Genomic DNA, 56,103 nt, shown 5'->3' on the forward strand with positions numbered 1-56,103 from the left:
GGAAGAACACCGGGGTGTTGTTGCCGACGATGTCGAAGTTGCCCTGGCTGGTGTAGAACCTCAGCGAGAAGCCGCGCGGGTCGCGCCAGGTGTCGGGGCTGCCCCGCTCGCCGGCCACGGTGGAGAACCGGATCAACGTGTCGGTCTTGACGCCCGGCTGGAACACCGCGGCCTTGGTGTAGGCGGACACGTCGCCGGTCACCTCGAAGTGGCCGAACGCGCCGCTGCCCTTGGCGTGCGGCTGGCGCTCCGGGATGCGCTCGCGGTTGAAGTTGGCCATCTGCTCGATCAGGTAGTGGTCCTGCAGCAGGATCGGGCCGTCCGGGCCGACGGTCAGCGAATGGTCGTCACTTGTGACCGGGGCGCCGGCGTCCGTCGTGGTGGGATGGGGCTGCGTGTTCGTCATACTGTGTGTCTCCTTGTAGCGCATTGCGGAGTAGTGCATTGCGTGGAACCTGGAGTTCCGGTTCCGCGCGACGTGACCGGGCGGACGCTGATCACGTCACGGCCTCGGGAGGGCCTCGACGATTTCGACGCCGAGACCGAGGATGTGTGATCCGGGTTGTTTGCCGGGGGCGTCCGGTTGATATCGGGCGCCCCCGGCTGGATCACTTGTCGTCGGGGTTGAGTACGCGGAAGGCGAGTCCGGCAGCGGCGCCGCCGACGAGCTCGGCAACCGGGTAGATCCACCAGGTCGGCCAGGCCAACATGCCCATGAAGCCGGCGCCGAGCGCGACGGCCGGGTTGAACGCACCACCGGAGATCCCACCGACGGCGACGGCACCGACCATGACGGTGAAACCGATCGCGAGGCCGTAGAAGGAGTTCTGCGGGTGGTCCTTGCTGGTGGCTACGTTGCACACGACGTAGGCCAGGGCGAAGGTGAACAGGAGTTCCACCACGAAGGCGGCTCCCAGCGCCTTACCGGGGAGGGTCAGGGCGCCCCCCACCGGCGGGGTGATGACCGCGCGGACGACCTCCGCGGCGACCACGCCGGCGGCGAGCTGCGCGATCCAGTACCCGACGGCTTCACCGAACCCGATCCGCCCCCGCACCAGAACGCCCATGGTCACGGCGGGGTTGAAGTGGCCGCCGGAGACGTGCCCGCCCGCGTAGACCATGACCATGAGAGCGGAGCCGATGGCGATCGGCGCGAGTGGGCTGCCGCTGTACGTGGCCGCGCCGACGGTGAAAACGAGGAAGAACGTCCCGATGAACTCGGCACCTAGATGTCGGGTGACCGCTTGGACGGAGGCATGACTCGTTACCTGTGGGGGGGCGATGACATCCATGACCACGACATTCGCTGTCCGGGGGGCAGTCGTCGATGCAGCCAACGGTCAACTAGCGTCCCCGTCAACCGGAACGCTGGTGTACCTGCTAGCCGTAATTGCGCCGGTCCGGGGCCCGAAGTCGATCGGTATGCGCGCCGTTCGTGACGGCCGTCTCGGCCCGCGAAAAGGCCGGATCCCGCTGTCCGGGCCCGAACAGTCGAGGCCTATGCCGACCGTGCGCATCCCCGCTAGCGGGCGTCCTGCCCTGCTGCTGGCTGGGCCCCTCGGACTCCCGTTGCCCGGTATTCACACCGCGGGGTCGGGGGGCGTTCAATCACCCACTGAGGAGTTGAGACGTGGCCGCCGGCCAAATGCCGGTCGCTGGTTGCTGGCCCAAAGGTTCTGGGTAGCTGGCATGCGCGTGGTCGCCAGGCCTGCGAGGCTGACGACATGGTGCTGCGCTGCCTCCTAGTCGATGACAACCCGCGGTTCCTGGACGCCGCGCGTGGGCTGCTGGAGCGCCAGGGAATCACGGTCGTCGGCATGGCATCGAACAGCGCCGAGGCGCTCCAGCGGGCCGCCGAGCTGCGGCCGGACGTCACATTGGTGGACATCGACCTCGGCGGCGAGAGCGGCGTGGAGCTGGCCAGGCAGCTCGGCCAGACGGGCGACGTCGCCCCCTCGAGCCTGATCCTGATCTCCGCCCACGCCGAGCAGGACTACGTCGAGCTGATCGCGCCGAGCACGGCGGCCGGGTTCCTGTCCAAGTCCGATCTCTCCGCAACCGCCATCCGCGACATGCTCGGCCCGGGTGACGGCGACCACCGCGATCCCGTCAGCGGGTCTCGAGGAAGGTGAGCACCGCCAGGACGCGGCGGTGGTCGTCGTCGGTCTCGGGGAGGCTCAGCTTGGAGAGAATGCTGCGCACGTGCTTCTCGACCGTGCCCTCGGTGATCCACAGCCGGCGGGCGAGGCCTGCGTTGGAGCGCCCCTCTGCCATCAGCGCCAGCACGTCGCGTTCGCGCGCGCTGAGCACGGCGAGCGGGTCGTTGCGGCGGCGGGCCGACACCAGCTCCTGCACCAGGGCGGGGTCCACGACCGAACCCCCCTTGGCGATCCGTTCGAGCGTGTCGATGAACTCCGCCACGTCGCTGACCCGGCTCTTGAGCAGGTAGCCCACTCCCCGCCCGCCGGCCAGCAGCTCCATCGCGTGCTCGACGTCGGTGTGGGCCGAGAGCACCAGGATGCCGGTGTCGGGGAGCTCCTGGCGGATCTCCCGGGCCGCCTCCAGCCCCTCGGTGGTCTGCGTCGGCGGCATCCGGATGTCGACCACCACGAGCTCGGGAACCTCTCTGCGCACGAGCTCGAGGAGCTCCGCGGCGTCGCCGACCTGTCCGACGACGTTGAAGCCCGAGCGGTCGAGCAGGCTGGACAGGCCCTCGCGGAGGAGGACGTCATCTTCGGCCAGGATCACACGCAGCGCGGCCATGGCTCATCCATCCCCGCCCACCGCGGGCCGCGCTCGCTCGGCTTCGTCGTCATGAACAGCATTATGTGCCCGTGCTCGAGCTGTGAGCACGGACGAATGGCGGAGTATCGGACACGCACGAGGGGTAGTAGGGCCGCCACCCCCGAGCCTGCCCCCGCAGCGGCTGATCCGGCGACCCGGCGTCGGGCCTGGTGCACGCCCTGACCGCGACGCCGCGCGTCCCCGGTACTGCCAGCAGGAGTGGTCGACTCCAGCCAGCACCCAGTGCGCGACGGCGGCTGGCGGCGATGCGCGCAGCGGGCGCGGCCGCGACGCTGTTCGGTAAGCAAAGGCCCACTGCGCAGCACGTCGCCTCGTGGCCGACCGATTGGCCGGCGAGCAGCCGGCTTCAGGGGCCTTCGCCGGAGGATCCCGTGTCAGGCGCATCGAGCAGGCCGTGCCCCGAGCTGAGGACGACATCATGAATTGGCTGAGCATCCGGAGTTTCGAACCGGAAAGGTATACCCCGAGCGTGGACTTCACGGTAGTGGTCGGGACCCGAGGCACCGAGTACACGTGCCCGGACGTCGCCGCCGTCGACGCTCACATCGCCGGTCTGTACATGCAGATCGAGGACAACGGCCGGTTGATCCCGAACCTCGTCGAGGAGCTCTGGGCGGACATCGACCTGCTGCTCGAGCGGCGGATGTTCCTGTCGCTGGACCTCCAGGTGAGCGACGCCGCCTGACGGTGGCGCGGAAGGGGGACGGCCATGAGCTTCCAGGTCGTCGTGCGCTGGTTCTGCCGGATCTGCGAGGTCGAGGGGCAGGACATGGACAACGAGCCGAGCTGCTGGTACTGCGGCGGCCGCGTCATCGTGACGGCCAGACCGACGGTCTGGACCGATCAGAGCAGGCCAAGGTGATGACCGTGCCCTCGAACACCATGCCCTCGAACACCGCGCTCTCGAAGGCCGGGCTCTTGAACACCGCCGCCTCCGTCCTTCCCCGGTCGGCCGGCTCCCCGAGCCCGAGACGCGACCTCAGGTCGGCGCCGTTCCTGGCCGCCGCCCGCGGGCAGCGGCCCGCGCACCTGCCGGTGTGGTTCATGCGACAGGCCGGGCGGTCGCTGCCCGAATACCGCGCGCTACGCGCGAACACCGGCATGCTGGAGGCCTGCCTGACCCCGGATCTGACCTGTGAGATCACCCTGCAGCCGGTGCGCAGGCACGGGGTCGACGCAGCGATCCTGTTCAGCGACATCGTGGTGCCGCTGTACGTCGCCGGAGTCGGGGTCGAGATCGTGCCGGGTACCGGGCCGGTGGTCGAGCACCCGGTGCGCACCGCGGCCGATGTGGAGCGCCTGCCCCGCCTGGAGCGGGGGCAGGTCGGTCCGGTCACCGACGCGATCGCGCTGTTGACCGCCGAGCTGGGGCAGACCCCGTTGATCGGCTTCGCAGGCGCGCCGTTCACGCTGGCCTCTTACCTGATCGAGGGCGGCCCGAGCCGCAACCACGCGCGCACCAAGGCGCTGATGCGCTCGGCGCCGCGTGTGTGGCACAGCCTCCTGGGGAGGCTGGCCGACATCACCTCCACGTTCCTGCGGGCGCAGGTCGACGCCGGGGTGGACGCGGTGCAGCTGTTCGACTCCTGGGCGGGCGCGCTGTCCGAGCGCGACTACCGCGAGTTCGTGCTGCCGCATTCGGCGTCGGTGTTGCGCGGGTTGGCCGATGCCGGGGTGCCGCGGATCCACTTCGGGGTCGGGACGGGGGAGCTGCTGGGCGCGATGGCCGAGGCCGGGGCCGATGTGGTCGGGGTGGACTGGCGGGTCCCGGTGGACGTCGCGGCATGGCGGGCCGGACGGACCCGCCCCGTGCAAGGCAACCTGGATCCGGCGGTGCTGTTCGCGGACGCGGGCTCCATCGAGCGCGAGGTCCGGCGGATCGCGGCCGAGGGACGCCGGACGCCGGGGCACGTGTTCAACCTCGGGCACGGGGTGCTGCCGGAGACCGACCCGGACGTCCTCACGTGGCTGGTCGAGCTGGTGCACGAGCAGCCGCTCCTAGACCCGGTCGACCAGCTCCGCAGCTGAGGTTGATCGTTCCGGTCGCGGCGCGTGCGGTCGGAGGCGGCGACTTCCGCGACCTCCGGGACCTCGGCGAGTAGCGAATATTGGTCTGATCGGCCTAACTCACTGCTCTGTCCGGCGCAGGTTCGGTCACGATGCCGCCTGAACCCGGGCCAGGAGTCGCTCCCCGCGCACGGTCTGCGTACGGTGTGTCACCGATCACCGGGGGCGAGATCGGCGTTGCCGCCGATCTCGGGCGGGGGAGGGCACGGGGGCGTGACCGAGGGGGAAGGCTCTGCGTCGGGCAGGATTCCCGGTCCGCTGAGCGCTGCGTTGCGCGCGGCGACGTTCGTCCTGGCGGTGCTCGGCATCGTGCTCGTGGCGATCCCCCCGAACCCGCCCCAGACGCTGTGGCATTGGGCGCAGGTGGTGGGCGGTGCCTCGCTCACCGGGTTCCTCACGACGTTCCAAGGGCGGTACGAGCTCAAGCGGCTGCGGGACTCCGGCACCGTGGTGCTCGACTGGGTCGTTCGCAAGCGCGTGGCGGTCGGGGCGTCGATCGTGCTCACTGCGGGGCTCGTGGTCGGGGTGCCGCCCGCGTGGGAGTTCGCGCGCGGTGTGTCCGTCGACGTCGCGGGGTGCTCCCCGGCCACCCAGCTGCGTCTCGTCGCCAGCCAGGAGACCGTCACGACGGCACGCGAGCTCGCGAGCGCGTACGAGCGGTGGACGGCAGCGGAGAACCACGGTTGCCCCGCGGTGGACGTCTACGTCTACGCCGCGGGAGCAGGCGAGATCCGTGCGCACCTGCAGAGCGCCGACGCGTGGTCGGACCAGAGTGGCGCGCTGCGCGAGATCGGGCCGCGGCCCGACGTCTGGCTCGCCACCACAAGCCACGAGATCGAGGGGATCGAGGCGGCCGCCACGACAACGCCGATCGGCCACTCGCCCGTGGTGGTGGCGGCACCGAAGGCGGTCGCGGGCGAAGAGGAGGGCGAGCGCCGGGACTGGGCCGACCTCTTCCGCCTGCTCACCGACCGGGGCGTCGGTGTCGTCCGCGCCGATCCGAAGGGCAGCGAGCTCGGCCTGCTGGCCACCACACTGCTCTACGGCGCGGGCGGCGCGCGGGGCGAGCGGCAGCTCGCCCCGGCGGAGATCGAGCGGCGCCTCGCGGCGTCCCTCGACGAAGGCGGGTTCCACCTGACCGACGCCCCCGGTCTGCTCTGCCGGCACCGGCTGCTCCGGTCGCAGGCCGCGGTCATCGCGTCCGAGCAGCAGGTCATTCGCTCCAACCTGCGTGAACCGCTCGGTGGATCGTGCGCGCCGCAGGCGGACGCACCGGAGCGGCTGACCCTGCTGTACCCGTCGGACACGCGGAGCGTGGACCACCAGCTCGTGCGCCTCGCGTGGAGCGAACCGCCGCAGGAGGGGGCCGCCAGGGCCTTCGGCGAGTGGTTGCTCAGCGGCCCCGGCCGGGACGCCGTCGTCCGCACGGGCCTGCGGCCGGCCGGCCCGTACTCGTCCGGACCCCCGTTCACGACGGGCGGGGCCGACGCGGGCGCCGCCGTGCCGGAGGGCCCGGTCGGGGCGGCCACGTGGAGCGGCACCGCCACCGCGTACGACCAGGCGCAGCGGCGGGGCCGCGTGCTCTTCGCCGTGGACACCTCGGGGTCGATGGCGACGGCCGGCGCGGAGGGGACCAGGTCCGCGGTCGCGGCGGCGGCGGTCTCCACGGTGCTGCGCCGGATGGGACCGCGCGACGAGTTCGGCCTGTGGCTCTTCCCGGACGCCTCCGGCGCCGGCCACGTCGAGGCCGTCCCGATCGGCCCGCCGGACGAGCCCCGCCACGCACTCGCCCGCCAGGCGCTGGGGGGCGTGCGGCCGGCGGGCGGCACCCCGTTCTTCCGCACGATGATCGACGCGGCCGCGGTCCTGCCCGGCAACGATTCGACGCGCGTCGACGCCGTCGTCGTGCTCACCGACGGCGAGGACACCACCAGCGGCCTCGACGCCGGCGCGGTCGACGCCGCCATCGCCGGCCGCGGCGTCCGGCTCATCGTGGTGACGATCGGCGAGGTCCGCTGTGCCGATGCCGGCCTCAGCGCCATCACCACGGCGACGGCGGGGGACTGCGTCGACGCCGACCTCGCGAACCTCGAGACGGCGCTGAGCACCGCGACCGCAGGACTGTGGGGTGGCCGATGACGTCAGACGACCGGTACCAACATGTCCCCGTCATCTGGGGATCTCTCGGCACGATCTTCGGCGTCGTCGTGGTGCTGCTCGCGACGGCCGTGGCGGCGCTGGTCACCGATCCCACGGCCTTCGAGGACGGCGAGATCGTCGTCCTCAGCGGGCGGGACGACAGCATCGGCGGCCAGCGCCAGGCGCTGATCGACCAGTGGAACGCGCTCCACCCCGACAACCGGGCCCGGATCGTCGAGCTGTCCGAGCTCGCCGACGCGCAGCGGAGCGAGATGCTGGCGCGGGCCCAGTCCGGGCGCGGTGAGATCGACGTCTACAACCTCGACGTCACGTGGACGGCGGAGTTCGCCGAGGCCGGGCACATCAAGAAGCTCGACGAGCCCCGCCCGCAGACCGACGGCTTCCTCGACGGGCCACTCGCGACCTGCCGCTACCACGGGAGCCTCTGGGCCCTCCCGTTCAACACCGACGTCGGGCTCCTCTTCTACCGCTCGGACCTGGTTCCCCACCCCCCGGCCACGTGGGAGCAGCTGGAGGCCGACGTCCAGCGCGTGCGCGAGGAGACCGGCAACGCGGTCGACGGCTACGCCGGGCAGCTCGCCGACTACGAGGGTCTGACGGTCACCGCGCTGGAGGCGATGTGGGGCGCGGGCGGATCGGTCGTCGACGACGAGGGCGAGGTCGTGGACGGGGCTCCGTTCCAGGCGGCGATGGCGGGGCTCGGGCGGCTCCGGGCGATCGCGCCGGCCGGGGTGCCCGCACTGGACGAGACGGAGAGTCTCTCGCTCTTCCGGTCGGGCCGGGCGCTGTTCATGCGCAACTGGCCGGTGGCCTACCGCTCGCTGACGCAGGACGCGGAGGGCGGGTCGCCGCTGCAGATCGGCGTCGCGCCGCTGCCCGGCCAGCTGGACGTCCTCCCGGGGAAGGGAGTGCTCGGCGGGCAGAACCTCGCCGTGTCGGCCCTCTCCACCCGTCCCCGCGCGGCGCAGGCGCTGATCGAGTTCCTCACCAGCGAGCGCAGCCAGCAGTTGCTGTTCGAGCGCGGCGGGCTGCCCGCCACGCGCGAGGTCGTCTACTTCGACCAGGGCGTCCGGGACAACCACCCGTACACCGAGACGCTGCGCGACGCAATCGACGACGCGCGGCTCCGCCCGGTCGAGCCGCACTACGCGCGATTCAGCGAGGTGTTCCGGGCCGCGGTCGAGGGCTACCTCCGGCGGGGCACGGAGATCCCGGACGGCTTCCCGGAGCAGCTCGCGCACGCGCTCCAGGGCCGGTCGGCACCGCCCGGCGAGGGCTAGTGCGGTGGCCACGAACGTTGCCGGGGTGATCGCGGGATCAGAACGGCGCCTCGCAAGGCGCCCCCGCACCCTCGTACCGGGCGTACTTGGGTGCGGGGGCAACGCGGCGAGGCGTCGTTCTGGCCCGCGAGGACCCGGTGGACGTTTGTGGCCACCGCACTCGGAACCTCGGCGCGGTTGCCACATGCGACACGCCTTTTCGTGTGCGCGCCGCGGCCCACAACTCCGCGCTGTGCCGATACCCTCGTACCGATGAGGGCCAGACATCACGGTCGGGGATGTGGAACGGTGGGCGTAACACGGTGAGAAGGCTTCTCGGGTTGATCGTGATCGCCCTCCTGGTTTTCTGGGTCCTAGCGCAGCCGGCCAGCGCCGCCGACACGATTCAGAATCTCGCCCTCATCCTCCGGGACGCGGCCGAGTCGGTGATTAGCTTCTTCACTCGGCTCGTTCAGTAGCTGTCCGCACCCGGACAGCCGCTTGTCGAGACATGGCAAATTGGATCCGGCCCGGAGAAGTCAGTGCCGTTGCACGTGCTGCCAGACTTGCCCCGGGGTGAACTCGAACATCCGGCGTCGATCGGGATTGGTCGAGAACCGTTCGGACGAAAACGCCGTCGTCCTCACCACAGGGTGTCCAGCCTGATCGGCAGGTTGCGCACGCGCACGCCGGTGGCGTGGTGCACCGCGTTCGCCACGGCGGCCGCGGCCCCCGTGATGCCGACCTCGCCCACCCCGAGCAGGCCCAGCGGCATCGTCGGGTCGGGCTCGTCAAGGTAGGAGACGTCCATATGGGGCACGTCGGCCTGCACCGGCACGTGGTACTCCGCGAGGCCGGGGTTCATGATCCGCCCGGTCCGCGGGTCCACGAGCGTCTCCTCCGTGAGCGCCGTGCCGATCCCCATCACGATGCCCCCGCGCAGCTGGCTGGTCGCCGTCTTCGCGTTGATCACCGTGCCGACGTCGAACACCGACACCCAGCGCGACACCCGCACCTCACCGGTGTCCTCGTCCACGAGCACCTCGCAGAAGTGCGCGCCCGTGGCCGCGCGGACCCAGCGCCTGCGGTCGTTCACCATGCCGCCGATGAACCGCACCATGCCGGCGGCCCGGCCCAGCCGTGTGTCGGAGCCGACCCGGGCCTCCAGCGCAGGGCGTGCGGCGCGCGTGAGGATGGCGGCGTAGCTCTCACCGTCGCCCGGCCGCCCGCTGAGGTAGAGCCCGCCGTCACGGGCCTCCAGCTCGGTGAGCCGCCGCCCGCGCAGCGGCGACCCGGGCGAGCGCGTGGCCAGCGCGAGGGCCGACCGCCGGAGCTCCTCGCACGCCCGCAACACGCCCGCGGCCACGGAGGCCGTCTGGGCGGACCCGCCCGCGCCGGGGCCGATCGGCAGGTCGGTGTCGCCGTACTCCACGGTGACGGCGTCGACGGGCACGCCGAGCGCGTCGGCCGCGATCTGCGCCTGCGCGGTGGCCGCACCCACGCCGATCTCGTGGAACCCGCAGCGGACGAGCACCCGGCCGTCGGCGCCGAGCCGGACCGCGACGTTGGCCGGCACGCGGAACGGGATGTGGAAAGCGCTGGCCACACCCCACCCGACGAGCTTGGTGCCGTCGCGCATCGAACGCGGCTGTGGGGACCGGCCTGCCCAGCCGAAGCGCTCCGCGCCGCGCGCGTAGGCCGCGCGCAGGTTCCGGCGGGAGAACTGCTTGCCGCTCAGCGGGTCGCGGTCGGGTTCGTTGCGCATGCGCAGCTCGATCGGGTCCACCCCGAGCTCGACGGCCAGCGCGTCGACGGCCGTCTCCAGTGCGAACGTGCCGATCGCCTCTCCGGGCGCCCGCATCGGCGTGTTCGAGATGACGTCGAGTGTGACCGTGCTGTGCCGGATGAGGATGTTCTGCGCGGCGTAGAGGTGGCGCGACTGCGAACCGACGGGCTCCGGTGCGCCGCCCGTCCGGCCGATCCGGGACACTCCGGTGTGGACGAGCGCCGTGAGGGTTCCGTCCCGTTCGGCGCCGAGCGCCACCCGCTGCACCGACGGGGTGCGCCCGCCGACCGTGCGATACACGCCCTCCCTCGTGAGCATCATCCGCACCGGGCGGCCGGTCACCCTGGCGGCGAGCGCGGTGAGGATCGTGCCCGGCCAGACCATGGACTTGCCGCCGAAGCCGCCGCCGACGTGCTCGGCGAGCACCCGCACCCCGTCGCTCGGCACGCCGAACTTCAGCGCGAGGTGACGGCGCACCCAGTCGATGTTCTGCGTGGAGTCGTGGACGGTCAGCCGGTTGCCCTCCCACACCGCGGTGGTGGCGTGCGGTTCGAGCGCGTTGTGGTTCTGTGGCGGGGTGGTGAACGTCAGGTCGACGCGCACAGGTGCGGCGGCAAGCGCGGCCTCGGCGTCCCCCTTCTTCGCCTCGGCAGGCATGAGTGGGTTGCCCGCGGCCACGGTGGCGGTTCCCTGCGCGGCGGCGAAGTCCACCGTCGCCGGCAGCTCCTGGTAGGTGACCTTCACCAGACGCGCCGCCGCGAGCGCCGCGTCGAGGGTCTCGGCGACGACAACCGCGACCGGCTGGCCGTCCCAGTGCACCTCGTCGGTGTTCAGGTAGTTGACGCTCGTCCCAGGCGCCAGCGAGCTGAGGTTCAGCATGCTCTGGCGGGGCGTCGGCGCCATCTGCGGCGCATTTCGGTGGGTAAGGACGGCGAGCACACCGTCGAGGGCCTCCGCGGCCGCCGTGTCGAGTCCGGTGATCCGGCCCCTCGTGATCTCGGCGTGCACGAGCGCGGCGTGCGCGAGGCCGGGGTAGGGGTACTCGGCGGCGTACCGGGCCGCGCCGCTGGTCTTGGCCACGCCGTCGATGCGGTCGAGCGGCCTGCCGACGGCGGGACCTGTGCTCGTGGCCTGCCGGTCGATCGGGCGGGTGCGCTCCGGTGCCTGGGTCATGCCGCGCTCCCGTCGGTGAGCAGCTGCCGCAGCGTCGCCACGATCGTGCGCTGCGCCAGCTCGATCTTGAACTCGTTCTCCGGCCTGCCGACGGCGGGCGCCAGCTCGGCCGCGGCCGCCATACGGAACGACTCGTCCGTCGGAGGAGCGCCTAGCAGCGCGCGCTCGGCCTCGTGCGCGCGCCACGGCTTGGGGGCGACCCCGCCGAGCGCCAGCCTGACGTCCGTGATCTCGCCGTTCCGCACGTCGAGCGCCGCGGCCACCGACACGAGGGCGAACGCGTAGGAGGCGCGGTCGCGCACCTTGCGGTAGCGGGAGGTCGCGGCCACCGGCGCGGCCGGCAGTTCGACGGCGGTGATCAGCTCGTCGGCCGCCAGGTCGGTCTCGACGTGCGGGGTGTCGCCGGGCAGGCGGTACAGCTGTTCGAGCGGGAAGCGGCGGGTGCCGCGCACGCTCTCCACCTCGACCACGGCGTCGAGCGCGGCGAGCGCGACCGCCATGTCCGACGGATGGGCGGCGATGCAGCTCTCGCTGGTGCCGAGCACCGCGGTACCCCGGTGGAACCCGCCGGCCGCGTCGCAGCCGCTGCCCGGAACGCGCTTGTTGCAAGCCGCCGCGCCGTCGTAGAAGTAGAAGCAGCGGGTGCGCTGCAGGAGGGTTGCCGCCAACCGTCGCCATGTTGCGCAGCTGCCCCGACGCGCCGGACAGGATCGCCTGGGCGAGTACGGGGTAGCGGCTGCGGACGAGCGGGTGCGCCGCCAGGTGGCTGTTGCGCACCAGCGCCCCGATCCGCAGTGTTCCGTCCAACAGCTCGTCCACGCCGGTGAGCGGCAGGGCGGAGATGTCGACGACCGTCGCCGGTCGCTCGACGTCGGCCCGCATGAGATCGACCAGGTTGGTGCCGCCGCCCAGGAACTTCGCGTCCGGTTCGGCGGCGATCGTGCGCACCGCCGTCTCGACGTCGGGTGCGCTCACGTACGCGAAGGGCCTCATCGCGCGACCCGCGCGATCGCCGAGGTGATGCCGTCGTAGGCGCCGCAGCGGCAGAGGTTGCCGCTCATCCGCTCCTTGATCTCGGCGTCGGACAGCTCCGCGGGGCCGGCTGCCAGGTGGGGGGTGACCGCGCTCGGGGCGCCCGCGCGGTGCTCGGCCAGCATGCCGATCGCCGAGCAGATCTGGCCCGAGGTGCAGTAGCCGCACTGGAACCCGTCCTCGGCTACGAACGCGTCCTGCAGCGGGTGGCGCTCCTGCGAGCCGACCCCCTCTATCGTGGTGATCTCGCGCTCGGCGTACTGCACGGCGAGCGCGAGGCAGGCGTTGATCCGCTCGCCGTCGACGAGGACGGTGCACGCGCCGCAGGCGCCCTGGTTGCAGCCCTTCTTGGTGCCGGTCAGCCCCAGGTGCTCGCGCAGGGCGTCGAGCAGGCTGACCCGTGGTTCGAGCTCGAGGAGCTCAGTCGATCCGTTGACTCGCAGCTTCACCGCAACCACGTGGGACTCCGTCCTGGTGCGTTCAACTCGGTGACCCGACGATAGGGCAACACCGTTCCGTTAACAAGAGAACGGCGTTGCCCTAACTATGGATTATGGTCTTGAGGTGAGCACGAAGGGGGCTGCCTTCCTGCGGGCCCGCCGGCCCGAGCACAAGCGGCAACGCTACGACGCGATCCTCGACGCCGCGCGCGAGCTGGCCACGGCCGAGAGTGTGAACGCGGTCAGCCTGGCGGGCATCGCCGAGCGCGTCGGCATGCACAAGTCGGCGCTCCTGCGCTACTTCGAGACGCGTGAGGAGATCTTCCTGCGGCTCGCCGAGGTCGAGTGGCGGGAGTGGGCCGACGCCCTCGTCGCCGCCCTGGCGGACATCGGACCCGGCGGCGGGGCCGAGCGGATCGCCGACACGCTGGGCCGCTCGTTCAGCGACCGGCCACTGTTCTGTCAGCTCCTGCTGCACTCGCCCCTCACCCTGGAGCGCAACGTCTCCCTCGACGTCGTTCGCGGGTTCAAGCAGGCTGCGATGGGTGCGGTGGACGACGTGGCGGGCGCCCTGCACGGGGCGCTGCCGGTGCTCGGGCGGGACGCCTCCTTCGAGCTGCTGGCCATGACCGGCATCGTTGCGTCCGGGATGTGGCAGGCGGCCAACCCGCCGCCCGCGGTCGTCGCGGTACAGGCGGAGCTCGCGTGCACCGGTGCCTCCGCCATGGCGCCGGAGATGCCGGACTTCCACGACGCAGTGGTCCGGTTCGTGCGGGTGTACCTCGCGGGCCTCCTCGGCGCGGACTGACCTTCCTGGGGAACTGCTGAGAACTCCCGCGCCGGAACCCGTGCGAGCAGTATCTTGGCGCTGGCAAGATGGTCGTGGCGGCACCGCCACTCCTCCGCCGTCCTCGTGATCCGCGCATCCAGGAGGCCCCAGACCATGCCCCGCCGTGCCGAGACGGTGCTGACCGTCATCGTCCTGATCGCACTGCCGACCGTCATGTACGGCGGCTACTCCTTGCTCGGCCTGCAGACCGCGGGGAACCTGACCGAGTTCCAGACCACCTACTTCCGGGCCGGCCACGCGCACGCGGGCGTGCTGCTCGTGATGACGCTCGCCGCGCTCAACGCTGCCGGTCGCTTCGGCCTGCCTGAGCGCCTGATCTGGCCGTCCGGGATCATGCTGCTCGTGGGGACGCTCGCCCAGTCCGGCGGCATGTTCCTGCACATGGTGCTCGGCGCGCCTGGTGAGTGGTCGGCAGGCAACACGGTCACGACCGTGGGCGCGGTGGTGCTCGTCGCGGGCTTCGTGACGCTGATCTACGGTGTGATCGCGAGCCGCTCCCGCGAACGCGTCACGATCTGATGAGCGGAACTCGCGTCGCAACCAATGCATCGAAATTGGGTGGAGTCAACAGATCAAAGGTAGTAGGTCGGGAGCTTTTATTTCGGGCACCGGCAGCCGCCCGATATCGTTCCCTCGAATGTGCGTACACCTCGGGCCCGGTGGGCCGCCCCGATTCTGATCGCCATCGTCATGGCGCCGTTAGGCGCGCTGCCCGCAGCGGCCGTGCCCGCCATCCCATCTACTAATCCGGACCGTACCCAGAACACTCCGATTCAGAGTTACGTGGCACTCGGCGACTCCTATGCGTCAGGCAGGCTCATCCCGCCGATGACCAGCGACCCGGCGGGGTGCGAGCGGTCGGGCCGCAACTATCCGTCCTTCGTGGCGGAGACGCTCGGCATCGCGGATTTCCGCGACGTCAGCTGCGCCGGCGCCACGACCACGGAGCAGTTCACGAACCCGCAGCCCGTCCCGGGCGGCGTGAACCCTCCCCAGTTCGACGCGCTGACGCCGAATACGGAGCTCGTGACCCTGACGATCGGCGGCTTCGACATCGGCTTCGACGAAATCCTCCGCGAATGCAGCACCCGCTCACCGCAGCAACCCACCGGGAGCGCCTGCCGCGACTTCTACGACCGAGACGGCGACGAGATCACCCGGCGGATCAAGGCCACCGCCCCTGACATCGACGCTGCGCTCGCCGGGATCGGCGAGCGCTCCCCTGACGCGCGGGTGCTCGTGGTCGGGTACCCGACGCTGCTCCCGGACCGCGGTCCCGGCTGCTTCCCCGAGCTGCCGTTGAGTCCCCGCGACGTGGCCTACCTGCGCGGGGTCGAGAAGCAGCTCAACGCGATGCTCGAAGACCGGGCCAAGGCGGCAGACGTCGAGTACGTCGACACGTACACCCCCAGCATCGGCCACGACTTGTGCCAGCCCCCCGGCTTAAGGTGGATCGAGGGTTTCGCCCCCGTTTCCCCCGCTGCCCCGGTGACCCCGAACGCCCTCGGCATGGCCCAGGTCGCCCGGATCGTCGCCGAGGCTGTGGCCGACAACGAGGACTGACCACGCCACTGCGCCCCGCCGGGCGAACGGCCCGGCGGGGCGCAGTGGTTGGCCCAGTGGTTGGCTCAGTGGCCGGCCCAGCTCAGTCCCGCGCGAAGATTCCCGGGCCCGGGGTCAGGATGCCCTCGGGATCGTACTTCCGCTTGGCCCGACGCAGCGTCGACCAGTAGCTCCCGTACTGCCGCCGCCAGTCCTCCGGGGAGAACGGCGTCGAGCCCATCGGGTAGCGCGTGCCTCCGACGGCGCGGGCCCGCTCGAACAGGTCGCGGTTGCGGGCCAGCATGCGCTCGGTGAAGGCCGGGTCAGGCCCCGGCCGGCCCGAGGACGTCAGCACGTCGAACAGGTAGACCCACGGGCTGCCGTCCGGCTCGGGAATCCGGAACATCGGCCGGGTCAGCCGCGAGCGGTGCGTGCGGAACAGGAACACGGTGCCGGTCACGCCGACCTGGTCGACGTTGAGCGTCGGGATCACCTCGCCGACGTACTGCTCGACCGCCTCCTCGGGAAGGATGACGTCCGACCACGGCTTGATCAGGTTGTCCCAGTCGTGGTCGCGCTGCCAACCCTCGACCAACGAGTCGTAGCGGCAGGCCCAGTCGCGGTAGCTGCCGTCGGTGATCGTCTGCTGCGTCGGGGTCAGTCCGCGCAGCAGGGCCGCGTCGTCGGGCGGCTCGGCCGGGTCGAACCACTTCACCATGTTGAGCGCGTACACGACCCGGCTGCCGTCGGGCACGAGCGGGAAGAGCGCGTACGCGCCGTCCATCTCGCCGCGGTCGGTCACTGCCCGGAAGTCGCGGAAGAACGTCGCGTTGTCGTTGTAGAACAGGATGTAGGTCCGTGACTTCGGCTTGGCCGGGACGAGGTCGACCACGGCCTTGGTGATGATGCCGACCTGGCCGAGCCCGGCCAGCGCGGTGTCGAACAGGTCGGAGCGGCGGCGCCGGGAGCACCGGACGACCTCGCCCTCGCCGGTCACGACCTCCAGCTCCTTGACCCGGTCGGCCTGGATGCCCTCGCGGTTGTTGGCGGGGACGCCGCCCATGGAGAGCGTGCCACCGATGGAGAGCCCGGCGAACGTCACGAGCAGGGGCGGGGTGAGGCCGTGGGGGAGGGCGGCGTCGAGGAGCTCCCGCCACCAGACGCCGGGGCCGACCTCGGCGCTGTCACGGCCGATCCGGTGGATCGTGCTCAGGCCGCGGCTGTCGATCAGCAGACCGGGGGTGAGGCCCGTCCCGAACGTGCTGTGGCCCTGCCCGCGCATCGACACCGGGATCCGCCTGCGCGCGCAGAACCGGACCATCTCCTGGACGTCGCGGGTCGAGCCCGGGGTGAGCACTGCGTCGGGGCGCTGGGTCACGTGGCGGCCGAGGTCCTGCGCGTACCTGTCCCGGGTCGGGATGTCCAGGTGCACCGTGCCGTCGAGCCGGGGCAGCTCGTCGAACGGGCCGGCCGCCGCGGCCTGGGTGACCCACGCGCCGCTCGTCCCGAACCCGACGACGAGCGCGGTCGTGCCCGCGCCCCGCAGTAGCGTGCGCCTGTCGATCATGACGCCCTGGCCGCGACCACTGCGATTTCGATCATGTTCGTCACATCCTTCGCATCAGGGATCTTCGGCGGCGAACGTTCGCAGGCGGGCGTCGAACGGGCCTCGCGCCGGCGTCAAAAGGCGCACCCGGGGTCATCCGGCGCGGGCATCGGGATTTCGCCGCATCGTTACCTGATGCGCCACCGCGACGGGCGGATGGCGGACCATGCTGTTGGCGACGATAACGGATCGCGGTGATGTCCGCGATCCAAACGGGGGAGGGTTCGATGACGGCCATCGCTGTGCTCGGCGCGGGTCTCACCGGTCTCACGACCGCGGTACTCCTCGCCAGGGACGGCCACCACGTCACAGTCCTCGAGCGCGACCCGGCGGAGCCACCCGCCACGGCCGAGGAGCAGTGGGCCCACTGGGACCGGCCCGGAGTGAGCCAGTTCCGCCTGCCGCACATCATGCTTGCCCGCTGGCGGGCGGTGATGGAGCACGAGGCCCCGGACGTCGTCGCGGAGGTGGAACGGCTCGGCGGGCTGCGGCTCAGCTCGGTGGAGACGCTGCCGACGTCCGTCACCGGCGGGCTGCGCCCCGGCGACGAGCAACTGCAGGGGATGGCGGCGCGGCGGCCGGTCGTGGAGGGGGCGCTCGCCGCGGTGGCCGCCCGGACACCGCGGCTCACCGTGCGCCGGGGCGTCACCGCGACCGCGCTGGTGACCGACGGGCGGGGCGCCGTCCCGCACGTCACCGGGGTGGTGACCGGCGCCGGCGAGACCGTCGAGGCCGGGCTCGTCGTCGACGCGATGGGGCGGCGCTCCGCGCTCGCCGACCTGCTGGCGCGGGCCGGGGCGCGCCAGCCGCTCGAGGAGCGCGAGGACCACGGCTTCGCCTACTACGGGCGCTACTTCCGCACCCCAGACGGCGCCCGCCCGCCGGTCTCGTACACGTTCCGGCACTTCGAGAGCGTGTCGCTGCTGGTCATCCCGGCCGACGCAGGGGTGTGGGCGTGGGTGCTGGTCGTCGCCGCCGACGACCGCCCGGTGCGCGCGCTGCGCGAGAACGACGTCTGGGACCGGGTGCTCGCGCTCATGCCGGGCACCGCCGAGGCCCGGGCTTCCGGGGTGCCGATGACCGACGTGCAGGTGATGTCCGGGCTGCAGGACCGGCGCCGCAGCCTCGTCGTCGAGGGCGAGCCCGTGGCCACCGGTGTGGTGGCCGTCGGCGACGCCTGGGCCAGCACCAACCCGTCGCTCGGGCGCGGCTCCACGATGGGCCTCGCCCACGCCTGCATCCTGCGTGACGTGCTGCGCGCGGCCGGGTCCGCCGCCCCCGGCGAGTTCGCCCGCTGCTTCGCCGAGGCCACGGCCTCGGGGATCGGCGGCCTGTTCGAGGCCACCCGCGGCTACGACCGGCACCGGCTGGCGGAGGTCGCCGCTGACATCGCCGGGGTGCCGTACCGCCCCGAGGGCGACGCCTGGCCGCGGCTGTCGGCGTTCGACGCGGCCGCCCAAGTGGACCCGGACGCCCTGCGCGCCTTCCGGCTGGTCGCCGAACTGCTGGCCTCCGCAGAGGAGGCGCTCGCCGTGCCCGGGCTGGAGGCGAAGATCGCCCGCATCGGTGGCTCCACCCCGCGCTACCCGGTGGACGGGCCGTCCCGCGCGGCCCTTCTCGCCGCGCTCGGGGAATGACCTCCCGCTGGGAGTCCTAGGGGTCGGGGGCGAGGGTGCCGTCGGCGGCGATGTGGCTGAAGATCTGGTCGATCAGCGTCAGCACGTGCGGGTCGTCGACGGTGTAGTAGGTGTGGCGGCCGTCGCGCCGCGCCGAGATGACGCCGGAGAGGCGCAGTTTGCTCAGGTGCTGGCTGGTGGTGGCGATGCTGAGTCCCACCCGGCCGGCCAGGGTCCCCACGTCGAAGGTCTCGTGCGCCATCAGCCAGACGAGGTGCAGCCGCGGCGGGCTGCTCAGGAGGGCGAAGGTCGCCGCGGCCGACCGTAGCTGCGGCTGTGTCGGTTCGACGACCTGCGTGGGGGCTCCCGGAGCGTTCGTCGGTCCGGACTGGTTCGCCATGACGGTCAATCCTTCCTGCTCACCCTCGATGCGACCAGCACGTGACGAACACAACATCAGGTCCTCAGTTGCGCAATCGACGAAACATGCGGCAGACTCGTGGGCGCTGAAGGGGAGTAGTCCGGCAACCTGACCGTCGACATGCTGAGGATCCCGCGGTCCTCCGGCGACAGGGCCCGCAACGTGCGGGTGGACGAGACCTTCGGCCAGTCGTCGCCTGGCCGGAGTGTCCCCCGAGGCCTTCCGGTGTGTGGTGGCACACCGTCCTGGAAGGCCGTGATGTTCTCCAAGTTGGTCCGCCCGCTGGCACCGTGTGTGCTGCTGACGCTCCCCGCTCTGGTGCTCCGGATCGGCGGCGTGCATCCCCCCGCGGTGGTCGGGTTGGCGGTGTTCGGGGCCGCGGTGGTGGCCTCGTCGTTCCTGCTGGCGTGGGCCGCCGAGGCCGCGCGCGTGGACATCTCCGGTCCGCTGGCGATCGCGATCCTGGCGGTGATCGCGGTGCTGCCGGAGTACGCCGTGGATCTCTACTTCGCCTACACCGCGGGCAGCGACCCCAGCTACGTGCCCTACGCGGCGGCGAACATGACGGGCTCGAACCGGTTGTTACTCGGGTTGGGCTGGTCGGTCGTGGTGGTCATCGCGCTGGCCGTGGCCTCGCGCCGCTCGGGCCGGACCGTCCGGGAGCTGGTGCTGGAGTCCGGGCACCGGGTGGAGCTGGGATTCCTGGCCATCGCCTCGGTCGTCGCGTTCGTCGTCCCGGCCACCGGGCAGATCCATCTGGTGCTGGGCTTCGCGCTGCTCGGGTTGTTCGCCTTCTACCTGTGGAAGGTCTCCCGGGCCGAGGCCGAGGAGCCCGACCTGGTCGGGCCGGCCGCCCGGATCGGTGCGCTGCCCACCCGGGCCCGACGCCCGCTGGTGATCGGGTTGTTCGTGTTCGCCGCCGCGGTCATCCTGGCCTCGGCCGAACCGTTCGCGGACTCGCTGATCCAGACCGGCACCCAGTTCGGGGTGGATCAGTTCCTGCTGGTGCAGTGGCTGGCGCCGCTGGCGTCGGAGGCGCCGGAGTTCATCGTGGCGATCCTGTTCGCGGTGCACGGCAAGGGCTCCGACGCGATCGGCACGCTGATCTCGAGCAAGGTCAACCAGTGGACGCTGCTGGTCGGCAGCCTGCCCATCGCCTACCTGCTCGGCGGCGGCTCGGCCGCGCTGGTGCTCGACGCCCGCCAGGTCGAGGAGTTCCTGCTCACCGCGACCCAGACGCTGCTCGGGGTGGCCGCGCTGCTCGCGCTGCGGTTCCCCCGCTGGCTCGCCCTCACCCTGCTCGGGCTGTTCGCGCTGCAGTTCGTCTTCCCCGGCCAGCAGGCCCGCTACGTCCTGTGCGCGGTCTACGCGGCACTGGCCCTCGGGGCGCTGATCCACAACCGCCGCCACATCCTGCCCACCCTGGCCGCGCCCTTCCGCAAGCACACGAAGGCGGCCGAGGAGATCGAGATCCTCACCCACTGACGCGGCCCCGACCCCGCTATCGCGTCCCTTGAACCGGTGCGCTCTCGGGCGAGGCGCACCCGACCGGGTGGCCGGTCCCTCACCCCCTCGGGGGACCGGCCGCTCGGTTCCTGATCCTCGCCCGCGAGTCGATGGGGGAACCTCGATGCAGGAAGGCCCGTTCGCCCAGCGGCACGACCTCCTTCTGTGGACGGTCGCGCTCGCTGTCGTGGCGGTCGATGCGATGAGCAAGGCCTGGGCTCTCGGGGCATTGAGCAGCGAAACCTGGCGTCTACCCGGATTCTCGCTACACCTGTCGCTCGATACGGACTCCGCACCTTGGCTCGGCGCCGGCGCCATCGCGGTCATGGGTGTCTTCGACCTGTTCGTTCTGGCCGTGCTCGCCATCCTGGCGGGACAGATCAGGACCGCCCCGTGGGCGGTCGCTGCCGGCCTCGCCGCGGGTGCGGCCGCGAGCGACTTCATCGACCGGTTGGCCAGGCCGCCGGGCCTCCTGCGGGGCGTAGTCGTCCACTGGATCGAGACTGCATGGATGGCGTCGTTCAACCTTGCCGACGGCGCATTCATCCTCGCCGCGGTACTGGCCGCGGCGCTGATCTGCGGCCGCACCCGAGGCGCATGACGGCGTCACCCACTGAACGCGGTCACGACCCCTGATCGACAGACGAGTGGAGGAACCGGTGCGGAGCTACCGCGAGGTGACGGGCTGGCAGGCGTACGAGCGGCCAGCGGGTCCCGATGCGCTGGGTCGCCAACATGGGGGCGATGAGCAACGACCCCGCGCTGAACCGGGTGGTCCGCTCGGACCCGTGCGGCGGCGGCAACAGCGTCGCGATCCGGTTCCTGCGCACCTACCTGTCGTCGGCGCCCGCGGTGGAACCGGAGGAGTTCACCGCCTGCCCGGTACTGATGCTTCATCCCGTCGCGGACAGGTGGACCCCGCTGGGGCTCAGCCTCCCGTTCTTCGAGCGGATCGCCGCACCGAAGCGGCTGGTGATGTTGCGCGACGCCGGGCACATGCCGGTCGAGCAACCGGCGCTGGCGGGCATGGCTCGCGCGTTCGCGCAATTCGTCCACGAGTTGGCGCCGCCACCGCACCAATCGTGATTGTTCGGGCGGGACCGCCCGGGGGGCCCCGAGCGTGAGCATGATCAACATGGCTACGATCCGTGCATGAAGACCATCCATCGGCTGGCCTGGACCTGCACCGCAGCGGTACTCGCCCTCGCACTGGCAGCGTGCGGCGGTTCGACGACGACGAACGGCAGCGCTCCCGCAGCGGCTCCGACGAGCAGCACCGGCTCGTCGAACGGCACCGGCTCGTCGGGCAGCGCCACCACCGTGTCGGCGAACACGGCGTCGGAGGAGGAGATCGCGGCAGCGCTGGAGAGCGCTGGGGTGAGCAACGCCCAGAAGTGGGCCCACGAGGTGGTCGAGTACCGCCCCTACCCCGCCGACGATCCCAACCTCAGTGGACTGCGGGACAAACTCGCCAAGTACAACCCCGGCCAGGAGACGACCGACAAGATCGTCTCCGCGCTCGCTCCGTGACAGAGGTTCTGAAGCCGCGCGGTAGGGACACTGCCGTGCTCGTGCGCCGTGGTCTCGTCGCGCTCACTGTTGTCGGCATCCTCGCCGCCGCCTTCGAGCTGGCCATCGAGAGACACTGGAACGGCCTGGAACAGCTGATCCCTTGGCTGGCCCTGGCCGTTCTCGCGGTGGCGACCGTGTTGGTGGCCATCCCCGGCGGGCGAGGCGTGACCGTGGCCCGGGTGCTCGCGTTGCTCGTGCTCGGCGCGTCGATCTACGGGGTTGTCGACCACATCCTGGTCAACTTCAACTCCGGCGCGCTCGACCAGAACTTCGCCGACACCTGGGACACGCTGCCCCTGGTGGAGCGGGGGTGGTACGCCATCACCAAGACGGTCGGACCCGCACCGACCCTCGCGCCCGGCGTACTCGGCCAGTCGGCGTTGCTGCTGTTGCTCGCCACGCTCGGCGGCACGAGGAAGGCGACGGCAGGCGGTCGATGATCCCGGGTGCGCCTACTCGGGGTGTCCCCGGTGGTCAGGCCGTGGCCGCCGGGCCGCCGCCGGTGTGCCCAACGGCTGCTGTGCGCACGACCTGGTTCTCCTGGGCGAGCCGGCGCAGGGCGGCGATGAGGGCGTCGGCGAGCACCGCGAACGTCACCACCCCCTCGGCGCGGTCCTCGATCGAGGGGCGCGCCCACATCGCCGCGACCTCGGCCGCCGCGAGACCCTCGGCGGCGTCGGCGTAGCGGTCGAGAAGGTCGAGCACGTCGTGCTGGCCGAGCCGGTGCAGGGTGGCGATCACCTCGATGAGGCTCGCGCGGGCCGGGTTGTCGCCGCGGATCGTCCAGCCGTGGCGCTCGACCAGCCCCTCCACCTGGTCCTCGGCCGCGCGCCACGCGTCGTCGTCCTCCTGCTCGCGCTCGCGGCGCTGTGTGAGGGAGTACTGGACCTTGCCGAGCTGTTCGAGGGTGTCGACGCCGACGGAGTCGAGGTGCCCGAGCACGGCCCGGGACGCGACGATCGAGAGCCCGCCGACGTCGACGAGCGCGCGGATCAGCTTGAGACGCCGCGCGTGCTCCTCGCCGTACTGCGCCTGGTTGGGGCTGGTGCGCTCGCCCGGCGGCAACAGCCCTTCGCGCAAATAGAACTTGATCGTGGGAATCGGCACGCCGGTGCGCCCGCTCAGCTCCGCCATGCGCACGGTGACCTCCCGGGATCGCGCCTGTGCAGTCCTACATGGATAGCCGTGGTACCGGCTTCCGACGCGAGCGTAACACCGGGAAGCGCAACGAGCCCGGTACGTGCTGCTATCCGTAGCTGAGCTATCCGCTTCGTCCGGTTTTCGCGCTCCGTTTGACGGGCCGCTGGCACCGTGGACCCGTCGCCCGGAACCCCGCGAACAGGAGCAAGCCGATGACCGTCGCCCTCCCGGTACTCGTCGTCGGAGCCGGGCCGACCGGCCTCGCCCTCGCCACCGAGCTGCGCCGGGCAGGCGTCGCGTGCCGAGTTGTGGACCGGGCGGCCGACCGGCCGGCACACCAGGCGCGGGCGCTGACCGTCTGGCCGGGGGCGCTCGACGTGCTGCGCAGGCACGGGATCGCCGACCAGGTCGTGGCGTCGGGGCTGACGATGGCGGCTTCGAAGTACTTCTCGGATGGCAAGCTGCTCGCCACGGTGCGGTTCGGCGACGGCGGCCCGGTCCCGGTCTGTGAGCCCCAGCCCACGCTGGAACGGATCCAGCGGGCTCGGCTGGCCGACCTCGGCGTCGACGTCGAGTGGGGCACCGAGCTGATCGCGATGCGCGACACCGGCGACGCCGTCGAGGCCGTGCTCGACGGCCCGGCCGGGCAGGAGCTGGTGACGACCGCCTGGGTGGCGGGCTGCGACGGCGCGAACAGCAAGGTGCGTGAGCTGGCCGAGATCCGGTTCACCGGCAAGACCTACCCGCGCAGCTACATCCTCGGTGACGGCGACATCGTGGGCGACGTTCCGCGCGACGAGGTGCACTACACGCTCCACCGCGACGGGGTGCTGGTCGTCGTCCCGCTGCCGGAGGGCGGACTGCGTGTGTTCGCGGACGCCACGCGGATGCCCGGTGCGGCTGACGTCGATCCGGAGGCCCCGCTGACCACGGCCCAGCTGCAGGCGCTCGCCGACCAGCGCGCCCCCTACCCGCTCGAGGTCCGCGACCTGGTATGGAGCACCCGTTTCCAGGTGCACCTGCGCCGCGCCGAGCGCTACCGGGCGGGTCGCGTGCTGCTCGCCGGCGACGCCGCGCACATCCACAGCCCGGCGGGCGGGCAGGGTATGAACACCGGCATCCAGGACGGTGCGAACCTCGGCTGGCGGCTCGCGCTGATCACGCGCGGCGTGGCCGACCACGAGCGGGTGCTCGCGGGTTACGAGGCCGAACGCGGCCCCGTCGCCACCCAGGTGATGCGCTCGTCCGACCAGCAGACGCGGCTCTGGGGCGTGCGGTCGCGGATCGGCCGCAAGGTGCGCGACCGGGTGCTCGCCCGGATGGGCCGCACCGGGTTCCTGGAGAGGAACGTCATGCCCGCGATGGCGCAGGACGACCTCGACCACACCGCCAGCCCGGCCGTCGGCCCGAACGGCGGACGCCGGGCGCTGGGCGTCGGAGTGCGCGATGTCGACGTGCAGCCGCTCGGCGAGACGGCGGCGGTGCCGCTGCGAAGCCTGCTCACCGGACCCGCGCACGTGCTCCTGCTCTGGCCTGGCGCCGACGTGGCCGCGGCGCGCGCCGCGCTGGCGGCGGCAGCCCCGCTCGCGGACCGGCTGGAGGTGCGGCTGCTCATCCCGGCGGATGCCGCCGCCGAGCTCGCGAACGGTCCGGAGGCGAAGTCGGCGGTGGTCGTGCCGGACGGGCACGAGCCGCACGGCCCGCTCGCCGGGTGCCGGGCGGTGCTGGTGCGCCCCGACGGCTACGTCGCCGCGGCGAGCCCGGTGCTGGACGTCGCGGAGCTGCTCGCCCCGCTGCGGCCGGCTGCGGCCCCGGTGGCGGCCCCGCTCGCTTGACACGCCGATCTTGGCACCTCCACTATCGATAGTGGCTACCGACGCTATCGAATGATCGAGGGAGGTCCGTGAGCAGGAGAGCGTGGGCCAGCTTCGCCGTCACGGGCGGGGCCGCGTTCATGTCGGCCCTCGACAACCTCGTGGTGGCCACGGCATTGCCCAAGATCCGCGCGAACCTCGGTGCGAGCCTCGAAGGGCTCGAGTGGACGGTCAACGCCTACACGCTGGCGTTCGCGGTCTTCCTGCTCACCGCGGCCGCGGTCGGCGACCGGGTCGGCCGCAAGCCGACCTTCCTCGCGGGCATCGCCCTGTTCACGGCCGCGTCCGCCGGGGCCGCGCTCGCTCCGTCCACGGAGGTACTGATCGCGGCCCGAGCGATGCAGGGCCTCGGGGCGGCGGTGCTGCTCCCGCTCGCACTCACGCTGCTGGTGGGGGCGGTGTCGGAGGCCCGCCGTGGCATGGCGATCGCGGGGCTGAGTGCCGTGTCCGGGCTGGGCATCGCGCTCGGGCCGTTCGTCGGGGGCGCCGTGGTGCAGGCCGGGAGCTGGGAGTGGATCTTCTGGCTCAACGTCCCGATCGGGCTCGTCCTACTGCCCGTCGCGGCGCGCGTGCTCGCGGCCGGGCCGCCGACCACCGCACGGCTCGACGGGTGGGGTGTCGTGCTCGTGACGCTCGGGCTGCTCGGCATCTCCTACGGCCTCGTGCGCACGGGAGCGCTGGGCTGGGCGAACGCCGAGGTCGTCGGCCCGCTCGCGGCGGGGCTCCTCCTTCTCGGCGGCTTCGTGCGCTGGCAGTACCGGGCCACTGCGCCCCTCGTCCCGCCGCACCTGTTCACCCACCGCGGGTTCGCGCTCGCCGGAGTGGTCGCGCTGTTCGCGCAGGGCGGGATGTTCGGGGCGGTCTTCCTCCTCACCCAGTTCATGCAGGACGTCTTGAACTACGCGCCGCTCGACGCCGGCCTGCGGACGCTGCCGTGGACACTCGCGCCCGTCGTCGTCGCTCCACTGGCCGCGTTGCTGGCCGACCGGGCGGGGATGCGGGCGGCGATGGCGCTGAGCGCGGCGCTGCAGGCCGCCGCGCTCGGGTGGTTCGCCGTAGTCGTCGCCCCTGGCGTGCCGTACGCGGTGCTCGTGCCGCCCATGCTCATGGCAGGCACCGGGATGGGCCTGTTCTTCGCACTGACCGCCCGGCAGGCGCTCGACTGGGTGGCCCCAGCTGAGCACGGCATCGCGTCCGGCATCAACAACGCGCTCCGGCAGACGGGCGTGGTGCTGGGGGTGGCGGTGCTCGCGTCGGTGTTCGCCGCGAACCGCGGCTACTCCGGCGCCGCGGAGTTCGTCGCGGGGCTGTGGGCGGCGCTCTGGGTCGGGGCGGCTGCGGTCGCCGTCGCGCTCGTGGCCGACCTCTTCGTGCCGCCGCCGGTGGGTCCCGGCCGGCGGGCGGGTCCGGTCGTCGGTTCCTCGATGTCGGTTTGACGGGCTGCTGCCAGTGTCGGCACGAACGCGGATCGCATCCGGAGGAAGGGGCTCGGCACCGATGTTCTCGCTGCTCACCCGGTTGCTCGGGCGTCCGAGGCTGGTACTGGTCGTCACGCTCGTCGCCGCGGCGGGGCTAATCGTGCTCGGCGGCGGCGGTGCGCGCCTGCTCAACGGCGGCACCACCGACCCCGGCTCCGAGTCGGCGCGCGCCGCGGCCGTGCTCGACCAGACATTCCCCGAGAGCCGGCCCAACGTCGTGCTCGTGGTACGCCCCCAGGGCGGCGCCGGCATCGACGACCCGGCGGTCGCCGCTGCGGGCCGGGCCATTGCCGAGCACCTCGCTTCGGAGCCGGGCGTGGTCGGGGTCGAGTCGTACTGGGACGCGGAGGCCCCCGAACTGCGCGGCGACGCCGACCTCGACCAGCCGGCCGGGCTCGTGCTCGCCCGGGTCCCCGGCGAGGAGACCGCGGCCGACGCCGTCTACCTGCGGGCCGTCCCGGCCGCGATCGCTGCGGGCGGCGACGCAGTCACCGTCGAGGGCACCGGGCCGATCGCCGTGCGGCTGGAGATGCAGACGACGATCTCGCAGGACCTGGTGGGCGCCGAGATGGTGGTGCTCCCGGTTGTGCTGCTGGTGCTCGTGCTGGCGTTCGGCAGCGCGGTGGCCGCGCTTCTGCCGCTGGCCGTCGGCATGATCGCGATCGTCGGCACGTCCACGGTGCTGGCCCTGCTCTCCCAGATCACCCAGGTCTCGATCTTCTCCCAGAACCTCACCACGGCGCTCGGACTCGGGCTCGCGATCGACTACGCGATCATCGTCGTGCGCCGCTTCCGCGAGGAGTTGCACGCGGGCGCCACCCCGCGTGCCGCCGCGTCCACCACGATCACGACGGCCGGGCGCACGGTGGCGTTCTCCGCGATCACCGTGGCCGTCGCGCTCGCGGTGATGCTGTTCTTCCCGCTCTACTTCCTGCAGTCCTTCGCCTACGCCGGCATCGCCGTCGTGGTGTTCGCCGCGGTATCGGTGCTGATCGTGGTGCCCGCGGCGCTGGTGCTGCTCGGGCGCCGCGTCGACGCGCTGGACCTGCGCAAGCTCGTGCGCCGCAGGCGGGGCACGGCCGCGCTCGCCGAGAAGCCGGTGCAGGAGTCACGCTGGTACCGGTTCGCCTGGGCGGTCATGCGCCGGCCGCGGCTGGTGACGGCGGCGTCCGTCGCGGTGCTCGTGCTCTTCGCCGTGCCGTTCCTCGGCGTGCAGTTCGGCGCCCCCGACGAGCGCCAGCTCCGGCCCGGCGCGCCCGCCCGGGTGGCCACCGAGGCGCTGCAGGCCGAGTTCGGCGACGTGCCCGACTGGGTCGTCGACGTGGTGGCCGAGGGCTACCGGCACGACCCGGCCGCGGCCGAAGCCGCCGGGGGTGTCAACGTGCTCGGCGAAGCCGTCGGCGACGCCGCGAGCTCCGACGACCCGGCCATCGCCGCCATGGCCGCGTACGCCAAGCGGCTCTCCGAGGTCGACGGCGTGTACGGCGTGCTCACCCCCGTCGGGCCATTCCAGTACGGGTGGCAGGTCGCCGGCCCGATCGAGGGCGACGACGAGCGCGTCTCGGGGGACGTCACCTACCTGCAGGTCATGCCGGAGACCGGCATCGACCAGGCCTCGGCGCGGGCCCAGCAGATCGTGCGCGACGTCCGCGCGGTCGAGGCGCCGTTCGCGGTGACGGTGGGCGGGGGAGCGGCGGAGCAGGTCGACTCGCAGGCAGCGATCGGCGATCGCCTCCCGCTCGCCGTGGGGATCATCCTGGTCGTCACGCTGCTGCTGGTCTTCCTGCTCACCGGCAGCGTCGTGCTCCCGGTCCAGACCGTGGTGCTCAACGCGCTGAGCCTCACCGTGATGTTCGGTGCGGCGGTGTGGATCTTCCAGGACGGCGCGCTCAGCGGGCTGCTCGGCTTCACCCCGCTCGGTTTCCTCGAGCTCTCGCTGCCCGTGCTGATGTTCTGCCTCGCGTTCGGCCTCTCGATGGACTACGGCGTGTTCGTGCTCTCTCGCGTGAAGGAAGAACGCGACAGCGGCCGGGAGCACCGCGAGGCGATCGCCGTCGGCATGGCCCGCACCGGTGGCCTGATCACCGCCGCCGCCGTGATCCTCTCGATCGTCCTGTTCGCGATGGGCGCGGCGAGGGTCACCAACATCCAGCTGCTGGGCATCGGCGTCGGGCTCGCCGTGCTCGTCGACGCCACGCTCGTGCGCTGCCTGCTCGTGCCTGCGGTGCTCGCCTGGACGGGCCCGGCCACGTGGTGGGCGCCAGGTCCGCTGCGCCGGTTCCACCAGCGCTTCGGCCTGCACGAGGAGGGCCCGCCGCCCGGCGACCGCCCTGGCGAGGACCCCGCTACAGCCCCACGCGAACCCGTCGCCGCCCGGTGACGGCCCGGGACCGACCGAGGAGGAACCGATGACCGCACCCGGAGGCGCAGTGCCGCGCAGGACGGTGGTGACCGGTGCAGGCGGGCTGCTCGGCAGCAACGTGGTGCGGGCGCTGCTCGGCGGCGGGGGCGAGGTCGTCGCGGTCGTCCGAGACCCCGCACGGGCCGCCGCGCTCCTGCCTCGCTCGCCGGAGCTGCACCTCGTGCGCGGCGACGTCACCGACGTCCCGGCGCTGGTCGCCGCAGGTGTGTTCACCGGCGCCGACGCGCTGGTGCACACCGCCGCGTACTTCCGCGAGTACTACGAGCCCGGCGCCGACCCGTCGCTGCTGCACCGCACCAACGTCCACGCGGTCGGCGCGCTGCTGCGGGCGGCGGAGGCGGCGGGGCTGTCGGCCGCGGTGCATGTCAGTTCGGTGGGGGTGCTCGGCCCGTCCACCGCCCAGCGCCCGTCGACCGAGGCGACGCCGCTCGACCGCTCGGTGACCGAGAACCGCTACTACCTCAGCAAGATCGACTCCGAGCACGTCGTCGGCGAGTTCTGCGCGGCTGGACCTGGGCTGCGTGTCTCCACCGTGCTGCCGGGTTGGATGTGGGGCCCGGGCGACGCCGGGCCGACGTCGGCCGGGCGGCTGTTCCTCTCGATCGCCGAGGGCAGGCTGCCCCGGGTGCCGGCGGCGGCCAACCACGTGGTCGACGCGCGCGACGTCGCCGAGGCCTGTGTGCGGGCCGCGGTCGCCGGTAGCGGCCGCTACATCGTCGCGGGTGTGAAGCGCCCGCTGCCGGAGGTCGCCGCCGCGGCCGCGCGGGCGGTCGGGGCCGAGCCGCCGCGGCCGGTGCCCCCGCGCCTGGCCCTGGCGGTCATCGGTCTCATGGAACGGCGGGCGCGGCGGCACGGCCTGCCGCCGGCCGCCACCCGCCAGGGAGTGATGACGCTCGTGGAGGGGCAGCGCAGGCACATCGACTCCACGAGGGCGACGGCGGAGCTCGGGATCACCTTCCGTGATCTCGACGACACCATGCGCGTCACCGCCGCCTGGTACCGCGAACACGGGATGGTGCCGGCCTGAGGGCCGGGCGCCGCAGAGGGGGGACGGCATGTGCTCACCGAACACGATTCTGGCCGCGCTCGACGGTGTCGACACCGGCCCGGGATGCGGGTGCGACCACGGCAGCGATCACCGCACCGATCACCGCACGGACGGCGCCCCGGTGGCCGCCGGGGCCCGCCGCGACGACGCCGACGTCCCCGAGGCGTCCCGCCTGGGCGGGATCGGACGGCGCCGGATGCTGCGGGCCGCGCTCGGCGGGGCGTTCGGCCTCGCGGCGGCGGCTGCGGTGCCCGGCACCGCGGCGGCCCAGACCATGACCGCGGCGGCGGCCCGGCGGACGATCGGCTTCGACCGGGTCGTCGACCTGACCCACCCGCTCAGCCCCGACTTCCCGGTGTTCGAGCTGTTCGTCCGGCCGCCGGACGTGCAGCAGTGGCGCAACCTGGACGAGCACGGCTTCAACACCAACGAGTGGCGGTTCAACGAGCACACCGGCACCCATATCGACGTGCCCGCGCACGCCCAGCACGGCGCCCTCACGGTGGACGAGCTGCCGCTCGAGGACTTCATCGCCCCGCTCGCCGTCGTGCGCTACGCCGACCGGGCCGACCGCGACAACGCCACCGAGCTGACCGTCGCCGACATCGAGGCGTGGGAGCGGCGCAACGGGCGGCTCCCCCGCGGGGCGTTCGTCGCCGCCGATGCCGGGTGGTACCGCCGCATCGACACCCCGAACGCCTTCCTCAACCTCGACACCGCCGCGGAGACGATGAGCTTTCCCGGCATGAGCCCGGAGGCGGCCGACTTCCTGCTCACGCAGCGCTCGATCGTCGGGTTCGGCACCGACACCATCAGCCTCGACCACAGCGCCAGGCTCTTTCCCCTGGTGCACCGGATGCTGCTCACGACCGGCCGCTACGGGCTGGAGGCGATGGCCAACCTCGACCAGGTGCCCGACACCGGGTCGACCCTGGTGCTCGGCGTGCCGAAGCTGCGCGGCGGGTTCGGCGCCCCGGTGCGGGCGATGGCCCTGTTCTGAGCTTCGCCCGGCGGCCCGGCGGCCCGGCGATCTGTCCAGATCATCCGATCCGACCCAGTTGCCGGGCTCGGGCAGCTATGGATAGCATCATTACCGATACCGCAGCGTCCCACTATCCACAGGCGAGGGAGTAGTCATGTTCGCCGCACTCGGCAGAACGGCCGCACGTCGGCGATGGACGGTGGTGGTCGGCGCCGTCCTTTTCGTCGCTCTCTCTGGCTTCTGGGGCGCGGGCGCCTTCGGCAGCTTCGGCGGGGGCGCCGGCTTCGACGACCCCTACAGCGAGTCGGCGCAGGCCAACGAGATCCTGGCCGGGCCGCTCGGCCGCAGCGCCACCGACGTCGTCGTGATGTTCACGAGCCCCGACCGCACGGTGGACGACCCGGCGTTCGAGGCCGCGGTCACCGAGGCCGCGGCGCGCATTCCGGAGTCGTCCTACACGCGCCTGGACACCTACTGGAGCACCGGCTCTCCAGACCTCGTCTCGGCCGACCGGCAGTCCACCTACATCGGGCTTCAGCTCGCCTCGCCGGAGGAGACGGACAACGTCGTCATCTACCAGGAGACGATCGAGGACCGGCTCGACGTGGAGGGCTACGAGGTGCTCTACGGCGGGCTCGTACCCGTCAACGAGCAGGTCAACGCGCTCACCGGGCAGGACCTCGTGCGCGCCGAGATGGTTTCGATCCCGATCCTGCTGATCCTGCTGGTGATCATCTTCCGCAGCCTGGTGGCCGCTTCCATCCCGCTCATCGTGGGCACGGTCGTCGCGGTCGGATCGCTGGCCGTGCTGCGGGTGGTCGGGTTCTTCTACCCGGTCTCCACGTTCTCGATCAACGTCGTGACACTGCTCGGGCTCGGCCTCGCGATCGACTACGGCCTGCTCGTCGTCAACCGGTTCCGCGAGGAGCTCGCGGCGGGCCGCCCGGTCGACGAGGCGGTGGAGCGCACGATGGGCTCCGCCGGCCGCACGGTCACGTTCTCCGGCATCGCCATCGCCCTCACGCTGATCGGCCTGTTGATCTTCCCGTCGCGGTTCCTGGTCTCGATGGCGGTCGCCATCGTCAGCGTCGTCCTGTTCGCCGTGGTCGCGGTGTTGCTGCTCCTGCCCGCGCTGCTGCGCTTCGCCGGGCACCGCATCAACTCGCTGCGCCTTCCGCTGCCGCGGTTCGGCCGCCGCGACGCCGAGACCGTCCCGGTGCAGGAGGGCGGCTGGTACCGCACGGCCAAGGTGATCATGCGGCGCCCGGTCGCCGTCACCGTCGGGCTGACGATCCTGCTGCTCGGGGCGGGCGCCCCGCTGCTCGGCGCGCAGTGGGGCCGTCCGTCCGACTGGGTGCTGCCGGCCGACGTCGACGCCCGTGTCGTCGACGACATGCTCGACAACGACTTCGTCCGTGACCCGACGGAGATCGTGACGGCGGTGGTGCAGTTGCCGGGCGCCGCCGACAGCCCGCAGTCGACCGCCGCATTGGAGGAGTTCGCCGCCCGGCTCGACCAGGTGCCCGGCGTCGACGGCGCCGCGATCACCGCCACCGAGGGCGACCTCGCCCGGCTCACGCTCGGCTACGCGATGGACCCGCAGTCCGACGAGGCCGCCGAGATGGTCCGGGGCCTGCGGGCAGCGGCGCCGCCGGAGGGCGCCACGGTGCGCTTCACCAACTACCCGGTGTCGCTGGCCGACATGCTCTCCATGCTCGGCGACCGGCTGCCGCTACTCGTGCTCTACATCTCGGTGATCTCGTTCGTCGTGCTCTTCATGGCGTTCGGGTCGGTGCTGATCCCGATCCAGTCGCTGCTGCTCAACGTGCTGTCGCTGTCGGCGGCGTTCGGCACGATCGCGCTGATCTTCCAGTACGGGTTCCTCTCCGACGTCCTCGGTTTCGTGCCGGAGGGCTTCATGGACGCCAACATGCCGATGCTGATCCTCGTGATCATCTTCGGGCTGGCGATGGACTACCAAGTGTTCACGCTCTCCCGGATCCGGGAGAACTGGGAGGCCACCCACGACCCGGTGGAGTCGGTGGCCGTCGGCATCCAGCAGTCCGGGCGGATCATCAGCAGCGCCGCGGTGCTGTTCGTGGTGGTCGTCGGCGGGTTCATCCTGTCCAACATCACCTTCATGATGATGATCGGGGTCGGCCTCGTGATCGCCGTCGTCGTCGACGCCACGATCGTCCGCGGCCTGCTCGTGCCGGCCACGATGCGGCTGCTCGGCGACCGCGCCTGGTGGGCGCCCGCGCCGCTGGCCCGCTGGTGGCGGCGCTGGGGCGTTCCGGAGTCACACGGCGGCCCGCCCGTCCCGCCCCTGGGATCGGGGCCGGGTGCGCCGGGAGCACAAAATCCCCGGCACCACCGGCACGACAGCGAGCCCGTCCGGGCATCGGCCGAATGAGCGAGCTCCCGGTCTCTACGGCTGAGGCCGGGGCCAGGCCGGCGGCGTCCCCCCAAGTTCCGCCGCCGGCCTGGCGTCCCGTCCTCGCAGTGGCAGGTCTTGTTGGACTGGTACTGCTCGTCACCAGCGGCCGTTACGGGTACTGGGGCGACGAGCTCTACTACCTGGCCGCCGGCCGCCACCCCGACTGGGGCTACGCCGACCAGCCCCCGCTCGTACCGCTGATCGCCAGGGCGATGGACGAGCTGTTCGCCGGTTCGCTCGTCGGCTTCCGGCTACCCGTCCTCTTGATCACGGTGGCGGGCGTGGTCGTGGCCGCGCTGACCGCGCGGGAACTGGGTGGCGGCCCCCGGGCCCAGCTGGTCACCGCGGGTTCCTACGCCACCGCGCCATTCCTGCTGGGGCAGGGCCACCTGCTCTCCACCAACACCGTCGACTTCCTGTTCTGGGCCTTCGGGCTCCTGCTCCTCGTCCGGTGGGTCCGGGTCCGCGACGACCGGCTGCTCCTCGCGCTCGGCGTCGTCACGGCGGTGGCGCTGCAGGCCAAGCTGCTGATCCCCGTGCTGTGGATCGCGGTGGCGGCCGCCGCCGTCGTCCTCGGCCCGCGCGAGCTGCTCCGCAGGCCGATGCTGTGGCTTGCCGCCGCAATCGCCGGGGCCTCGGCGGTACCGACGGTGCTCTGGCAGGCCGCGAACGGCTGGCCGCAGTTCGAGGTGGCCGAGGCCACCGGCGCCGAGGTCGCGTCGACCTACGCGGGGGCGCTCGGCTTCGTGCCGCTCGCCCTGTTCGTCTCCGGGCTGCCCGTGGGGGCGCCGCTGCTGTGCTACGGCCTGTGGCGGCTGCTGCGCGCCCCGCGGCTGCGCCCGTACCGCTTCCTCGGGGTGGCGGTGCTCGCCACGACGGCGTTCTTCGTCGTCACCGGCGGGCGGTACTACTACGTGGTCGGGATGTTCGCGCTGTGCTGGGCCGCGGGCGCCACCGAGATCGAGCACGCTATCGAGCGCGGCGCCGGCAGGGCGTGGCGCCGCGCGACGGGCCGGGTGGCGTTCGGCATCGCCGCGGTGGTCGTGGTGCTGACGACGCTGCCGGTGCTGCCGGTCTCCTGGATCGGCCGCGTGCCCGGCCTCGGCAGCCCGTTCGCCGCCGAGGAGATCGGCTGGCCGCAGCTGGCCGACACCGTCACCACCGCGTACCGGGCGCTGCCCGCGGAGCAGCAGGCCACCACTGTGGTGGTCGCCGAGACCTACCGCCAGGCCGGCGCGGTCGAGCGGTTCGCCCCGCCCGAGCTGCGCCCGGCCTACAGCGGCAGCCGCGGGTACTGGTTCCTCGCCGTGCCTCCGGCCGACACCACGACCGTGCTCTTCGTGGGCGGCGACCCGCCGATGCTCGCGCGCTGGTTCGGCTCGGTACGTCAGGTCGGCACGGTGGACAACGGGCTGGGCATTCGGAACGTCAACCAGGGCGCGCCGGTATGGCTGTGCACGGAACCGAGAGCCCCCCTGCCGGACATGTGGCCGGATTTCCTGCAGTACGAGGTGCGATTCAACACGTTCCAGGAGAGCTGAAGGCACGTTCGCATTCTCGTCTGGATGATCAGCGGGTGGACACGCCCGAGCTGCGTGACGACGAGATCGTCCTCCGAGCCTGGTCCCTGGCCGACGCGGAGTGGTACGCGCGCTGCAGCCGGGACCCCGAGATCCAGCGCTTCACCACCGATCCGGCAGCGCCTGATGCCGGCGCCGGCCCACCGCCTGGGCGCGCGAGAGGGCCCGGCGGGTCTCCCCGCCGGGCCGTCTCGTCGAGCCCAGTGATCGTCGAGCTAGTGATCGTCCAACTCAGTGACCCATGGCCGCGCCGCCGCTCACCGGCAGCATGGCGCCGGTGACGTAGCTGGCGCCCTCGCTCGCCAGAAACTGCACGGCGGGCGGGAGCTCCTCCAGCCGGCCGGGCCGGCGCATCGCGGTGTTGCCCATCGCGTGCGCCCGGGCCTGGTCACCGACGTGCGCGATCAGCTCCGTCTCGATGACGCCGGGCGTCACGATGTTGACGGTGATGTTGCGCTTGCCCAGCTCCCACGCGAGCGAGCGGGCGAGCCCGACCAGCGCGGACTTGGAGGAGGCGTAGTTGGTGATGCCGGGGCTGCCCCACATGCCGACGGCCGAGCCGATGAAGATGATGCGGCCCCACCGGGCCTTCACCATGTCGGGCACCACGGCCTTCGTGACGCGCATGGCGCCGAGGAAGTTCGTGTCCACCACCGAGACGAACTCCTCCTCGTCCATGCCGAGGAAGAGCCCGTCCTTGGTGATGCCCGCGTTGTTGACGAGCACCTGAACAGGGCCCTGCTGCGCGGCCACCTCGGCGACCGCCCGCTCCACCGAGGCCGTGTCGGTGACGTCGCAGCGCACACCGAAGAATCCGGCGGGCGGTTCTCCGGTGCGATAGGTCACGGCCACCTTGTCGCCGGCATCGGCGAACGCCTTCGCGATAGCGAGACCGATGCCGCGGTTGCCGCCGGTGACGAGAACAGAGCGGGTCATATCAGCTCCTTCTGCTGGGTCTGGGGCTGCTGGGTGTCGGTCGCGAGCAGCGCATCGAGCTCCGCGATCGCGGTGGTGGTGTCGGTGAAATGAATCGCCGTCCAGCCCGAATTGCGGGCGCCCTCGCAATTGCCGGCGAGATCGTCGACGAATACGGTCTCCTCAGGGCGAGTGCCCGAGCAGTCCAGCGCGAGCGCGAAGATCTCCGGGCTCGGCTTGCGCATCGCCACCTGGAACGACAGCACGACGTCGTCGAAGAGCGTGGGGTCGACCATGCGGCGCCAGTGCTCGTCCCACGCCGGCACCATGTTCGAGAGCAACCCGACGAACACCCCGCTCGCGCGCAGCGCCACCAGCCGGTCGAGCCAGGCGTGGTTGGTCTCGCGGCCGTCGAACCACGAGTCGGCCATCGTGACGGGGGCCTCGGCCAGGCCCAGCTCGTCGGCGATCTCCCGAAGCCACTGCTGCTCGCTGACGAGCGGCGTGTCCAGCGGGAGCATGACGTCGTCGGTGCCGTACCGGGCGGTCACGGCGGCTGCGGCGACAGCGACGGCGGCCGGGTCGAGCCGGTGCCTGCGGCAGAAAGCCATCATGGTGTGGGAGATCGGCGGGGTGAGCACCCCGCCGAAATCGGTCCACACGGCGCGGACGGTCATCGGGTTCCTCCTGACGTGTGCGGCTGCTGTCGCACCGTGACCGTGACGCTGGTGACCTCGGTGCCGTCCTGGGTGAAGCTGACGGGGATCTCCGTCGCGACCGGCCCGATCACCGGAGTGGTCGCGACGGTCGGCCGGTCCAGCTCCGCGAAGCGGGGGAACCGGGCGGTGATCGCGAGCACCTCGGCGTCGGGGACCCCGGCGGCGAGCAGGGCGAGCTGGCGGGCGGCCTCGGTGAGCACCGCTCCCGGCAGGTGGTCGTAGACGTGGTCGAACAGCGCCCGGTTGCCGAACCGTGGGGCGACGAGCGCGCGGTGCCCGTCGGGTCCTGACGCGGCGTCGGCCAGCACGACGTTCGCCGGGTTCGTGCGCCCCACCAGGACCGGCGCGACCGCCAGTGGGTGGGCGAGGCCGGGCATCTGGTCGGTCGTCGGGGCGGGCTCCTCCCGCACGATCGAGCGCACGGCCGCGTGCTGCTCGTGGGTCATCACGAGCACGTCGAGGCGGTGTGTCCCGACGGTCATACCGTCGAGCTCGAACCGCTGCATCACGTGCCCCGACCGCGACTTCTTCCCGCCGGGCTTGCGCGCCTCGAACGTGTCGGTGACGACGAGCCGGATCGGGTGGTGTGCCGCGCGCAGCATGTCCGGGCGCGTGAGCACGAGCGTGGAACCGCTGATGAGCATCGTGCTGGTGAGCGGGATCCCGACGAGGTGCCCGCCGTAGATCCCGGCCTGCCGGGCCGCCTCGAGCAGCAGGAGCGGGTCGACCTGCCCGCTCATGTGGTCGCCGAAGTACCCGTGGCTCGGGGGGAGCTGCACCGCCACCCGGACCTGCTTCTCCGCCACCCGCACCGCGTCGGTCACGAACACCTCGGCGACGGCGGCGCGGTGCACCATCTGGCGGGCCACCGTGCGGTCGTAGGTCAGCGGCTGCTCCCCACCGGCGCCACCCGGGCCCCTAGGAGCCGGCCCCGTCAGGGGATCGGCGGTCGTCCAGTGCACGCGCATCGTCTGCGCTCCTCCCGGTCGCCTGGCGCATCCGGCCCCGACGCTCGCAGCGGCCTGTGGAATGCGAATGGAACGCGCGTCGATCCGATGTGCGCATACCTCGAAATGCGCAGAGGCCGGTACGTCCTTGGCGCCGCGTTCTTGCGGCCGCGCGGACGGCGCTCCCACGATTCCCTCGACAACCCGCCTGGGACGAAGGGGCACGAGCATGAGCGAGAACGCGGTCACGACCAGTCCGGTCCAGGAGAAGGCCCTGGAGATCATCGCGCAGGAGCTGGAACTGGAGGCGTCGGAGTTCACGCTCACCGGGCATTTCGTGGACGACTACGACGCCGACTCGCTCGCGCTCATCGCGGTCGTCGCGCGGATCGAGAAGGAGCTGGGGGTGGCGATCCCCAAGACCGAGCTCGTGAAGATGATCAACCTGGAGGCCGTTTTCGGCCTCATCGCCTCCTACGACGACACCAACACCCGCGTCGAGGAGGTGGCGCGCCATGCCTGAGCCGCGCAGGGTGGCGGTGACCGGCCTGGGCACCGTGAGCTGTGTGGGGATCGGGATCGACGCCTTCACCGCTGCGGTGAAGGAGGGCCGGGTCGGCGCTTCGGAGATCACCTCGTTCGACACGACCGGCTTCCCGGCCACGATGGCGTGCGAGGTGCGGGACTTCGAGCCGGGCGACGTGCTGGAGCGGGTGACTCCCGACCGCTGGGGGCCGAGCGCAGTGTTCGCCGCCGCGGCCGGCCGCCTGGCGGTCCAGGACGCCGACCTCGACCCCGCGTCGCTCACGGGCATGCGCGCCGGCACCGTCATGGGCACCACCGGCGGTGAGGCCCCGGTGATCCAGCAGCTCACGGGACAGTGGCTCGCCGCCGGCCTCAAGAGCATCGACGGGCACCTCGTCGAGCAGGTGCCTGCCAACCGCATCGCGACCGCCGTCAACCACGAGCTGGGGCTCACCGGCCCGGCGCAGACGGTGCCCTCGGCGTGCTCCGCGAGCAACTTCGCACTGGGCTACGCCTACGACCTGATCGTCTCCGGCGAGGCGGACATGATGGTCGCGGGCGGCGCCGACGCGGTGAACCGATCGACGCACGCCGGGTTCCTGCAGCTCGGGGCGCTCGCCTCGGACGTCTGCCGGCCGTTCGACGTGGACCGCTCCGGCATCCTCACCGGCGAGGGCGGGGTGGCGCTGCTGCTCGAGCCCTACGACGTGGCGCAGGCCCGCGGCGCGCGGATCTACGCCGAGCTGCTCGGCTACGGCGCGAACTGCGACGCCAAGCACATGGTCAACCCCGACGCCGACAGCATCGCGGCCTGCATCCGGCTGGCCCACGAGTCGGCAGGGGTGTCGCCCGACCAGGTCGACTACGTCTGCGCGCACGGCACGGGGACCCCCACGAACGACGCCACCGAGGTCGCGGCGATGCGTGCGGTGTTCCCCGACCGGCTGCCCCCGATCAGCTCGATCAAGTCGATGATCGGGCACACGATGGGCGCGGCGAGCGGGTTCGGGGCGGCGATCTGCTGCAAGGCGCTCGAGGAGGGCTTCCTCCCGCCGACGGCGAACCTGCGCACGCTGGACCCCGCGCTCGGCCCCGGCGTCGACCCGGTGCCCGGCGTCGCCCGCCCCGCGACGCCGTCGGTCGTGCAGAACCACGGCTTCGCGTTCGGCGGCAACAACGCGATCACGATGTTCGGACGGGCGGCATGACCGCCGCGGCGGCCGTAGCCGTCCCGCAGGTCCTCCCGGAGGTGGCACCGCTCGCCGTGACGGCCACCGGGGTGGTGTCGGCTGCCGGGTTCGGCGCAGGCCCGCTCGCCGAGGTGCTCGCAGGCACAATCGAGCCGCACGGCGAACCGACCGACCCGGACGGGGCGGACCACCCGGTCCGCCCGGTCCGCACGGTGGCGCCGTTCGACCGGGCGGCGCTGCTCGGCCGCAAGGGCACCCGCAACCTGGACCGGCTCACCCAGCTCGGCCTGCTCGCCGCCAACCAGGCGATCGCCGCGCTGCCCGGTGCCGGGCTCGCCGGCGTCCGGCTGGACCGGACCGGCGTCGTCGTCGGCACGACCACCGGCAGCATCACGACGGCCACCGACGTCGGGCGCGACACGCTCGTGCACGAGAAGCCCTACATGGTGAACCCCGCGACCTTCCCGAACACGGTGATGAACACCTGCAGCGGGCAGATCGCCATTCGCCATGGCCTGCTCGGCGTGAACGCGGCGGTCTCCGGCGGCGCGCTGTCGTGGCTGCTCGCCGTCCGGTACGCGCGCACCGCGCTGACCAGCGGCCGGGCCGACCGGCTCCTCGTGGGTGCGGTCGAGGAGGTGACGGCCCGCACCGCGTGGGCCTGGCATCTCACCGGCCTGCTCGCCCCCGAGGCGCCGCTCGGGGAGGGCGCGGCGTTCTTCGTCGTGGAGCCGGCGGGCGGCGCCTCTCCGGCGGCCGAGCTGCTGGGTTGCGAGGTCGGCTACTTCGGCGGGGCCGGCCCCGGCCTCTCCGGCGGCCTGCGGCGCTGCATCGCGGTCGCGCTGCAGCGCAGCGGGCTGACGGCGGCCGACGTCGACGTCGTGGTGCCGGGGGCCGGTGGGCACACCCGGCTCGCGCGACTGGAGCGGCGCGCGCTCGGCGCGGAGCTGGGGGCGCTGCCCGCGTCGCTCGACGTGGTGCCCGCCGTGGGCGAGGCGTACAGCGCGGGCGGCGCGCTGCAGCTGGCGGCGTTGCTGGCGACGACGGGCGCGGAGGAGCGAGGCCGGATCGGCCTGCTCACCTCGGTGGGCGAGGACGGCGGCGCAGGCGCCCTCGTGGTGCGCTGCTGACCCGAGACACGAACTGCCAGGAAAGCCCACATTTAGGGCGTAGCTGCCCTGAATGTGGGCTTTCCTGGCAAATAGGCGTTTATGACAGGGCGGCGCCTGGTTCTGGGCGCCCCCGGTCCACCACGTCGTCCAGCTCCACGCTGCGCAGCTGGGAGCGCGTCGAGATCCCCAGCTTCGGGAAGAGCTTGTACAGGTGGTATCCGACCGTCCGCGGGCTCAGGAACAGCATCGCGCCGATCTCCTTGTTGGACAGGCCGCCCGCCGCGAGCCGCGCCACCTGCAGTTCCTGCGTGGTGAGCACGGCGGACGCGGGCCGGTCGTCACGGGGGGATGCGCCCAGGCCGCCCGCCCCGCGCAGCTGGGAGCGCGCGATCTCGGCCCAGCGGCGCGCGCCCTGCCCGTCGAAGAGCTCCACGGCGAGCCGCAGCGGGGTGCGGGCCTCCGTCCGGCGCCTGTCGCGGCGCAGCGCCTCGCCACGCAGGAGCGCGGTGCGGGCCAGCTCGAAGGGCCGGTTGTCGCTCGCTGCTGCGCTGCTGGCCAGCGCGAAGAGCCGGTGAGCCTCCTCGTCGTTCTCGTCGACGAGCGCGAGGCAGCGGTAGAGGTGCGCGCGGGTCCACGGCAACGTCGAGTTCTGCGCCCACCCCGCGAACTCGGAGACGACTCGCCGCGCGAGCCCGAGTTGCTCGGTGCGCACGGCGGCCTCGACGAGGTCAGGGGTGGCGAGCCGGGCGATCAGCTCGTGGGAGAACGGGGTGCCGGACTCGGTGAGCATCACGAGTCGATCGCAGGCCTCGTGCGCGTCGCCCTCGGCGAGGGCGGCGATCGCGATGGCCCAGCTCGCGTGGGCGGCCGCGGCCCTGGCCCTGGTGGGCACCGCGCTCGCGAGGGCCTGCGTGGCGAGGTCGCGGCACTCCGTGTGGTCCCCGCGTACGGCGGCGACGCGGGCGAGGTGCGCGAGCGCTTGCGCGGCGCCCGACTGCTGACCGGTGTCACGGGCGAACTGCAGCACCTCCTCCGCGCAGGCGATGGCGTCGTCGTAGTGGCCGAGCTGGACGTTGACGTCGGTGAGCCACAGCAGGTTCATCGCCAGCGTGCCGAACATGCCGGCGCCCCGCTGCCACGCGCAGACGGACACCCCGAACTCGCGGGTCTGCACCGGGTGCGGGCCCAGAGCACCGAGCGCCATCACCACGACCTCCCGCATCCCGGAGTGTTCGCCCAGCTCGATGGGCATGTCCGCCATGATCTCCGAGGGTTCGGAGCCTGCGGCCGGCAGCCGCCCGTCGAGTGCGAGCGTGAGGCGCTCACCGAGGCGTCCGGCCGGCCCACCGAGCTTGGCGACGGTGCTCGCCGCGCGCCTGCCGTCGGCGAGCTCGCCGGCGTCGTGTGCGGCGGCCACGGACAGCACGAGCAGCAGCGCGGCGTCCACGGGAGTGGAGGCGAAGAGGTCGCGGGCCACCCGCTCCAGGCGAGTGAACGCGGTGACGGGGTCGCCGCTGGTGATCTCGAGCAGGCCGCGCAGCCGCGCGAGCCGCGCCTCGGTCTGCGGCTCGTTGACGGTGGAGAGCTGGGACGAGAGCTCCCGGGCGAGGTCGGTCTGCCCGGAGCGCCATGCGGCCAGCGCGGCCGCCGTGGTGCGGCGGAGGCGCTGCAGCTCCGAGCCGCTCAGCCGGGCCGCCCAGTGCATGACGGCGGCCTCGGTGGCGCTCGCCGGTTGGGTCAGCGCCATCTCCTCCAGCGCGTGAGCCAGCTCCTCGTCAGGGCCTTGGGCCGCGATCGCACGGTGCCGGATGGCGGCGTCCGGGTTGTGCTGGGCGACGGCCACGGCCAGTGCCCGGTGCACGGCCAGCCGCTGGTGGTAAGGGGCGTCCTGGTAAACGGCCGCGCGCAGGAGCGGGTGCCGGAACCGGACATTCGTCGGCCGGACCGTCACGACACCTGCGCGTTCGGCAGGGGCGAGTGCGTCGGCGTCGAGCCCGAGGCGGCGCGCGGCCTCGAACACAGCGCCGACCGGGCCCTCCTCCGCCGCCGCGGCGGCGATCACGAGGGCTGTGCGGGTGGGTTCCGGCAGCGCGGTCACCTGCCGCAGGAACGCGGTCCGCTGCCGGGCTCTGAGCGGCACGGAGACACGCCCCGCGAGGTCTTCCAGCCGGTCGGCGGGCGACTCGGCACGCGCGAGCTCGATCAGAGCGAGGGGGTTGCCACCGGTGGCGGCGATCGCCGCGCGCCGCACCGGAGGCGGCGGCGCCCAGCCGTTGTCGGCGAGCAGCGCACCCGCCGCCTCCTCGTCGAGCTCGCCGAGGGCGAGCCGGGGAATGCCGGCCGCCGCCACGTGGCGGTCCAACGGGGACGTCACGCTCAGCAGGGCGGCGACCGGCACCTCCTTGAGGCGCCGGGCCGCGTAGCGGAGGGTGGTGGCGGACTCGTGGTCGAGCAGGTGCAGGTCGTCCACCACGACCAGCACCGGCCGCCGGGCCGCGGCGCGGACGAGGAGACCCATCACCGCTGCTCCGGTGGGCAGCGCCGGGGCCTCGCCGCATGCCAGCCCGAGGGCGCTGCGCAGCGCAGCAGCCTGTGGCGCTGGGAGGTGGTCGAGCTCGTCGAGCGCGGGGGCGAGCAGCTCGGCCAGGCCGCTGAATGGCACGGCGGTCTCGTCCGGCACGCCTGCGGCGGACAGGACGGTCATGCCGTCGGCGTGCTGGACGGCCTCGGCCAGGAGGCTGCTGCGCCCCGAACCGGGAGGACCGGTGACGAGCAGTGCGCCGCCCGACCCCGCCTGTGCCGCCCCTGTCAGCCTGCCGACCGCCCCCCACGCGGCCGCGCGGCCCCGCAACGCCCCCCGCATGACCACGACCACTCCGATCTGGTCGAAATGACTGATATGGATCCTAAAGGCCTGCTGGATGCTCGTCCCGGCGAGTTCGTCACAGCCAGTGGCTCGGGAAGGGACACGAGTTTCGGCACGGAGACATACCGATGAACACAGTGGGTTTTCTTTCGGTGGTCACGACGCGGCCCGGCGGGGGGAGCGTCGAGGCACGATCGCCGGAATCAGATCCGAGGGGGGTAACAGATGACAGCATTTTGCGCGACAAATCGTTTCGGAACCGTTACTGGTTCCGGGACAGGAAGCGTCCCACCGGTGATCGAGCGGGTTGCTGACCGGCTCGACGAGCACCTACGCCACATCGTGCACCGGGAGCTGCTGAACGCCTGGCTGGGTCGCCTGGCGGGAGCGCTCGTCGGCTGCTCGACGACCGTCCGGACGGCGGGGGGCGTCCCCGGAGGTCTCCTGTTCGCCACACTCATGGCCGAGCTCGTCGACGCCGTCGGTGACCACCCCGACCGCGCGCGGGTACTGGCAGGCGGCGCCGCTGCGCTGCACCGGGCGCTGCAGCACGACGGAGAACCCTCCGTCGAGGGCTGGCGGGTCGGCGTCGACGATCGGCGTGAGCTCGCCAGGGAGGTGCACGACTGGGTCGGCAGTGGTATCGGCCTCGCGCTGTTGCAACTCGACCTGTTCGCCGTGGCGGCGTCGCGCGGCGAGCCCACGGCGGCGAGCCGGGTGTCGGCGGCCCGCCGCACCCTCGAGGAGCTTCAGCGGTCGACCAGGCGGCTCGTCTCCGACCTGCAGGACCGCAGCTGGGTCACCGGGCTCGAGGTCGAGATCCGGGAGTTCGTGGCCAGGGCGAACGTGCTCGGCGCCAGCACCACGGTCGTCGTGCGCGGCGACGAGGAGACGCTCTCGCCGCGGGTGCGCGACGAGGTGTTCGTGGTCGTCAGGGAGGCGCTGCGCAACGCCTACACCCACGCCTGCGCCGAACACGTCACGGCGGTGGTGGACATCGGCCCCGACGTCGTGCGGGCCAGCGTCGACGACGACGGCGTCGGGCTGGGTGGCGGCACGCCTTCCACCGGGCGCGGCGGCGGGCTCGCGGTGATGCGGGAGCGCGCCGAGGCGCTCGGCGGCACGCTCGCGGTCACCGCGACGCGCCCCCGGGGCACGCGGGTCGACTTGTACGTCGAGCTGGCGAGGAGTGCCTGTGAACGCGTCCGGTGAAGCCAGGACTGTGCGCATCCTGCTCGCGGACGACCACACGCTGCTGCGTGAGGCGATGCGCGAGCTGCTTGGGTTCGAGACCGACTTCGAGGTGGTTGGGGAGGCGTCCGACGGTGTCGAGGCCGTCGAGCTGGCCGGGCGGCTGCGCCCGGATGTCGTGCTCCTGGATGTCGAGATGCCGCAGAACGTGCCGACGGAGACCGTCCGCGGCATCCGCTCGGTGTCGCCGGGGTCCCGGGTGATCATGCTGACCATGCACGACGCACCGCAGCTCGTGCGGGACATGGTCGAGTCCGGGGTGGCCGGTTACCTGCACAAGAACATCGGGCGGCAGGCGCTCACGGCGGCCATCCGCGGTGCGGTGGCGGCGGGCACGAGCGGCGGCGGGCGAAGGCTCGTCATGTCCGTCACGCACGGGTCGCTCATGTCCGACCAGACGCCGTCGCGGCTGATCTCACCGCGGGAGCGGCAGATCCTCGTCCTGGTCGCGGCCGCGTTCAGCAACCGCCAGATCGCGAGCCGGCTCTCGATCACCGAGGCGACCGTGAAGCGGCACCTGCGCAACGCGTTCGAGAAGCTCGGAGCCGTGTCGCGGATCGACGCCGTGAACCGGGCCGCTGCCGCCGGGCTGATCCACACGCGGCCGATGCCCAACCCCGGCGACCCCCGGTCCGCCTGACCCGGAGGTCGCGAGGCCCGGGACGAGGAGGCAGCCGCTGACGTCGGTGACGACGGCGGCCACCACCTGGTCCCGGGCCTTCTGCACGAAGAAGTGATCTCCGTCGAACTGGCGCACTCCAAGGAACCGATCGGTGTGCACCGCCCAGCGCTGCATCGCGGCCGCCCGCGCGACCGGATCGTCCTGGCCGCAGAACGCCGTGACGGGCACCGGGAGTACCTCGACATGCCGCGGCCGCCAGCGTTCCGCGACCTCGAGGTCGGCTCGCAGGAGCGGCTCGATCCGGTCCCACAGCTCATCATCCTCGAGCAGCGCCGCCGGCAGCCCGCCAATGCGGTGCAGCGCCGTGCGCAAGGACTCCGACCCCAGACGGTGCAGGTCGAGGGTGCGTCTGCGGTCCGGCGTGCGCGGGCCCGGGTGGGCCGAGACGCCGAGCCAGACCGGCAGGGGCAGGCCCCTGGCCCGCAGCTCCACGCAGAGCGCGAACCCCACCACGGCGCCCATGCTGTGGCCGAACAGGGCGTACGGGCGATCGGCCAGCGGTGCCAGCTCCGTCACCAGGTGGCGCACGAGCCGGTCCATGGTGCGCGCCGGGGCCACGTCGGCGGCGTGCCCGCGGCCCGGCGCGTCCACCAGGCACGCCTCCCAGCCCGCCGGCAGCAGCCGCGCCCAGCGGCGGAACGGCACGTGCGAACCGCCCGCGTGGTGCAGGACCACCAGCCGCAGCAGTGGGTCGGGAAGCGGCCGCGGGCGGACGACCGTCATGGGCCCAGCTCGACGATCGCGCTCGTGCGCGTCAGCACCTTGTCGGCGCCGCAGCGCACCTCCAGATCCACACGCACGGCCGGGGCGTCCAGCTTCGCGGCGACGCGTCCCGTGACGACGATCGTCGCGCCCTCGTCGCCGCGCGGCACGACGACCGGGCGGGCGAACCGCGTGCGGTAGCCGCGCACCGCGCCTGCGCCGGCCCACGCGGTGAGGGCCGCACCGGCGACGCCCATCGTGTACATGCCGTGCGCGATCACGTCGGGCAGGCCGGCCGCCCGTGCCGTCGCCTCGTCCCAGTGGATCGTGTTGAGGTCGCCCGACGCGGCCGCATACCGGACGAGGTCCTGGCGGACGACGACCTGCACGTGCTCGGGGAGCGGCGTGCCCACCTCCACGTCGCCGAACGACGGGCGCACCGTTCCGCCGACCACGGCGGTCACCGGGCCACCGGTCCGCTGTAGACCATCACGCTGTTCGCGGTGCAGACGTGCTCGCCGTCGGTCGTGCTCACGTCGGTCTCCAGGGTCAGGATCTGCCTGCCGTCGATCTCGCGGGCGGAGACCTCGCTCGTCACGACGAGCCGGTCGCCCGCCCGCACCGGGCGTGAGTAGGCGAAGGCCTGGTCGCGGTGGAGGATGTCGGCCATGTCGATGTCGCCGAAGGCGTCCGCGGCGGCCTGGGCCTCGCTGCGCATCGTCAGCGACACGACGAACGTCGGCGGTGCGACGACGTCGGGGTGGCCGTACGCCCGGGCCGCCTCCGGGTCGCGGTGGATCGGGTCGTCGTCGCCGACGGCCACCGCGAACGCCCTGATCGCCTCCCTGCCGACCTCGTAGGGATCGGACGGCGGCGCGAGCCTGCTCGCGAACGTGGGCCCCACCCGCATGGCACGCTCCTCTGCTCGGTGACCTCGACAGACGCTCGGTCTCGGACGCTACGGCGACCGCTGACATCGACGCCCTTCTCCTTCCGGAGCACGAGGGCAGGCCGATCGGTGCACCGCCTGCCACTTCGTGGGTAGCGCTGTTGTGCCGCGCGCGAGATCGCCGGTAGACCGGTCAGCGGCACCGTCGCCACAGGAGGCGCCCCACGGCGCGGACGAGCGGGGGGACAGGCGGGAATGACCACCTATCACGTACTGGGACCACTGGCCGTACGGGACGGCGGCACCGACCACACGCCGCGCGGACCGAAGATCGGCAAGGTGCTGGCGCTGCTCCTGCTGCGCGCCGGCGAGGTCGTCAGTGTCCGGACGCTGGCCGAGGAGCTGTGGGACGAGCGGCCGCCGCGCACGGCGGTGACCACCATCCGCACGCACGTCTACCACCTGCGTAAGGCGCTCGACGCCACCGAGGACGGGGCAGGGGCGCTGCGCACCGAGCCGACCGGCTACCGGCTCTCCCACCTGCCCGGCCCGTTCGACGCCCACCACTTCACGCGCGCGACCGACCGTGGGCACGCCCTGCTGCGGCGCGACTCGCCCGCGGAGGCCGCCACCGTGCTGCGCACGGCGCTGGGCATGTGGCGGGGTTCCGCGCTCGCGGGTATCGACCCTGGACCCGTGCTGACGCGCCACGTCGAGCACCTCGAGGAGCTGCGTGTGCGCGCCCTGGAGCTGCGGATCGAGGCCGACATGGCGCTTGGCAGGCACCGTCAGCTGGTGCCGGAGCTGCGCGGGCTCGTCGCCGCGCACCCGCTCAACGAGTGGTTCCACGCCCGCCTGATCGACGCCCTGCACCGCAGCGGGCGGCGCAGCGACGCCCTGCGGGCCTACGGGGCCGTGCGTGGACTCCTCGACCGCGAGCTGGGCCTGGAGCCCTCGGCCGACCTGCAGCGCGTGCAGCAGGAGGTGCTGACCTCCGGCCGCACCCCGGTGGTGGCTGCCTCCTGACGGGTGCGCGAGTCGGGCCCTGAGTGCGCGCGAGTCGGGCTCTGAGTGCGCGCGAGTCGCTGCGCTAAAGCGAGCGAGTCGCTCGATCCTGTGCGCGAGTCGCTGGATTCGTGCGGGCGAGTCGCTGGGCGGGCGCGCGATTGCAGAATGGCCGGAGCGCAACCACTCGCAGGGGCATCGTCCTGTTCGTCGTGACACCGGGCCCGGCCCAGGTCTTCTCCACCGCCGACGAGCCGGCCGGCGTCATCCGGCCGTCACGATGGTGCGCGACGTCCTGTACGTCGCAGACGGGCGGGTGCTCACTCGGCCAGGTGGGGTTCACGGACGCGAGGGATGCTGCGGCGACTTCGCGCAGGCTCCTGAACCCTGCCGGGACCCTGCGACTCGCGCTCACGAATCCAGCGACTCGCGTGCATTCAGGCCCCGACTCGCGTGCGCTCAGGCCCCGACTCGCGCGTTCTCACGCCCCGACTTGCGGGTGTGGTGGTGGGGGTGTCGCGCGAGTCGCGATCTGGGTGCGCGCGAGTCGGGGTCTGGGTGTGTTGGGGTCAGCGGGTGGTCCAGGCGCCGGCGGCGCGGTAGCGCGCAGGTCGGGTCCAGCGCGGGGCCGGGGGTGGGAGCAGGTTCTCCCGCCCCGGCGCCTCGGCCCGTAGCAGCGCGAGCACCGCGAGCAGGGCCGCCAGCTCGGCGTCGTCGGGACGGCCGCGCAGCACCACCACGTCGGCGCCCCCCTCGGCCTGCCCCTCGGGCTCGTCCACTCCGCCGCTCACACCGGCGGGTTGCCGTGCTTGCGGTAGGCGAGCGACGTCTGCTTGGCCTGCAGCGTCCGGAGTGCGTCGGCGAGCAGCGCGCGGGTCTCCCGCGGGTCGATGACGTCGTCCACGAGTCCGCGCTCGGCCGCGTAGTAGGGGTGCATCAGCTGGCTGCGGTAGTCCTCGATCTTCTCGGCCCTGGCCCGCGCCGGGTCGTCGGCGGCGGCGATCGCCTTGCGGAAGATCACGTTGGCCGCGCCTTCGGCACCCATCACAGCGATCTCGTTGATCGGCCAGGCGAACGAGAGGTCAGAGCCGATCGAGCGGGAGTCCATCACGATGTAGGAGCCGCCGTAGGCCTTGCGCAGGATCACCTGCAGCCTCGGTACCGTCGCCGCGCAGTAGGCGTACAGCAGCTTCGCGCCGTGGCGGATCGCCCCGCGGTGCTCCTGCTCGGTGCCGGGCAGGAACCCCGGCACGTCCACGAGCGTGACCAGCGGGATGTTGAACGCGTCGCAGGTCTGGACGAACCGCGCGGCCTTCTCCGAGGCGTTGATGTCGAGCACGCCGGCCAGCACCATCGGCTGGTTCGCCACGATCCCGACCACCCGCCCGTCGATGCGGGCCAGCGCGCACACGATGTTCTGCGCCCAGTGCTCGTGCAGCTCGAGGTACTCGCCGTCGTCGACGATCTCCTCGATGACCTCCCGCATGTCGTAGGGCCGGGCGGGGTCGGCGGGGACGATGTCGAGCAGCGCCTCGCAGACCCGGTCGGCTGTGTCGGCCGTCGGCGCGTCCGGCGGCAGCTCCTGGTTGTTCGACGGCAGCATCGACACGAGGTGGCGGACGTCGGCAAGGCAGGTGCGCTCGTCGTCGTAGACGAAGGTGGCGACGCCGGAGCCGCGCGAGTGGACGTCCGCGCCGCCGAGCTCCTCGTGCGTGACCTGCTCGCCGGTGACGGCCTCCACGACATCGGGGCCGGTCAGGAACATCTGCGACGTGCCGCGCACCATGAACACGAAGTCGGTGAGCGCAGGTGAGTACACCGCGCCGCCCGCGCAGGGGCCGAGCATCACGCTGATCTGCGGGATCACGCCGGACGCGCGCACGTTGCGCTGGAAGATGCCGCCGTAGCCGGCCAGGCCCGTGACGCCTTCCTGAATCCGGGCGCCTGCGCCGTCGTTCAGGCTGATGACGGGCGCGCCTGCGGCCTCGGCCAGGTCCAGGATCTTGTGGATCTTCGCCGCGTGTGCCTCGCCGAGCGAACCGCCGAACACGCGGAAGTCGCTGCCGTGGACGAAGACCCTGCGCCCGTCGATCGTGCCCCAGCCGGTGGTGATGCCGTCGCCGTGGGGGCGCTTGTCCTCCATGCCGAACCCGCTGGCCCGGTGCCGCCGCAGCCCTTCCAGCTCGACGAACGAGCCGGGGTCGAGCAGCTCCTCGATCCGCTCGTGCACCGTCAGCTTGCCGCGGGCGTGCTGCGCCTCCGTCGCCTTCGCCCCCGGCCCGGACCGCGCCGCCGCGCGCATCTCCTGCAGATCGGCGGTGCGCGACCGGGTGGTGGGGGCGGCGCTGCTCGGCAGCGGCACCTCCCGCAGGTGGCGCCGCACCGCCGGCACGGTGACGGGTGTGGGTGTACTCAGGGCCTCGGTCATGGCCGCTCCTTCCGCGTCCTCGGCCCGACGCTGGCAGACGCCGCTGGAAGGACGGTGGAGCGCCGATGGAAGCGCGCATGGTCCATTGGTGACATGGCTATCTGCCCCCGGCGCATGTTGTCATCGGCAACATGACGGCGACGGCCCAGGGCACGGACCCGCTAACGCACTTCGGCACCGAGATCGCGCTCGGCTACCACACCGTGGCCATCTCCCCGACGGAGCTGGCAGCGGTCGCCGCGGACGTCGAGGAGCTCGGCATCGACTCGCTGTGGATGGCCGAGACCAAACACGACCCGTTCGTCGGGCTCGCCGTGGCCGCCGCCTTGACGAGCCGCGTCAGCGTCAACACCGGGCTCGCGGTGGCGTTCGCCCGTAACCCGATGACGGTCGCGGTGGCGGCGAACGACCTCCAGTTGCTGTCCGGCGGCCGGTTCGGGCTCGGTCTCGGGTCACAGATGAAGACCCACATCACCCGGCGTTTCGGGATGCCGTGGTCGAACCCGGCCGCCCGGATGCGCGAGTTCGTGCTGGCCGTGCGCGCGATCTGGCGGGCGTTCGAGACCGGGGAACGCCTCCGGTTCCGCGGGGAGTTCTACCGGCACACCTTGATGGACCCGTTCTTCGATCCCGGCCCGAACCCGCACGGCAACCCGCCGATCATGCTCGCGGGGGTCGGCGAGCTGATGACGGCGGTGGCGGGCGAGGTTGCCGACGGGTACCTCGCCCACACGATCGCCACGCGCCGGTACCTGGAGTCGACCGCGTTGCCGCTGCTGCGGCGGGGGCGGGCCGCGGCGGGCCGGACGATGGAGGGGTTCGCGCTGCACGTGACCCCGATCGTGGTCACCGGAGCCACCGAGGAGGAGTTCGCGGCGTCCGTGCGGTTCGCCAAGGAGCAGATCGCCAAGTACGCGGCGATCCCGACGTACTCGGGGATCCTCGAGGGCGAGGGCCTCGGCGCGGTGCGCGACGAGATGCAGCTTCTGGCGGCGCAGGGTCGCTGGACGGAGATGCCCGCGCTCGTCGACGACACCGTGCTCGACGCGTTCGCCGTGGTGGGTGAGCCCGCGGAGATCGGCGTCAAGCTGCAGCAACGGTTCGGCCACCTGGCCACCAGCATCGCGCTGTACCAGTACTCCGGTGGCAGCCCCCGCGACCTCGTCCCGGCCTACTCTCGGTTCCGGGCGGCGCAAGCGGCTCGTCCCTGAGATCGGCCGGATGTGATGCCCTCCTCAGCAGCTTGACTATTTATGTGAACGGGCAATGATCTGTGTGACAGCGCAACATTGCTCGAGGAGGACACACATGACCACCGCACTCGCCGACGAGCTCGTCGGGACCTACACGCTCGACGCCGCACACAGCCGGATCGGTTTCTCCGCCCGCCACGCCATGGTCACCAAGGTCCGCGGCGCGTTCAACGAGTTCGAGGGCACCGCCAATCTCCCGACGTCCGACCCGCACTCATGGAACGTCGCGGTGACGATCCAGGCCGGGAGCATCGACACCCGCAACGAGCAGCGGGACGGGCACCTGCGCGGCAACGACTTCTTGCTGCTCGACGAGCACCCGACGATCACCTTCACCTCCACGTCCGTGGAGCATTTGAGCGACTCGACCTTCCGCGTGACGGGTGACCTGACCGTCCGGGGCGTCACGCGCCCGGTCTCCGTCGACTTCGAGTACGAGGGCTCGGCCACTGACCCGTTCGGCAACGCCCGCGTCGGGTTCGAGGGCTCGGTCTCGATCAGCCGCAAGGACTTCGGCATCACCTGGAACGCCGCGCTCGACACAGGCGGCGTGCTCGTCAGCGACAAGATCGACCTGGAGTTCGAGATCTCGGCGATCAAGGCCGCCTGACCTCTTCCCGGCTCGCCGGCCGCCCCACCCGGACTACCGTGGACCGCGTGAGCGGTTCGCGTGACTATCCCGAGTCGATCGCGGCGCCCGGCAGGATCGAGCCGGTACCTCGGCGGATCCGCGCGGTGCTGGCAGGCGAGGTCGTGCTGGACACCACTCGGGCGCTCTACGTCTGGGAGTGGACGAACTACCCGCAGTACTACATCCCGCTGGCGGACGTGGCCCCCGGCGTCCTGGTGGACGAGCATCATGTCCAGCAGTTGCGCCGGGGCCCCGCCCAGCGGCACGGGCTGCGCGTCGGCGACGTCGAACGGCCCGGAGTCGCGCGTGTCCACGTGGAGGGCTCGGCGGACGGGCTGGTGGGCACCGTGCGCTTCGACTGGGCCGCGCTCGACTCCTGGTACGAGGAGGACGAGGAGGTCTTCGTCCACCCGCGCAACCCCTACGCGCGCGTCGACGCGCTGCGCTCCACCCGCCCGGTGCGGATCGAGCTCGACGGGGTGGTGCTCGCCGACTCGCCGTCGCCGGTGATGGTGTTCGAGACCGGCCTCCCCACCCGCTACTACGTCGACCGCACGGCCGTGCGCTTCGAGCACCTGGAGCCGAGCACGACCGTCACTGCGTGCCCGTACAAGGGCCGGACCAGTGCGTACTGGTCGGTGCGGATCGGCGACACGCTGCATCAGGACCTCGCATGGGCCTACGACTTCCCCACGCGTGCGCTCCAGCCGATCGCCGGAATGGTCGCCTTCTACAACGAGAAGGTCGACGTCGTGCTCGGCGGTGAGCGGCTCGACCGGCCGGTGACACACTTCTCCCGATGACGACCCTGGCGCAGCGCTGGTCATGGCCCGAGCTGAGGCGTGACCGCGTGCTGTTCGAGAACGCCGACGCGATCGTGCTGGACAAGCCACCCGGGCTGTCGGTCACCGGCGAGCGACACGACACGGACGTCGTCGAGCTGGCGCGCGAGGCGGGCGAGCGCCTGATGCCGGTACACCGGATCGACAAAGTCACGTCCGGGGTCGTGCTGCTGGCCCGCAACACCGCCGCCCATGGCCCGCTGACCAGGCAGTTCGCCGCACGCACGGTCAGCAAGGCCTACATCGCGGTCGTGCGCGCCACGGGGCTGCCCGAACGGTTCACCGTGGACCTCCCGCTCACGGTGGGCCGGAAGAACACCGTGCGGATCGCCGGGCCGCGCGACCGCATCACCTTCGACGACGCGTCGGCCACGTGGCGCCTGCCCGACGCCGACGTCACGAGCGGCAAGTCCGTCTACCCCTCGGTGACGCATCTCCACCGACTCGACGAGAGCGACGAGACCACCGTGCTGCTGGCGAACCCGGTGACGGGCAGGCGGCACCAGATCCGCGTGCACCTCGCCTGGACCGGCTCCCCGATCCTCGGCGACCCGCTGTTCGCCGCCACCAGCGGGCACGCGGACGCCGAGCGCACATACCTGCACTCGTGGCGGCTCGGGCTCGACGTGCCGTGGACGGACGGGCAGGCGGAGTACACCGCCGACCCGGGCCCCGAGTTCGCCGGTGCCGACGTCTCGGCGCTCGCCGAGCCGGTCTGGCGCAGCCTGTCGGCGCTCTGACCGCCGCCGCCGCGGCCGCCTGATGGGGCGCGGGCGAGTGTCCCCCGGCTGGCCGCGTCGATGCCGAATTCGTCGCCGCCCGTTTGCCTGCTTGTAACCATTCGGGTCTCGTCCTTACGGTTGTTCGCCCGACAGACGGACAGGACCGCGGAGCGAGGTGAGTGATGGCAGGCAAGCCACGGAGCACGGAACCGCCGGGGCGGCCCGGCGCCGGTGGCGAGGCCCAGCCCCAGACGAGTGGTGAGGCCCAGAACCAGGGTGGCGGCACGCTCACCCAGGACGTCGGCCCGTCGAGTCCGGCGGAAGGCTCGGCCGAAGGGCGCCGGTCGGCGACCCTGAACCTCCCGTTCATGACGGCCCAGTTCCGCGCGCCTGAATTGCACATGCCGGGGCGCGACGACCTGTCGGGTGCCGCACGCGGCGTCCAGTCGCTCCTGCCTTCGAAGGGCGCCGCGCTGTTCTACGGGGGCCTCGCCGTCACGGCGGTGATCGGCGCGATCGAGTGGCCGGTGGCCGCGGCTATCGGCGTCGGGACGGCCCTGGCCAGCAAGGGAGCGGCCAACCCGGAGCCACGCGGCGGGTCGGAGTCCGTGCCGGCCCAGGCCGAGACCCGCGCCGAGCCCGCGGGGTCGGGCACGACCACGTAGGCCAGGTCGCGCCGGGTAGGACCCGGCAGGTTTCGCGGCGCCTCTCGTAGCGCCGTCGACGCCGTCCGTCGCGGGCTGCCGCCTGGCGTGCCCGCTCGATCGCACCTTGGGGAAGGCGCATGGCTGTGCAGCGGGTCCTCCGGCTTGCCGCGCACGCGGTAGGAGGGGCGGTCGGCGGAGCGCTGGGAGTGGTGTCGGGAGTGGCCGAGCTGGTCACGGCCGCCGCATCGGGGGCCACCTGGGCGACCCCCGGACGGGTGCACGTGCCGGTGCGCGGCGTGCACGCCGTGGGCGCGGCGCCCGCCGGCGAACGGCTGGAGGAGCTGATCGCCGCCCAAGAGGGCGTGGACCGTGCCGAGGTGAACGCTGAGCTCTGCCATGTGATGGTGGCCGTCGACCATGAGCGGCTCGGGGCCGACGAGGTCGTCCGGATCGTCCGGGAGGCTGAGCGGGAGTGCGGGCTGGGCGCCGCGGAGTGGGCGCCCGCGAGCCGGTCCCACCCCGCCGCGGCGGGCACCGCGCTGCGGCACGCGGCACTGCTGGCGCTCGAGGTGTCGGGCCTCGCCGTCACCACCGTCACCCGCGCGCTGCCCGTGCCGGTCCCGCTGGCGCTCCCGGCGGCCGTACTCGCGCTCGCGGACGCGACACCGCGGGTGCGCTCGCTGCTCACAGCGGCGATGGGGGAGCCGGCGACGCACATGCTGCTCACGGCGACGGGAGCGCTCGTCAACACGGCTGCCCGGCGGCCGCTCGGCCTTCTCGTGGACGCCTGCCAGCAGTACAGCGTCTTGCAGGAGGAGGTGTCCCGGCGGCGGGCATGGGGGCGTTGGGAGGCGGCGCTGGCCGAGCACGAGGGCGCGTACCGGGTGCGGCCCCGCTCCCGCGTGCCCCGGCCGGCCGGGCTCCCGTCAGGGCCGGTTGAGCGGGTGACGGAAGGCTCCGCGCTGGCCGCGCTGGGTGGGGCGGCCGCGCTGCTGGCCCTCGGCGGTGCGCCGCTCGCGAGTGCCGCCGTCGTCGCCGCGACGCCCAGGGCGGCGCGCGGCGGACGGGAGTGCTTCGCCGCCCAGCTCGATCGCGACGCGGGGCGGCGCGGCTGCCTGGTCCTCGACCGGGCGGCGCTGCGTAGGCTCGACCGCACCGACACGGTCGTGCTCGACGCCGACGTCTTGCGGACCGGCCGTCAGGTCGTCGGCGACGTGCTGCCGCTCGGGTCGGAACCCGACCTCTCCGCGCTCGTCGAACGCGTCCACGACCTCGTCGACCCGCGCAGGCCGCGGCGCAGGCGCGAGTGGGACGGCTGGTCGGCCGAACCGCTCCGAGCCGTGCCGGACGAGCTCCCGGACGTCCTCCCGCCGGACCTGCGGAGCCGCGCGGGTGAGATCGCCGCGCGGTCGACCGCTGTGCTGGCGCTGCGGCACGGATCCCGGATGGTCGCGCTCGTCGGTGTGTCCGAGGAGCTGGACCCGTTCGCCGAGGCGGTGGCTGCGGCCGCGAGCCGGGCGGGGCTGGTGCTGATCGGCGGCTCCGCGGAGCTGGACCGGCGGCTCGGCACGGACGGCACCGTCCGGGGCGGCCGGGCGCTGGCGGAGTCGGTCCGCGAGCTGCAGCGGACCGGCCACGTGGTCGCGCTCGTGGCCGCCACGCACGAGGATGCGCTCGCGGCGGCGGACGTCGGCATCGGGCTGGCCCGGCCGCGCGCGGCCCCGGCCTGGAGTGCGGATGTCCTGGTGCGGGGTGCGGGCGAGGTCTGCCTGCTGCTCGACGCCGTCACCGCGGCCCACGACGTCAGCAGGCGGAGCGCCCAGCTCGCCCTCGCTGGCTCGGCCCTCGGAGGGCTGCTCGCCCTGATGGGGCCGCCGCCGGGTGCCGTCACGCGGGCGTCCATCCCCGTGCAGATCTCCGGGCTGCTCGGGCTGGGGTACGGGACGTGGTCGGCGATGGCGCTCGCCCGCCGGCCCCCGCC

Annotated in this window: 51 protein-coding genes and 2 pseudogenes (1 of these 53 only partly in view); 35 read left to right on the top strand and 18 right to left on the bottom strand. The window is 72.5% G+C overall.

The genetic code is table 11. From position 1 onward, the window contains the following. The coding region (locus ABD143_RS09130) for a catalase (protein WP_343974205.1) at positions 1 to 406 on the bottom strand (406 nt) is incomplete at its 3' end. 202 nt (positions 407 to 608) lie between these two features. Next, positions 609 to 1,292, bottom strand: a complete 684-nt coding sequence (locus ABD143_RS09135) for an MIP/aquaporin family protein (protein WP_343974210.1) — start codon at positions 1,290 to 1,292, stop codon at positions 609 to 611. 432 nt (positions 1,293 to 1,724) lie between these two features. Between ABD143_RS09135 and ABD143_RS09140 the strand changes: the two genes are divergently transcribed. Then, on the top strand, positions 1,725 to 2,132 hold the full coding sequence (locus tag ABD143_RS09140; protein WP_343974213.1) for a response regulator transcription factor: 408 nt from the start codon (positions 1,725 to 1,727) through the stop codon (positions 2,130 to 2,132). Here ABD143_RS09140 and ABD143_RS09145 read toward each other — a convergent pair. Further along, positions 2,110 to 2,763, bottom strand: a complete 654-nt coding sequence (locus ABD143_RS09145) for a response regulator (protein ID WP_379659876.1) — start codon at positions 2,761 to 2,763, stop codon at positions 2,110 to 2,112. The genes ABD143_RS09140 and ABD143_RS09145 overlap by 23 nt on opposite strands. Positions 2,764 to 3,274: 511 nt before the next feature. On the opposite strand from ABD143_RS09145, the gene ABD143_RS09150 reads away from it, so the two are divergent. From ABD143_RS09150 to ABD143_RS09170, 5 genes are all read left to right on the top strand, one after another. After that, positions 3,275 to 3,490: a hypothetical protein gene (locus ABD143_RS09150; RefSeq protein WP_343974216.1), complete on the top strand. Its 216-nt coding sequence runs from the start codon at positions 3,275 to 3,277 to the stop codon at positions 3,488 to 3,490. A 24-nt stretch (positions 3,491 to 3,514) separates the two neighbouring features. Beyond that, entirely contained in the window at positions 3,515 to 3,667 is a 153-nt protein-coding gene (locus tag ABD143_RS09155; protein WP_343974219.1) for a hypothetical protein, read from the top strand. Between the two features lie 20 nt (positions 3,668 to 3,687). Further along, positions 3,688 to 4,833, top strand: a complete 1,146-nt coding sequence (gene hemE, locus ABD143_RS09160; RefSeq protein ID WP_343974623.1) for a uroporphyrinogen decarboxylase — start codon at positions 3,688 to 3,690, stop codon at positions 4,831 to 4,833. Positions 4,834 to 5,085: 252 nt separating this feature from the next. Continuing rightward, a complete protein-coding gene (locus tag ABD143_RS09165) occupies positions 5,086 to 7,011 on the top strand; it encodes a substrate-binding domain-containing protein (RefSeq protein WP_343974221.1) in 1,926 nt (641 codons plus the stop codon). Then, entirely contained in the window at positions 7,008 to 8,312 is a 1,305-nt protein-coding gene (locus tag ABD143_RS09170; protein ID WP_343974225.1) for an ABC transporter substrate-binding protein, read from the top strand. Before ABD143_RS09165 ends, ABD143_RS09170 begins: the two co-directional genes overlap by 4 nt. 622 nt (positions 8,313 to 8,934) lie before the next feature. Here the strand turns inward: ABD143_RS09170 and ABD143_RS09175 are convergent. The 3 genes and pseudogenes from ABD143_RS09175 to ABD143_RS09185 form a co-directional block, all read right to left on the bottom strand. After that, positions 8,935 to 11,250, bottom strand: a complete 2,316-nt coding sequence (locus tag ABD143_RS09175) for a xanthine dehydrogenase family protein molybdopterin-binding subunit (RefSeq protein ID WP_343974228.1) — start codon at positions 11,248 to 11,250, stop codon at positions 8,935 to 8,937. Then, positions 11,247 to 12,243: pseudogene (locus ABD143_RS09180) on the bottom strand (FAD binding domain-containing protein). The gene ABD143_RS09175 and the pseudogene ABD143_RS09180 overlap by 4 nt, the downstream one beginning before the upstream one ends. Continuing rightward, positions 12,240 to 12,740: a 2Fe-2S iron-sulfur cluster-binding protein gene (locus ABD143_RS09185; protein ID WP_343974231.1), complete on the bottom strand. Its 501-nt coding sequence runs from the start codon at positions 12,738 to 12,740 to the stop codon at positions 12,240 to 12,242. Before ABD143_RS09185 ends, ABD143_RS09180 begins: the two are co-directional and overlap by 4 nt. Positions 12,741 to 12,846: 106 nt before the next feature. Between ABD143_RS09185 and ABD143_RS09190 the strand changes: the two genes are divergently transcribed. The 3 genes from ABD143_RS09190 (at position 12,847) to ABD143_RS09200 (ending at position 15,135) form a co-directional block, all read left to right on the top strand. Continuing rightward, entirely contained in the window at positions 12,847 to 13,530 is a 684-nt protein-coding gene (locus ABD143_RS09190) for a TetR/AcrR family transcriptional regulator (protein ID WP_343974237.1), read from the top strand. 135 nt (positions 13,531 to 13,665) lie between these two features. After that, positions 13,666 to 14,091: a hypothetical protein gene (locus ABD143_RS09195; RefSeq protein WP_343974240.1), complete on the top strand. Its 426-nt coding sequence runs from the start codon at positions 13,666 to 13,668 to the stop codon at positions 14,089 to 14,091. A gap of 171 nt (positions 14,092 to 14,262) precedes the next feature. Further along, entirely contained in the window at positions 14,263 to 15,135 is an 873-nt protein-coding gene (locus tag ABD143_RS09200) for an SGNH/GDSL hydrolase family protein (RefSeq protein WP_343974626.1), read from the top strand. Between the two features lie 82 nt (positions 15,136 to 15,217). Here ABD143_RS09200 and ABD143_RS09205 read toward each other — a convergent pair whose 3' ends face one another. Continuing rightward, the gene (locus ABD143_RS09205; RefSeq protein ID WP_343974243.1) at positions 15,218 to 16,681 is read right to left on the bottom strand and encodes an FAD-binding protein; all 1,464 of its coding nucleotides are present in this window, start codon (positions 16,679 to 16,681) and stop codon (positions 15,218 to 15,220) included. Between the two features lie 33 nt (positions 16,682 to 16,714). On the opposite strand from ABD143_RS09205, the gene ABD143_RS09210 reads away from it, so the two are divergent. After that, positions 16,715 to 16,918: a hypothetical protein gene (locus ABD143_RS09210; protein ID WP_343974246.1), complete on the top strand. Its 204-nt coding sequence runs from the start codon at positions 16,715 to 16,717 to the stop codon at positions 16,916 to 16,918. 29 nt (positions 16,919 to 16,947) lie between these two features. Continuing rightward, complete coding sequence (locus tag ABD143_RS09215; RefSeq protein WP_343974250.1) at positions 16,948 to 18,357, top strand: FAD-dependent oxidoreductase; 1,410 nt, start codon at positions 16,948 to 16,950, stop codon at positions 18,355 to 18,357. A 16-nt stretch (positions 18,358 to 18,373) separates the two neighbouring features. On the opposite strand, the gene ABD143_RS09220 is transcribed toward ABD143_RS09215, so the two are convergent. After that, positions 18,374 to 18,736, bottom strand: coding sequence for an ArsR/SmtB family transcription factor (locus ABD143_RS09220; RefSeq protein WP_343974253.1), 363 nt, complete (start codon positions 18,734 to 18,736; stop codon positions 18,374 to 18,376). Between the two features lie 279 nt (positions 18,737 to 19,015). On the opposite strand from ABD143_RS09220, the gene ABD143_RS09225 reads away from it, so the two are divergent. From ABD143_RS09225 to ABD143_RS09245, 5 genes are all read left to right on the top strand, one after another. Beyond that, positions 19,016 to 20,242, top strand: coding sequence for a sodium:proton exchanger (locus tag ABD143_RS09225; RefSeq protein ID WP_343974256.1), 1,227 nt, complete (start codon positions 19,016 to 19,018; stop codon positions 20,240 to 20,242). A 145-nt stretch (positions 20,243 to 20,387) separates the two neighbouring features. Further along, complete coding sequence (locus tag ABD143_RS09230; protein ID WP_343974259.1) at positions 20,388 to 20,864, top strand: signal peptidase II; 477 nt, start codon at positions 20,388 to 20,390, stop codon at positions 20,862 to 20,864. Positions 20,865 to 21,007: 143 nt separating this feature from the next. Beyond that, positions 21,008 to 21,349, top strand: coding sequence for an alpha/beta fold hydrolase (locus tag ABD143_RS09235; RefSeq protein ID WP_343974262.1), 342 nt, complete (start codon positions 21,008 to 21,010; stop codon positions 21,347 to 21,349). 66 nt (positions 21,350 to 21,415) lie between these two features. Continuing rightward, complete coding sequence (locus ABD143_RS09240) at positions 21,416 to 21,793, top strand: hypothetical protein (protein ID WP_343974265.1); 378 nt, start codon at positions 21,416 to 21,418, stop codon at positions 21,791 to 21,793. 35 nt (positions 21,794 to 21,828) lie between these two features. Then, positions 21,829 to 22,275, top strand: coding sequence for a hypothetical protein (locus ABD143_RS09245; RefSeq protein WP_343974268.1), 447 nt, complete (start codon positions 21,829 to 21,831; stop codon positions 22,273 to 22,275). Between the two features lie 34 nt (positions 22,276 to 22,309). Here ABD143_RS09245 and ABD143_RS09250 read toward each other — a convergent pair whose 3' ends face one another. Then, positions 22,310 to 22,969: a MerR family transcriptional regulator gene (locus ABD143_RS09250; protein WP_343974271.1), complete on the bottom strand. Its 660-nt coding sequence runs from the start codon at positions 22,967 to 22,969 to the stop codon at positions 22,310 to 22,312. Positions 22,970 to 23,187: 218 nt separating this feature from the next. Between ABD143_RS09250 and ABD143_RS09255 the strand changes: the two genes are divergently transcribed. The 7 genes from ABD143_RS09255 (at position 23,188) to ABD143_RS09285 (ending at position 34,757) form a co-directional block, all read left to right on the top strand. After that, the gene (locus ABD143_RS09255; RefSeq protein ID WP_343974274.1) at positions 23,188 to 24,810 is read left to right on the top strand and encodes an FAD-dependent monooxygenase; all 1,623 of its coding nucleotides are present in this window, start codon (positions 23,188 to 23,190) and stop codon (positions 24,808 to 24,810) included. 68 nt (positions 24,811 to 24,878) lie between these two features. Beyond that, positions 24,879 to 26,285: a DHA2 family efflux MFS transporter permease subunit gene (locus ABD143_RS09260; RefSeq protein ID WP_343974277.1), complete on the top strand. Its 1,407-nt coding sequence runs from the start codon at positions 24,879 to 24,881 to the stop codon at positions 26,283 to 26,285. A 61-nt stretch (positions 26,286 to 26,346) separates the two neighbouring features. Next, positions 26,347 to 28,707: an MMPL family transporter gene (locus ABD143_RS09265; RefSeq protein ID WP_343974280.1), complete on the top strand. Its 2,361-nt coding sequence runs from the start codon at positions 26,347 to 26,349 to the stop codon at positions 28,705 to 28,707. Positions 28,708 to 28,735: 28 nt separating this feature from the next. Beyond that, on the top strand, positions 28,736 to 29,776 hold the full coding sequence (locus ABD143_RS09270; RefSeq protein WP_343974283.1) for an NAD-dependent epimerase/dehydratase family protein: 1,041 nt from the start codon (positions 28,736 to 28,738) through the stop codon (positions 29,774 to 29,776). Positions 29,777 to 29,804: 28 nt separating this feature from the next. Then, on the top strand, positions 29,805 to 30,797 hold the full coding sequence (locus ABD143_RS09275) for a cyclase family protein (RefSeq protein WP_343974286.1): 993 nt from the start codon (positions 29,805 to 29,807) through the stop codon (positions 30,795 to 30,797). A 136-nt stretch (positions 30,798 to 30,933) separates the two neighbouring features. Beyond that, positions 30,934 to 33,192 (top strand): MMPL family transporter, encoded by a 2,259-nt coding sequence (locus ABD143_RS09280; RefSeq protein ID WP_343974289.1) that lies wholly within the window; start codon positions 30,934 to 30,936, stop codon positions 33,190 to 33,192. 89 nt (positions 33,193 to 33,281) lie between these two features. Further along, positions 33,282 to 34,757, top strand: a complete 1,476-nt coding sequence (locus ABD143_RS09285; protein ID WP_343974293.1) for an ArnT family glycosyltransferase — start codon at positions 33,282 to 33,284, stop codon at positions 34,755 to 34,757. Between the two features lie 270 nt (positions 34,758 to 35,027). Here the strand turns inward: ABD143_RS09285 and ABD143_RS09290 are convergent, their stop codons facing one another. Genes ABD143_RS09290 through ABD143_RS09300 form a run of 3 tightly spaced genes read right to left on the bottom strand, consistent with a single transcriptional unit; the run spans position 35,028 to position 37,398 of the window. Further along, complete coding sequence (locus tag ABD143_RS09290; RefSeq protein ID WP_343974295.1) at positions 35,028 to 35,732, bottom strand: SDR family oxidoreductase; 705 nt, start codon at positions 35,730 to 35,732, stop codon at positions 35,028 to 35,030. Beyond that, positions 35,729 to 36,388 carry an HAD family hydrolase gene (locus tag ABD143_RS09295; protein ID WP_343974298.1) on the bottom strand — a complete coding sequence of 220 codons (660 nt, stop codon included), beginning with the start codon at positions 36,386 to 36,388 and terminating at the stop codon, positions 35,729 to 35,731. Before ABD143_RS09295 ends, ABD143_RS09290 begins: the two co-directional genes overlap by 4 nt. After that, positions 36,385 to 37,398: an AfsA-related hotdog domain-containing protein gene (locus ABD143_RS09300; RefSeq protein WP_343974301.1), complete on the bottom strand. Its 1,014-nt coding sequence runs from the start codon at positions 37,396 to 37,398 to the stop codon at positions 36,385 to 36,387. Before ABD143_RS09300 ends, ABD143_RS09295 begins: the two co-directional genes overlap by 4 nt. Positions 37,399 to 37,606: 208 nt before the next feature. Between ABD143_RS09300 and ABD143_RS09305 the strand changes: the two genes are divergently transcribed. Genes ABD143_RS09305 through ABD143_RS09315 form a run of 3 tightly spaced genes read left to right on the top strand, consistent with a single transcriptional unit; the run spans position 37,607 to position 40,222 of the window. Further along, entirely contained in the window at positions 37,607 to 37,900 is a 294-nt protein-coding gene (locus tag ABD143_RS09305) for an acyl carrier protein (RefSeq protein WP_343974304.1), read from the top strand. Next, positions 37,893 to 39,110, top strand: coding sequence for a beta-ketoacyl-[acyl-carrier-protein] synthase family protein (locus tag ABD143_RS09310; protein WP_343974307.1), 1,218 nt, complete (start codon positions 37,893 to 37,895; stop codon positions 39,108 to 39,110). Before ABD143_RS09305 ends, ABD143_RS09310 begins: the two co-directional genes overlap by 8 nt. Beyond that, the gene (locus tag ABD143_RS09315; protein WP_343974310.1) at positions 39,107 to 40,222 is read left to right on the top strand and encodes a beta-ketoacyl synthase N-terminal-like domain-containing protein; all 1,116 of its coding nucleotides are present in this window, start codon (positions 39,107 to 39,109) and stop codon (positions 40,220 to 40,222) included. Before ABD143_RS09310 ends, ABD143_RS09315 begins: the two co-directional genes overlap by 4 nt. 79 nt (positions 40,223 to 40,301) lie before the next feature. On the opposite strand, the gene ABD143_RS09320 is transcribed toward ABD143_RS09315, so the two are convergent. Next, positions 40,302 to 43,067: a helix-turn-helix transcriptional regulator gene (locus tag ABD143_RS09320; RefSeq protein WP_343974629.1), complete on the bottom strand. Its 2,766-nt coding sequence runs from the start codon at positions 43,065 to 43,067 to the stop codon at positions 40,302 to 40,304. Between the two features lie 297 nt (positions 43,068 to 43,364). Between ABD143_RS09320 and ABD143_RS09325 the strand changes: the two genes are divergently transcribed. Together ABD143_RS09325 and ABD143_RS09330 are read left to right on the top strand one after the other, a co-directional pair. Then, on the top strand, positions 43,365 to 44,282 hold the full coding sequence (locus tag ABD143_RS09325; protein ID WP_343974314.1) for a sensor histidine kinase: 918 nt from the start codon (positions 43,365 to 43,367) through the stop codon (positions 44,280 to 44,282). After that, entirely contained in the window at positions 44,266 to 44,961 is a 696-nt protein-coding gene (locus ABD143_RS09330) for a response regulator (RefSeq protein WP_343974317.1), read from the top strand. Before ABD143_RS09325 ends, ABD143_RS09330 begins: the two co-directional genes overlap by 17 nt. A 69-nt stretch (positions 44,962 to 45,030) precedes the next feature. On the opposite strand, the pseudogene ABD143_RS09335 reads toward ABD143_RS09330, so the two are convergent. From ABD143_RS09335 to ABD143_RS09345, 3 genes and pseudogenes are all read right to left on the bottom strand, one after another. After that, positions 45,031 to 45,726: pseudogene (locus ABD143_RS09335) on the bottom strand (thioesterase II family protein); the annotation flags it as partial. Then, a complete protein-coding gene (locus tag ABD143_RS09340) occupies positions 45,723 to 46,169 on the bottom strand; it encodes a MaoC/PaaZ C-terminal domain-containing protein (RefSeq protein WP_343974320.1) in 447 nt (148 codons plus the stop codon). The gene ABD143_RS09340 and the pseudogene ABD143_RS09335, both read right to left, overlap by 4 nt. Continuing rightward, positions 46,166 to 46,615, bottom strand: coding sequence for an FAS1-like dehydratase domain-containing protein (locus tag ABD143_RS09345; protein ID WP_343974323.1), 450 nt, complete (start codon positions 46,613 to 46,615; stop codon positions 46,166 to 46,168). The genes ABD143_RS09340 and ABD143_RS09345 overlap by 4 nt, the downstream gene beginning before the upstream one ends. A 234-nt stretch (positions 46,616 to 46,849) precedes the next feature. Between ABD143_RS09345 and ABD143_RS09350 the strand changes: the two genes are divergently transcribed. Beyond that, complete coding sequence (locus tag ABD143_RS09350; protein WP_343974326.1) at positions 46,850 to 47,620, top strand: AfsR/SARP family transcriptional regulator; 771 nt, start codon at positions 46,850 to 46,852, stop codon at positions 47,618 to 47,620. A gap of 548 nt (positions 47,621 to 48,168) precedes the next feature. Here ABD143_RS09350 and ABD143_RS09355 read toward each other — a convergent pair. Both ABD143_RS09355 and ABD143_RS09360 read right to left on the bottom strand, forming a co-directional pair. Further along, the gene (locus tag ABD143_RS09355) at positions 48,169 to 48,378 is read right to left on the bottom strand and encodes an acyl-CoA carboxylase epsilon subunit (RefSeq protein WP_343974328.1); all 210 of its coding nucleotides are present in this window, start codon (positions 48,376 to 48,378) and stop codon (positions 48,169 to 48,171) included. A gap of 8 nt (positions 48,379 to 48,386) precedes the next feature. Further along, entirely contained in the window at positions 48,387 to 50,027 is a 1,641-nt protein-coding gene (locus ABD143_RS09360) for an acyl-CoA carboxylase subunit beta (protein ID WP_379659879.1), read from the bottom strand. Between the two features lie 131 nt (positions 50,028 to 50,158). Between ABD143_RS09360 and ABD143_RS09365 the strand changes: the two genes are divergently transcribed. From ABD143_RS09365 to ABD143_RS09390, 6 genes are all read left to right on the top strand, one after another. Then, complete coding sequence (locus tag ABD143_RS09365) at positions 50,159 to 51,238, top strand: TIGR03617 family F420-dependent LLM class oxidoreductase (RefSeq protein ID WP_343974331.1); 1,080 nt, start codon at positions 50,159 to 50,161, stop codon at positions 51,236 to 51,238. Between the two features lie 97 nt (positions 51,239 to 51,335). Next, a complete protein-coding gene (locus tag ABD143_RS09370) occupies positions 51,336 to 51,890 on the top strand; it encodes a YceI family protein (RefSeq protein ID WP_343974334.1) in 555 nt (184 codons plus the stop codon). A gap of 47 nt (positions 51,891 to 51,937) precedes the next feature. After that, complete coding sequence (locus ABD143_RS09375; RefSeq protein WP_343974336.1) at positions 51,938 to 52,714, top strand: DUF427 domain-containing protein; 777 nt, start codon at positions 51,938 to 51,940, stop codon at positions 52,712 to 52,714. Next, on the top strand, positions 52,711 to 53,493 hold the full coding sequence (locus ABD143_RS09380; protein ID WP_343974339.1) for an RluA family pseudouridine synthase: 783 nt from the start codon (positions 52,711 to 52,713) through the stop codon (positions 53,491 to 53,493). Before ABD143_RS09375 ends, ABD143_RS09380 begins: the two co-directional genes overlap by 4 nt. Positions 53,494 to 53,657: 164 nt before the next feature. Then, the gene (locus ABD143_RS09385; RefSeq protein WP_343974342.1) at positions 53,658 to 54,140 is read left to right on the top strand and encodes a hypothetical protein; all 483 of its coding nucleotides are present in this window, start codon (positions 53,658 to 53,660) and stop codon (positions 54,138 to 54,140) included. Positions 54,141 to 54,259: 119 nt separating this feature from the next. Further along, positions 54,260 to 56,103, top strand: partial view of a cation-translocating P-type ATPase gene (locus ABD143_RS09390; protein ID WP_343974345.1) — the 5' portion only. It continues 2,584 nt past the right edge of the window; only the first 1,844 of its 4,428 coding nucleotides appear in the window; it begins with the start codon at positions 54,260 to 54,262; the stop codon falls past the right edge of the window.

The sequence above is a fragment of the Pseudonocardia aurantiaca genome, from assembly GCF_039526725.1.
GTDB lineage: Bacteria > Actinomycetota > Actinomycetes > Mycobacteriales > Pseudonocardiaceae > Pseudonocardia > Pseudonocardia aurantiaca.

What these genes read in the sequence shown, in the direction of transcription:
- ABD143_RS09135 (WP_343974210.1), bottom strand. Translation starts at nt 1,292, where the DNA reads ATGGATGTCATCGCCCCCCCACAGGTAACGAGTCATGCCTCCGTCCAA.
- ABD143_RS09140 (WP_343974213.1), top strand. Translation starts at nt 1,725, where the DNA reads ATGGTGCTGCGCTGCCTCCTAGTCGATGACAACCCGCGGTTCCTGGAC.
- ABD143_RS09145 (WP_379659876.1), bottom strand. Translation starts at nt 2,763, where the DNA reads ATGGCCGCGCTGCGTGTGATCCTGGCCGAAGATGACGTCCTCCTCCGC.
- ABD143_RS09155 (WP_343974219.1), top strand. Translation starts at nt 3,515, where the DNA reads ATGAGCTTCCAGGTCGTCGTGCGCTGGTTCTGCCGGATCTGCGAGGTC.
- hemE (WP_343974623.1), top strand. Translation starts at nt 3,688, where the DNA reads ATGCCCTCGAACACCGCGCTCTCGAAGGCCGGGCTCTTGAACACCGCC.
- ABD143_RS09170 (WP_343974225.1), top strand. Translation starts at nt 7,008, where the DNA reads ATGACGTCAGACGACCGGTACCAACATGTCCCCGTCATCTGGGGATCT.
- ABD143_RS09175 (WP_343974228.1), bottom strand. Translation starts at nt 11,250, where the DNA reads ATGACCCAGGCACCGGAGCGCACCCGCCCGATCGACCGGCAGGCCACG.
- ABD143_RS09195 (WP_343974240.1), top strand. Translation starts at nt 13,666, where the DNA reads ATGCCCCGCCGTGCCGAGACGGTGCTGACCGTCATCGTCCTGATCGCA.
- ABD143_RS09200 (WP_343974626.1), top strand. Translation starts at nt 14,263, where the DNA reads ATGGCGCCGTTAGGCGCGCTGCCCGCAGCGGCCGTGCCCGCCATCCCA.
- ABD143_RS09205 (WP_343974243.1), bottom strand. Translation starts at nt 16,681, where the DNA reads ATGATCGACAGGCGCACGCTACTGCGGGGCGCGGGCACGACCGCGCTC.
- ABD143_RS09210 (WP_343974246.1), top strand. Translation starts at nt 16,715, where the DNA reads ATGTTCGTCACATCCTTCGCATCAGGGATCTTCGGCGGCGAACGTTCG.
- ABD143_RS09215 (WP_343974250.1), top strand. Translation starts at nt 16,948, where the DNA reads ATGACGGCCATCGCTGTGCTCGGCGCGGGTCTCACCGGTCTCACGACC.
- ABD143_RS09220 (WP_343974253.1), bottom strand. Translation starts at nt 18,736, where the DNA reads ATGGCGAACCAGTCCGGACCGACGAACGCTCCGGGAGCCCCCACGCAG.
- ABD143_RS09225 (WP_343974256.1), top strand. Translation starts at nt 19,016, where the DNA reads ATGTTCTCCAAGTTGGTCCGCCCGCTGGCACCGTGTGTGCTGCTGACG.
- ABD143_RS09230 (WP_343974259.1), top strand. Translation starts at nt 20,388, where the DNA reads ATGCAGGAAGGCCCGTTCGCCCAGCGGCACGACCTCCTTCTGTGGACG.
- ABD143_RS09235 (WP_343974262.1), top strand. Translation starts at nt 21,008, where the DNA reads ATGAGCAACGACCCCGCGCTGAACCGGGTGGTCCGCTCGGACCCGTGC.
- ABD143_RS09240 (WP_343974265.1), top strand. Translation starts at nt 21,416, where the DNA reads ATGAAGACCATCCATCGGCTGGCCTGGACCTGCACCGCAGCGGTACTC.
- ABD143_RS09250 (WP_343974271.1), bottom strand. Translation starts at nt 22,969, where the DNA reads ATGGCGGAGCTGAGCGGGCGCACCGGCGTGCCGATTCCCACGATCAAG.
- ABD143_RS09255 (WP_343974274.1), top strand. Translation starts at nt 23,188, where the DNA reads ATGACCGTCGCCCTCCCGGTACTCGTCGTCGGAGCCGGGCCGACCGGC.
- ABD143_RS09265 (WP_343974280.1), top strand. Translation starts at nt 26,347, where the DNA reads ATGTTCTCGCTGCTCACCCGGTTGCTCGGGCGTCCGAGGCTGGTACTG.
- ABD143_RS09270 (WP_343974283.1), top strand. Translation starts at nt 28,736, where the DNA reads ATGACCGCACCCGGAGGCGCAGTGCCGCGCAGGACGGTGGTGACCGGT.
- ABD143_RS09275 (WP_343974286.1), top strand. Translation starts at nt 29,805, where the DNA reads ATGTGCTCACCGAACACGATTCTGGCCGCGCTCGACGGTGTCGACACC.
- ABD143_RS09280 (WP_343974289.1), top strand. Translation starts at nt 30,934, where the DNA reads ATGTTCGCCGCACTCGGCAGAACGGCCGCACGTCGGCGATGGACGGTG.
- ABD143_RS09290 (WP_343974295.1), bottom strand. Translation starts at nt 35,732, where the DNA reads ATGACCCGCTCTGTTCTCGTCACCGGCGGCAACCGCGGCATCGGTCTC.
- ABD143_RS09295 (WP_343974298.1), bottom strand. Translation starts at nt 36,388, where the DNA reads ATGACCGTCCGCGCCGTGTGGACCGATTTCGGCGGGGTGCTCACCCCG.
- ABD143_RS09300 (WP_343974301.1), bottom strand. Translation starts at nt 37,398, where the DNA reads ATGCGCGTGCACTGGACGACCGCCGATCCCCTGACGGGGCCGGCTCCT.
- ABD143_RS09305 (WP_343974304.1), top strand. Translation starts at nt 37,607, where the DNA reads ATGAGCGAGAACGCGGTCACGACCAGTCCGGTCCAGGAGAAGGCCCTG.
- ABD143_RS09310 (WP_343974307.1), top strand. Translation starts at nt 37,893, where the DNA reads ATGCCTGAGCCGCGCAGGGTGGCGGTGACCGGCCTGGGCACCGTGAGC.
- ABD143_RS09315 (WP_343974310.1), top strand. Translation starts at nt 39,107, where the DNA reads ATGACCGCCGCGGCGGCCGTAGCCGTCCCGCAGGTCCTCCCGGAGGTG.
- ABD143_RS09320 (WP_343974629.1), bottom strand. Translation starts at nt 43,067, where the DNA reads ATGCGGGGGGCGTTGCGGGGCCGCGCGGCCGCGTGGGGGGCGGTCGGC.
- ABD143_RS09345 (WP_343974323.1), bottom strand. Translation starts at nt 46,615, where the DNA reads ATGCGGGTGGGGCCCACGTTCGCGAGCAGGCTCGCGCCGCCGTCCGAT.
- ABD143_RS09350 (WP_343974326.1), top strand. Translation starts at nt 46,850, where the DNA reads ATGACCACCTATCACGTACTGGGACCACTGGCCGTACGGGACGGCGGC.
- ABD143_RS09360 (WP_379659879.1), bottom strand. Translation starts at nt 50,027, where the DNA reads ATGACCGAGGCCCTGAGTACACCCACACCCGTCACCGTGCCGGCGGTG.
- ABD143_RS09365 (WP_343974331.1), top strand. Translation starts at nt 50,159, where the DNA reads ATGACGGCGACGGCCCAGGGCACGGACCCGCTAACGCACTTCGGCACC.
- ABD143_RS09370 (WP_343974334.1), top strand. Translation starts at nt 51,336, where the DNA reads ATGACCACCGCACTCGCCGACGAGCTCGTCGGGACCTACACGCTCGAC.
- ABD143_RS09380 (WP_343974339.1), top strand. Translation starts at nt 52,711, where the DNA reads ATGACGACCCTGGCGCAGCGCTGGTCATGGCCCGAGCTGAGGCGTGAC.
- ABD143_RS09385 (WP_343974342.1), top strand. Translation starts at nt 53,658, where the DNA reads ATGGCAGGCAAGCCACGGAGCACGGAACCGCCGGGGCGGCCCGGCGCC.